This is a genomic window from Granulicatella balaenopterae (genome assembly GCF_900111135.1).
Classification (GTDB): Bacteria; Bacillota; Bacilli; order Lactobacillales; family Aerococcaceae; genus Granulicatella; species Granulicatella balaenopterae.
On sequence record NZ_FOGF01000006.1, the window covers coordinates 1 to 57671 of the forward strand.

The following is a 57671-nucleotide window of genomic DNA, read 5'->3' on the forward strand; positions in this document are numbered from 1 at the left end:
CTTTTCTATATATTTTTTTAGGGTTTCCTCACTTACATTTCCCACTGAACAAATAAAATATCCATCAGTCCAAAATGTTTTTTCTTTCCAAAAATGTTTTCTTAATAAGTGTGAATATTTTTTCCATATATTATATGTTGTATATGATTTTATTATCTTTACAAGATTTGATAAGTTTATATTCGGTCTTGTTTCAATCATATAGTGTATATGGTCTTTATCTGTTTCGACATATTTTATGACGACCTTATGTTTATTGTGATAATAACTTGATATCATCTGCTATACACTTATTTGATAGCAATCGTTTTCTATATTTACATACAAATATTTATTATGGCTTCCACTTTTCCAACAATTCATCCCACGAAGCTAAAGCTTCGGAGATTTCTTGTCAATAAATTTAAAACGCAAAATTTTCTCATTCATCCCAACTGTACTTTTTATTTATTTTACCTCCTTATTCCTGCAAACTCCACAGCGTGATAATGCTTTGGGTTGTTAGTTAAAAAATAGTATATATAATTTCAATAGTAATTCAGCTGCAAGTAAGCCCGCTAAAACCACCAAAGCCCAATACAACTTTTTCATTTGTTTTTCTTTTTTATCCAACTTCTATTCACCACCTTATTATCTTATAATGATGGTAAGGAGTTCACACCCTCCTTACCTCGAAACTACTATTTACTTGGTTGTGTCCTCGTTTTTAGTAGTTTTTACACTAAAATAAAGCTACCTAATAGATAGCCTTACATTAATACATTTTCAATGACCCACAGATTATTATGTTCGGATGATGACATCTTAGCTACATCCACATCAAAACTCATCTTGATGTATTCACATGTAGCTGCTTTAACGAATAGATAAGCTCTTGTGTTAGAACCACCGTAAATCGGACTGCTAGTTTCAGATGCTTCAAATTCACCATCAAGCTTAGCTAATTCTTCAAGTTTCAATTCATGGTAGCGTTCGATTGCTGATTTGTCAGTTTGTTGTGTATTACTTTCAAAACGTGCTTTAGCAAATAGATCTAATTCAAAATGACTGAATAACATTTCAAGCATACTATTCACACGTTCGTATTTCATGTTGTTTATGCTGCTCTTGCCTGTCTTAAAATCATTCCAACGAGAAACGCTAAAATTGTGCATCTTGTAGAATTCTGTATCGTATGTATATCTAATTGCTACTGTTTCTAAAATTAATTGTTGTAGTGCGTCCATTTTTGTTTCCTCCTTCTGATTTTAATTGAAAAATAGTATATACAAATCAAACATCGATTGAAGCGTTGTAACAATCGCTATAGCAATCATTATCCACATTATCGTTCTATCTTGTTTATCTTGTTTTTTCATGATATAGTGTGAGTAAAGAATGATAAGGGCGAGTGAGTTATCACTCACCCTTAACGCCAATATATTATTTAATATATTGTAATACTTTAATGATTAAGTCGATAATCATTTGAATTAGAGTTGCTAGACCTACCGCAATTGTTACTTTTTTGCTTAGTTGGTCTAGCTTTTCTTTTTTTCCATGATATAATATTCTCATAAGGGCGAGCGATTACTCGCCCTTATCAATACTAGATGAGATGTTTAACAATTAGTTCTATTAAATCGATTATTTTAATCAGCGCTTCTATTAATCCGATTAAAAGCCCGATTTTTACTGTTGTTAATTCAATCTCATCTTTTTTATTTTCTTTTTTCCTCAAACTTCATCATTGTTCTTCTAATACCTCTCTACGTTCTGCCACTAATTGAACAATTTCTTCTAAATCTTCTAAGGTTGCTGATTTTTTGATGAAATTTCTAGTAGTGGAACGTTTAACGATATAGTTCTTATATTCTCTGTTTTTAGCTTCCCATTTTTTAGAAGCTTTTTTCTGTGCTTCAGTTTGTGCCATTTTCTCACTCCTTATTTTTTATCATCCTTTTTACTATTAAGAACATAAATAAGCCATACGATAAAATTAGCTAATAATAGTTCTGGTACACCGATATCCATTGTATTCACCACCTATTTGTATTATAATGATGGTAAGGAGGTTGCGCCCTCCTTACCTCGAAACTACTATTTACTTGGTCGAGTCCTCGTTTTTAGTAGTTTTTTTCTTTTTGCAAACAATTTGTAAACAAAAATTAGTTTATTTTGTATCTTTCGAAAATTCAAAAAGACTCAAAAACTTGATTTATCAACATTTCAAGTCTTATCATCTGTCATAGATTTCCTTCAATACGATGCTAGAGGGATTTATAGTTGTTGTTATATCAACATTTCTAGTCGTTTTGTAAACAATTTGTAAACAAAAATATTTTTTATATAAAAATAGCCTGAGTCTTCAAATCGATTCAGGCTATTGTTTGTGTGTTTTGTGTTTTGGGTCTATTTTGTAGATTACGAAATATCCATCTTGATTGTAATACCCAAATATTCTAAAAGCTTTTTTATTTTCACCAAAATGGATAATATCTCTTTCTTCTCCGTGAACGAATTCCGTTTCTTTGACTTTACCTTTTGTTCTTAAAAATAAATTTTCTACTTTGCTAACTGTTAAATTTTTATATACTGTTTTTTTAATGAAGTCGTGAAATGGTTTTGATTTATTCAAATCTATAAATTCAAAACCATTAGCTAACTCACCTGTTAACGCAATTTTAAAAGGGACCTCATTTCTATTAGTTAATGGAGACCCCTTTCTACTTTCGTTGTTCGTTCTTGTTAACTTTTTCGAAACCATACTAATCTCCTATATAAATTGAAGAATAGTACTCCTTCATATCTTCCGCTTTGATTTTTACGTTACAATTATCGGTTTCTGCGTATCCTTGACGTGCATTTCTCCAAGGCGCTTCAATATGTGTTAGTGCTTCTAATTCATTTGCTGACTTATCTCCATAGGTTGCCCAAATTGAATATAGTAAATCTAAAACCTTATCACTAAATACTTCATCATTGTTTTTTCCCTGTGGAATATCTCTCCAACCAAATCCTTTATATTCTCGATATAATTCTGGTGATACTGGACCGTGTACCCACGCTTCAAATTCAGTGTCTGCAATCATTTTTTCAGAAAACAAAGCTTGCCCCCAAGCTTCAAAATAATACATTAATTTTTGTAATTTTTTCGGTGTCATTGCTTCTTGAGATAAAAACCATTGTGCAACTATTTTATATGAATATGATTTCATAACTCTCACTCCTTTAAGCTGATTATATATGTATTATCTATATAAGTAAAGATAAAGTAACGGTTCAAACTTATTTTTTGCATAAAAGAAAAAAGCCTACTATAATAGTAGGCTAAAAAAATTATTTTCTATAATGTTTAATTTCGGTTGCTAGTGCGCCCCAGTCGTTGAAATAGCACTGTTTTCCGCCAATAGTCAATGTTTCAGATTTAGCCATATAACCGCCCTTTTTTAGCCAGTACCAATTATCCTTATCATCTCTATACCACTGATTTTCTAACATATATCCGTCAGCATTAAATCTGAACCAATTGCCATTAATTTCTTTCCAGCTGTTTTTTGGATATGTACCGTCGCTAGACTCATACCACCAACCAGTATCATTTTTTTGCCATCCATTTTTCACGCTACCGCCTCCATTTTCATATTTTAACATTTCTTCTACAGTAGTACCTATGCTTTGATAATACGCAATTTGCTTAATAACATAATTTCTTAAATTCTCTAGTCCACCATGTAATTCTACCGAACGTTTTGGACAACTTGTGCTACTCATTTCTCTGTGGAACTTAATATTTGTTGGATTCGGTGTCATTTCATAAAAAGCCATATCTTCTGCCATTTGTCGTAACACCATATTTTCGTTTTCGATAAATTCTGCATCAGATACTTTTAACTGCTCGCAAACCTCGTACGAAATCGAATTGTTGTTATATCGTGGATTACCGCAAGCCCAAGCACGATTATAAGTGTCTTCAGCTCTTAAAATAGTATCACGATTAATGTAATAATGTGCGAAACCTTTATCAGATTCACCCGAATTATATCGCCCACGCAACCAACCTCGATAGCTTTCAGGTGTCATTGCTCCAGCATCGTTATGCAACACGAAATACGTCGGTTTAGTTGTTGGTCTTTTTCCTGCTATACCTTTAAAAATGCTATCATTAATAATTTTTACCATGATTATTCTCCTTTTTCTTTTTTGTCTTTTGATTCATCAACTTTAAAATTGTTAGTAAACTTTTTAAAAAGCGCCACATTCAACCCCATTTTTTCAGCATTTTCAAAGATGCTGGTAATTTCAAAGATTAAATATCCAATATACATTGTGTACAATAGCGCTACTCCTGTGTCGTTTGGCAACAAAATTGATACAGGAATAAAGAAAAACATTAACATCAATGATGTAATTTTTCGCAAGATGCCATTGATACCTTTACCGCTTTCAAATTTGATAGTTGGGTTCATTTTTGCTGCACAAAAACCTGTCCAAAAATCAATCATCATTGCCGTTGCAATTAGTCCTAAAATAAATAAAATCTCTCTATCTTGTGTCGCTACTAAACTTTTTAAAAATTCAAACATATTCATATATATCCCCTATCCTAAATTTTGGCTCATAAAAAAGGGACTAGTCCCACGCTAGCCCCCATTGATCTATTTTCGTTTTTTTGTTTATTCTTTTTCTTTTCCTGATTCTGTCTCTTCTAATTCAATTCCTAATAAATCTGCAACTGCTTCTTTTAGTTGTAAGCTTCCTCTTGGTGTTGGCACATCCTCAATAGTGTATTTTCCTTTTAAGATTGCTTTTGCCCATGCCATTACAATAATATTTGGCTCTTTTAATTTCATTTTTATTACTCCTTTTTCAATTAATTTTATTTTTAGCATAAAAAAATAGACATATAACATTGTTGTTATAGTCCAAACATCATACTTGTTATACTTGTGATTGCTTCCTCCACTAATTCCTTAGCTTCGTATTTACTAATCATTTCTTTTTTATCTCGTTCCATCTGAATGCGCAATTCTTCTTCTTTTGTCAATTCTTTTGGTGGTTCGGGTTCGATTTTAATTCCTTCTTCCCATTGCTGTGTGTTGCGGTTAAAAGTAGCGTTATACAGTCCATCAGCTGGACGTATTAAAGTTTGATTATCTTCTAATTCTTCACCGTTATAGTTATACACTACATAATAATCTAGTGTATTATCTTCTTTTAGCATGTAAACATATTCCATTTTTTACCTCCTTTTAAATTTTGTAAGAAATGCCGTCAAAGCATAGCCACTGAGTATTTATTTTACCACGTTTAGTAATTTCTCCACTAGGTTGGATACAGATTATACCAATTTCAAAATCACCTGTTATAACCGTAAAATACATTGGACTTTTAGGCGCAACGTGTTTAGGCAATGTAGCTATTGTTCCGCCCGGCAACATTGTGCTAGTATGTTTAATATTTCCTTTTAAAACCACTAATCCTGTATCATCTTTTGAAAATTGAAAATCTCCAAATTCACCGCCGTAATTTTGCCATCCGTTATTTAAAATAGGTTTTCCCCAAACATACTCAGTTGTGGCAAGTTTTTGCCATGATGTCCAATATCGTGCATCACAAAACACTCGTGTGAAAATCAAATTATCAATGTGAGTTGTGAACACTTGTTTGCACCATTTACTTGATAATTTAGCAATTTCTAAATAACCATTGTAACTTTTTCCGTTAATTTGAACGCCTGTAATATAATACAATCCTGTGCTTTTATAATTATCGATATTTTTATCGGTAGTTGTTTTGGTTATACCATTATCGGCTGTTAGTTTATACATTTGTGCCACAGACTTATCTGCCTTCTTATTCAAATTAGCCGTAACTCTACTATCTAAATCAGCAATAGATTGCTTAATTGTATTATCTACATTGTCTACATATGTTTTGCTAGATTTTAAATCAATTGCTTTTTGTAGTTTTGTTTCAGTTGCGGTAAGGTCACTTGTGGTTGCTAGCTCCACCCAATTCGTCCAACCGTGTTCTTTACCAATACGATAAAACATATTTTCTTCGTAATAATCTATGTAAATTTGCGTTGTAAGCTTACTATTATCACGTGTGAAAACCAGTAACCACCCAAGGCGGTGTGCTGGTAAATTTCCACCATTCCAAACATAATAAAACCCGTTTTCATATACATTATTTATATCTGCATCTTTGAGAATCTTCATATCTCCATTATCTCTAGTTAGTTTATACATTTGCGCCTTAGCAATATCTGCTTTTTTTCCTAAATCAATTGTAGTAGCTAAAATTTTCCAATTTCCCCAAACATTGTTAGTCATAACACGTGTGTAACATGCATTATTGTTAAAATTATCCATAGCAAATTGCGCACAATCATTACCTTCTCCACTAATCACTAACAGCAATCCCCATCTAATGTTGTTAGGTAACGTTCCTAAAGTTCCAGGTTGAATCTCTCTAAATTGCGTTAATTTTAATGTATCAATGTCTACGCCTTTAGTATTTAAAGTTTTACCACTATTTTGCGTTAATTTGTGCATCTGAGCAACTGATTTATCGGCCTTTTTGTTCAATTCTGTTTGCGTGTAATTTAAGTCAGCCTTGCCATTCCACTTTGTGCGTTCGCTGGACGTGATGTGTTTGTTGTTGTCGCTTTGATGTGCGCTAAATGCTTTGTTAACAACACCTACTGCATGTCCTGTCGCTGCTTTGATAACATTTGTACTATTTACATTATCATCTAGCTGTACAAGTCCTGTATCATTTGTTGTAGCTGTTTTAATGTCTACATTAATAGATACATCTTTTGAACCGTCAAAAAACGTTTTTCCTGTCGCTTTTCCACTTAATTCAATAGTACGTGCATTAGATAATTTTTTCGCTTTCTCAACCTCTATAATATTATCAATTTTTTTATCAATTTTTTTATTTGTCGCATCTTCAAATGCTAATAATTCGCTGTGAGTAGAATATATTTGCTCAGGATTTTCAAATTTAATTGTAACTTTTGCATTTTTGTCAATAGTTGTAGCAAAGTCATAATCACGATACACATTTCCTGCATTATTAGGTGGTATGACATCGCCATTCTCAGCCCAAGTATACATATACATAAATTCAGCGCCATTGCCCACTTTTGCAAAGATGCCAATCTCATTGATAGTTAACTCTGTATCAATTTCGGTATTGTCTAATCGTCCTAAAATTCTAAATGTGGGGCTCTCAGTATCTTCTAAAGTTTGCGTTGCAGCTGTTGCAGCTATCGTGTAAATCTCATTAGCAACATCTTTTGCATTTTCGATATTTGTTTTAATTCTACCATCACCTAAACTAAAGCGTGTAAAAGTAATTGTTTGCTTATTAGCAATTGCTGCACTGATATTGCTAGCACCAGCTGTTGTAATTACTGGTTGAATAAAATACGTCATTATTTTCCTCCTTTAAATTTAATAATTTTGTATGAATATGATGCAATTGCTGCTGTATACAATGTTTGCTGCATAGGTGCATCTATTACTAATTGAATTCCTAAATGCGCTGGTATTAATTGTCTAATATAATTGTTATATCTATTAAATTCAGCTTTAGGTATTGCACCTAAAAAACTAATAAATACTGTTGAATTACGCACTTTCACACGTGCTTGCACACCTGTGAAATTTTCAGTAATCTCTTCTAACGTTTCGCTTGATATCTTAACTTTACTAGTCAATACAGTAGTCAAATATCTTTTTCGTTCGTCTAAATCTTTTGTTTGTGGCTTAATATTTAAAGATTTTTCCCATCGCTCTACCCACTCAAGATTAGCATGCGGTATCATTATTAATTTTTTAGTATCATCAATCAATGATGTTATTAGTTCCAATTCGGGCGCTTCAGCTTCTAGCAAATCGATAATAGTATCATCTTTAATTTTTGGAATTGCTTCAAGCATTCTCTTTTTAACCTGCGACATTTAAAGTCACCTCATCTAATCGTGGTAAATCAGTATTAGATAATGTCAATGATGCATTTTGACCATTAATAAGTAAATCATCTACGTCAAGCACTCCATCAATACGATCTATAATAGTAGCTACTTTGTAAGTTCGTACTTCTTTTTCTTTAAAAGCTTCTAATTTTAAATAAGATTTCAAGTCATCTTCAGCTTGATCATTAATATAGTCAACGTCAGCATCTTCAGCAATTTTGATTGTGCATTCAATCGTGATTGCAAATCCTTGGACTGATGCGACTGTGACAAATGCGCCAATTGGGGCAACTCCTAAGCCGTGCCCTTTTGGTTCTGGATCAATAAAACGCTGGAATTTTTGGACTAATTCAGGACTTGCTTCATCCCCATCACTATCTACAATCGATAATTTAACTGTATTAGGACCATTCCAAAGTGATTCAACTAATACACCGCCAACCCCTTTGAATTCCTTAGCCCATGCTTTATATTGCGCTACATTACCATTTAATGTGGGTGTGTGGATATATTCGATTGTACGTTTACGCAATTGTTCATCTGTTTCTAAGTCCTCGCCTGGTACAATTACACGGCCAATTTCAGCGCCTTCAAAATTTTTAATAGCATCAATATTGATTAATTCACCTCGCACATAATTAGATGCCCGTCCTGGCTGTTCTGCTATCAAGTTGTAGTTTAGACCGCTTTTTCGTTCTAAAACTCTAAAATTTAACTTACTATCAATAACTGAAAAGCGGGTCCCTATCGGTATTTCTTGTTCAAATTCTGCAACACGTATTGCAGCTGTAGCTGGTAACCGTTCAACTCCAAATTGCCTGCATAATCTTGTTAGATATTCACCATAGCTGGTATCTAAAAAATTAATATCTTCATATGCTGTTAGCGCTGTGTACTGTATAGCTACTTCTTGAGCTGCTGGTGCTACTAAGTTATAAAGTATTGAGCCTTGGCGCTTATCGTATTTATCATCAAATCTATTGAGCATATCATCCAATATCTCTGTATATTCTTTGCCTTTTGTCATAAATTCACCTCCATATTAATTGTGCCTATAATCGTATCTACATCAAAGCGTATAAGCATGTTATCATCGATAATTTGCGCATAAAAATTATATATATTTTCGATGCGGTCATCTTCAAATAAGCATTCTTTTACACGTCTTTCAATGTCCAATCTTGCAAAGTCAGCATCACCACCTATCAACTCACTAAATTCAATACCGTACCTATGATCATAAATGCTATATTGATATCTTTCAGTGGTCAACATCCTTTCAATGCTTTGCTTCAATGCTTCTATGCCATCTATTTGCTTTAAGATATTATTTTCATCTAGTGTATGGCTTGGCTGCACTTCTTTTGTTTTCGTGTTTCTTATCACTTCTAAAAATTGTGTTTTTGGTGTGCTTATAATTGGTCACCTCTTTCATCTTCACGCTTATACAATACGGCTTTTTTATATAAAACATAATAAAAGCCCCCGCCGTCCTGGCGCACTAAATGGACTGTAAGCCCCTTATAATCATTTGTAAGCTTATCAGTCCACGTCAATGCGCACATGTCGCTATCAAGCGTTATATCGTTCTCAAGCTTAATTTTTAAAGGGTCAACTGATTCAATCACCCCTGTGGTCATTTTCGCAAATTGTCTATTTTCAATAAAATTACTAATAAACTTTTTTAAATTCGGTATAATATCTGTCATTATGATTCACCTGCTAAATATAGTTTAATTTCCATGGAATGCTTACCACTCTCAAAAGTATGCGTCGATTCGTCTATAATATACCAGCCCTTATTGCCTAATTCCTTACAATCAACATATACTGAATGCCCTGCTAAAAATGCTATATCACCTATATCACTTTTTAATGTTATTGTTTTTTTAGGCTGATTTTTCAACTTCAGCAACATATCACCCATCTGTTCAATTTGTGCTGAATTCATTTTTTCATCAACTTTTTTGTAATGTTGCAAAATACCCCATTTTTGTATATTTTTACTATCTTTGAAAATGTATACTTCACGTTTTTTAGTTTCTTTATTCTCTTGTACCAACTTGATAATATTTGAGCTATCTTCAATAGTGCCTTCAAAATCAAAGTCAGTTAAAAATGAACCATCGCCAATAATATATTGGATTGGTAGATTAGCTGGTGTATCGATTGTTAATTCTCCAAATTTATCCCATAGCACTAAAAAAATACCTGTTGCAACTAGAACCTCATCTAATACTTCTTGAATGATATCTAACGCCTTTTTATCTTCTTTCAATTGCGGCTTTAATTGATTACCTGGTGCATTGATAACACCTGTAGTCAAATCTAAGTCATTGCATATAGTAGTCACTATGTCGCTACAGCTTTTATTTTTACCTACAAAATTAATATTCTGTAACAAGTATTTTATTTGATCGTGGAAAGTTAATGTTATATGTCCATTTTTGCTGCGTTTCACTTTTGTTAAATAACCAAAAAACACCTCTTTATTATCTATTTTCATGGCTAACGGTGATCCGTATTGGTCACTTTTAAAGTCAATATCAGTTGTATTCAATTTAATTTCCAAAGACCATGCAGCACCTCGCATCATCGTTTTAAGTGATGCGCTGGTTGCTACGCTTGCAAGGTCCCAACCTGCACCTGTGTTGTTGTTCTGATAAAATAACTCCATCATGGTATTGTTAACACCTGCCCTGGATAGATAAGGTTAGGGTCTTTAATTTTATCTCTATTAGCATTAAAAATTTTAGGATATTGAGACCCACTGCCATAATTTCGCTGAGCAATAGCCCATAAAGTATCGCCTCTAACAACTGTATGCGTTTTATGATGTGGCGTTTGAGTTGTTGCTGTTCTTGGTGTCGGTTTATTGTTATTTGTCGGTTTAGGCTTATTGAAAATAACTTTCTGCTTTGTTATCTCAATTTTTTTCGCAACATGCTTCTTATATTCGGTAAATTTAATTAAATAAATAACGTCATTTTCATATCCCACCTTACTCGATAAATCAAAAGTTTCAATTAAAAATTTACTATTGATTGCAGCGCCTAATGGGCCACCTACCAACAATTGTACTGGTGTTCCATTTTTTTTCTTGTTTTCGATATTAGCTATAAAACTTTTAGGGTTAATATTTCCATGGCGCATGTATGATCCATCGCTAAAAGAACCAGGCACAAAGCTTGTAAATTCTATTGTTTTAAGTGTTGCACCAATATTGATAGGTATTTCGCCTGCTTCAATTATATTTACCGTTTCTAAATTTTGACTATTTCCAATTTTTATATTTTCGGGCATAACTGGAATTTTTAAGCCGTCAATAAAAATATTCATCCTTCCCCTCCTTTCTTAGATACCATCAGCACCATTGTTGATAGCATCTACAATTTTGGCATTTAAATCATCTAATGCATTAGCATATTGACTTTCATTTTTAATCTCTCCAATATTTGTCACGATTTTAGGCTCTAGCTTGATGAATTTCTGTTGATATTCCTGGTTAGCAACATCTTTGATTAATTTAATAACTTCATCGTCAATGGCAATTTCATCATCAATCTTGCCTATGCTGTCTAATTTTCCGCCTGTTGGATTTCCGCCTTTACCGCCACCAGCTCCACCACTTGCAGCACCTGGTAAACTTTCAAGGCTATCAAGTAATTGTGATTGTTGCATTAAATCAGCTGGTGATTCTACATCGTTGTTTTTGCCACTGAAAAAATTACTTACTTTATCAGCTAATCCTTCGCCTTTACTATAACCATTGCGATACGCATCACCAATACTTGCATATTCAAAGCCTTGCAATTTTGTGAATTCTGGTAATTGTGGCGCATCGCCAACATTGGATGCTAATGATGATCTACCAAATGTAACTGGTCCATGTTTTGTTGGCGCTGCTAAACTGTTTCCTCCAAAAGAACCTGCTAAATTTGAGCGACCTAATGATGCATGGCTGATAGTTCCTATACCTTCACCACCAAATACTTTTGCAACTTTATTTGCAAAGCCTACAATCTTATTTAAGCCATCAATCGCTCTATTGATCATATTCTCTATACCGCCAATACACGCATTGATCACACTGTCAGTCACTGATGCTGCATTTTGTGCGGTGGTTGTGATGAATAGTCCCATTTGATGAAATGCGTTTTGCACGTTATAACTTAAATCAAAATAAGTATTGACTAGCCATTCAGCTGCGCTTATTCCTGCATTAAGTACTGCATCAACCGCTGTAAAAAATCCTAATTTAATACCGTACCATGCTAATTGAATACCATAACCAGCTAATTGATACGCATTTACTAATGCTTGTGCTGTACCAATACCAAAATTGACTATAAAAGTTATTACGTTTTTAGCTATAGCACCTACTGCAAACAATGAACCTACTATAATACCTGTCGCTGATACTGATGCACCTGCTAATCGGTTATAAGCTGCTACACCTGCATATAAAGCACCAACTAATGCTATTACACCTAATACAACCCATGTAATGGGACACGCTAAAAATGCAGCATTTAAGCCGTGCTGCGCTGCGGTTTCTGCAAATGTGGCGCCTGTTGCCATCGTACTTGCTGCTGCTTTAATTGTGGTAACACCTGACAACGCTCCTTTGATGCCAACGCTTACGGCTTCAACCGTATTCATGGCAATTACTGCACCTTTGTAGCCTAATGTTGCTAATTTTAAGGCTGAATAAAGGCCTACGATAGTAAATAATGGCGGTGCTATTAAGTCCCAATTATTGGCTATCAGTTCGCCACCACTAGCCATGATATCTATTGTCACGCTAGCCACATTAAGCAACTGATGTAGTGCTTGTGCTCCTATATTTATACCTTTAGCAATAATATTACCAAATTGTGCCATATGAGGTGAATTTACTATCCTGTTTAATTCAACTAAAACTGGTTCTAATGCTACTAATGAATAATTTTTGAATTGTTGCCAAGCTCTAGCAAATGTTAACGGCATTTGTTCGAATTCACTATTGATTTTACCGCTTGCAGCTAACATAGAATTTTTAACAATATCAGCGGTCAATTTACCTTCAGCGCCTAGCTTTTTAATTTCTCCACGTGATACACCTAAATAGTCACTAATAGCTTGTATCAGCGCTGGCGATGTTTCTGCAAGGCTTCGCAATTCGTCACCCTGTAGCTTACCGCTGGCCATCGCCTGGGTTAACTGTAGCATGGCGCTCTTTTGTTCTTCGATAGATGCACCACCGACAACAAAAGACTTGTTCATAGTTTCTAAAAATGCTAATGTTTCGCCGTTATTAGTAAACACTTCTCCAGCTTGCATGCGCATTTTAGCTACACCATTAGCCACGTCATTGTATGTTGACCCTGTAAGCTGCGCACTCTTATAGATACTGTTCTGCAATTGTTTGGTGGTGCTTAGTCCGTCATTAATCATCTTCAGACGGGCATTCATGTTGGCGTATTCGTCCGACTGTTTAGCTAATGACAATGCTGATGTACTTAATGCAATACCACCTAAAAGCCCATGCATGCCACTCATAGTGCTTTTCATTTTACGGCCTAAGTCCATGAATGTTGCACTGGTATATCTAGCTGTGCGGTTTATTTTCCTCAATTCAAGGTCTTCTTTTCTCAAACCTGTTGCTGCAAATTCTGCAGCACTTACAAATTTACCTTGTGCTGTAACAACTTTGTTTGCTGCATTCAAGTAGTATCTTGTACTTTGAGCGGTCTTACTCATAACATTATCTTGTTTATAAATTGCCGTATTTACTAAATTAGCTTGTGTGGTAACTTGTGCCATTGTCGCACGTACTCCACGCAATGTAGCTGTTATCTTATCGGCTAATGTCAAGGTGGTTTTTATTTCTCCCATTTGTCCACCTCCTATGTGTTATATTTTTGCTGTTCTGCTGCATACACATGAATAGATGCAATAATAAATGCTTTTTCTTGTGTGTCTAACGCTAACCATTCATGTGGTAAAATTTTTAATTTCTGCAAAGCAAAATGCATCAAGCTTGCTTCAGCATCTTGCTCTATTAGTTTTTTGCTTCATCAATTTCCTGGTTAATATCTTCAATACCTGCAATTTTACTTACTTCTTTTAGGATTTGAGCTGCTTCATACCAATCAAACATTTTCCCAAACAATTCACTAGCACCCATACAACCCCAATCTTTTTGTAATTCTGCATCGTTTAGATCTGGCACTACCAATGATCGCACGCACATTTCACGGTTAATGACTGCTTCATTTACAATTTGTACTTGTTTGCCATTTTTACCAACTTTATGTGTAGTGGCAATTGCATTAATTTTCTCAAGCTCGTCACTTGTTAGCACTTTAATTTCAAATTCTGCATCACCAAAATTAGGTAATTTAAATTTTTTATTTTCTTGATTCTTTTTCTTAGATTTAAAAAAGTTTTTGATATTTGACATGTGATGTCCTCCTATTTTTTAAAAAATAAAGCGCATAGAATTCTATGCGCAATACTATTATTAATCTTCAATTACTTTAAAACTTGATAATTTTTCCACTGATTGGAAAGTAAAGTCTGTTTCTTCAGTCAATACCTCATTGCTTTCAGCATCGATATTTGAAAGCATCATCTTTTTAAAGATGCAATTTTTATATAACATCACTTGACGTCCTGCACGTGATGTCTTATCTTCGTTGATTGCTCTAATGTCAATACGTGGATATTTCCCTGTTTTGATATAGTCGATTGCAATATCTTTGAATTCGGGGCGGTGGAAATACATTTTCACTTTTCCTGTTCCTGCCCCTCCTACAATTTTTTCACCAACCATGCGACTGCCCATAGTGGCTACTTTTGCTGTTTCAAATTCTAGGAAAGCATTCAAGCTGATTAATTCAGCCATTTCATATTGCTTACCATCAATTGTGAAATATACATTACCTTCTTTAGCTGATAATGCATCGAATTGATTCATTGTCATTTACTCATTACCTCCTTTTTATTTGCAAACTATCGTAATATAAGCTTTTTCCATAGCGTCGTGTAATGTTACTGGAATAACCACAACAATGCTGTCTGTATCCATTCCAATGTCGCATGTTAACTCTTCAGCTACATACGATAATGCATTTTTAGCTGCTAATGGATCTAATACTGTAGTGATAACTTTTTCGATAAAGCTTTCACGTCCGTCATCGTTGTTGATAACTTTACCAATAAAATAATTTTCAAATACGTTATGCACATTGTCATTAATAATGTCTTGAATTCTAATTAGTTTATTTTTTCGGAAAGAACGATTTTTCTTTTCTGTGAATGTAACTAATGTATTTACATCTGTTTCAGTAACTACTTTACCGTGTTTAAATGTATACACAATTTGACCTTTTTCAATTAATTCAATTGTTTCTGCATTTGTTTTACGTTCGCAATCTACTGCGCCTGGATATACTGCGTATGTGTTAGAGTCAACACCAGCACCAGCATATTGCCCCGCTGTGAAATAAACTACATCTGATGCTGTTAATACTTCGCCATTGGCTAATGTGACACCATTTGCAACTGATACAATGCCTTCATGGTCTGCAGCATAATTGGCTGTAACGCCAATTACTGAGCGGCCGTTATTGCGCCATTCTGTAATGTATGCATGCATTAATTTATGCAATGAGCTATCTTCAATCGCTAACGCAATTGTTTTAAAATCTTGCATTTCTAAGCCAATCAAAAAGCCTTCATAATCTTTATTAGCAATCTCTACATCTGCGCCACCTGTTAATGTAACAGTCGCATCTTGACTTGGATATGCTGTAATTTTCACATAATCATTTGTGTAAATTTCTTCAGCTGAAATATTTTCAACTGCATCTACCGTCACGCCTTTGAACGTTGTTACAATATCAAAATTTTCATCAAGGTTTTTAGTAAAAATAACATTGATCATATTACCTGCTGAACCTTTTTTGACTGCTTCAACCGTCGCACCACTATCACTAGTAGTTGCTGCTGTGCCTTTTTTAAATAAAGCATCATATACTAATACTTGTGATGTTCCTTTTAATGCTTCACGGACTGCGACTAATTCATTTAAATCTTTACCATATAAAGCATTAAAATCTGTTTTGTGATTTACTAATGTATATTGCTTTTCAGCTCCATCCCATGTGCCACCAATAAGCACGGCTGTGACGTTTGAACCGTCAACTGGTGGAATGCCTAAGCTGTTTGATTCAAAATTGACATACGCTCCAGGTCGCACCTTATTTTGATTGTTCCATTGTGTCATTTACTTGTTCACTCCTTTTGTTCTCCATTTTTCAATGAGTTTAGTTGCTGCTTCTAATGTGTATAATTTTTCATCATTCAATAGAATTTCCATCAACTTTTTATCTTCTTTTTTTGCTGCTTTGATAATTGCAACTTTTGATACTCCTTTAATCTTCGTCAAAATTCGTATCCTCCTTCATGTGTTTCATTTTCACACCATCAACGCTCCAACGCCCTAATATTTCCACGCTAAATGTGGCCACTAGCATGTTATCAAGTCGGTCTAATTCAAGCTCATTCACGTGGTAGCTATCTCCTAAATATCTAAATGCTTGTGATAGTAGAATATCTTCTACCCCCTCAAATTCGGCTTGTACGGTGTCTGTGTTATCTGTCATGTATTGCATATGTACAAAATACAATTGACTATCGTTGCGGTTGGCTAGTCTTGTGCGCTTCATCAGCTTTTTACCAACCATAAAACACGGCAAATTTAAGCCTTGCTGCGTTGGTTCGTCATATACTGCAATATCATTAAAATTTGCTTTTAACTGTTTGATCAAAAGCGTAATAATGTCATTACTCATCTAGCACCTTCCTCAACTTTCTTTCAATGTTAGCTGCAACATTTGGCATTAATTTTTCAATTTCATCATATGTTGTTTTCATCATGAAACGGCCTTCTACCCATCCTATTTTTTTGCCGTTGCGCATAATTCTATGGCCGTTTTCAACGTATTCAGCATATTCCATCGGATTCCACACCAGGATAATATACTCATCAGCACGTGCCTTGAAAACTCGGTACTTCCAATTTTTCTGTAAATCTCCTGTATCGTGAGGTGTGCGCTTAGCTACATCTTTAGCAAATTTCTTTGCAACAATATTTGCAGCTTTTCAATATTCCTGGTCAATAATTCCACTAGTAAGCTTATCCAATTTATCTGCATACTCTTCTAACTCGTTAAAATCAAAGCCACTCATCACGATTCACCCCCACTTCAATGTGTGTCACATACTTCATTGGTTCTTCAGTAGTTACATATTTCACACCGTTTACAATCAACCTTGACCCACCTGTGATAGGCGCATCAGCTGGTGCAAACAGCTTGTGTGTCATATGTAGTCTGTTCGCTGCATTCTGTTCCATAGTGGTGTTAGTTAACTGCATCACTGATAGTCTGCATGGTACGTCCTTGGCGCTTACGATTTTACGCTTTGCATTCGCTCCATTTGGCTTTGTATATTCCTCAAAGGCAAATGCATCACACTTGCTATCAAACGTCCATAAGATAGGGTTTTTAGCCTTTAAAAGCATATTATTAATATTCATTACCATTCCAACTTCCTGAAACGATATAAATCGCTTTTGTAGTCGTCCATAAAGCTAACAACAATAGCATTAGTGCTGTTGCTTTCAAATTGTATTGTGGTATCTCCAACTTTTATGGACTTTGCATCCTCGTTTGCTTGGTCTGTGTAATTGCTTATCATATAATCACCAATCATTTTAGCTATAATGTATTCAAGTTGTTGTGGGATGTCTTCACGATTGCAAAAATTCAAAACGTGCTGAACCATTTCCAAAGCGGTATAGTTCAACACGTTTTCTGAAATTGTTATGTCTAATAGTTCCAAACGTTTAGCAGCTAAATCTTTAATCTTTTTTAGCTGTTCCGTCGGTATCATTTTTAGCAACTTCTTTCACTTGTTTTTTTAAAGCTGTTACTTCTTTTTTTAATGCTGTTACTTCTTTTTTTAATGCTGTATTTTCTTTTTTGATGTTTGCAATTTCAGCTGGTGTATAGACTTTTCCACCTGTTGCAGCCTCTTTCACTTCGCCTGTTACTCCATCGATGACATCATAGCCATCTGATAAATAACCTGCTTTTTCAGCTTCATCAATTCGTAATACTCGATTATCTTTTTTTACAAATAACATTGTTTACCTCCTTTATGCCTCGCCTGGATCAATAGCAAATGCCATACCTTGGTGACGTTGTTTGAATACAATTACATCATCGTAAGATTGTTCATAGTATAAGTAATTTCCACTTGTTTGCGCTTGTGGTTTGTCTAAGCCTACAAATTTGTATTTTTCGGGTGCTGCCATGCAAGGAATATGAATTAATAGCATTTCAATTTGTTTTGCTCCTGGTGCTTCTGTTGCGCCTTCAGTAAAGTCAAACGCTGTCTTCATTAAATTAGATGGAATGGCTGGCTCGATAGTCACTTCATCTAATAAGTCAATGCGGCGGTCAATTGTAGTTCCACCGTTTTGGATATTTACTGAACGTCCCCATGATTTTATATTTTTAATGATACGGGCAACGTGCGGTGTGACAAATAACGTACGGCCTTGATGCGGTACTTGTAATTCATCCATTTTCTCCATTAAATCATCAAAGATTTTTAAGAAATTATCTTCAGTCAATTTCTCTTCTACAATTTGTGCTTTTCCACTGTCTAAGCGCTCTTTTTCTGTATATAACTTAGATAACATATACATATCTTTTTCGGGTGCTTTGCATTGATCATTGAATGCACGTGTAACGTTCGCAATAGTAGTTGTATAGTTTGTTTCGTCAACGTCTGACGGGTCTACTAATGTTGACCAATAACGCTCGTTTTTAAGCTCGTATACTTCCCAATCGTTTGTATAATTCGCTTCAATTCCTGTAATTGTGCGACGTTGGCGGTCTTTACGTCCCGCTGTAATATTTAATGTTGGGACTTTTACTGTCTTAGCTCCTACCCATTTTAATGTGCTATTTGATGGTGAATTCCATAATTTTTGTGTATGTAATACTCCATTTTCTGCATAGCGTTTTTGTAATCCCATTTGATAAGATTCTGCAAAATTAATCGCTTGTGTCATGTTTCTTTTTCCTCTTTTCTGTTTGTTTTTAGTGTTGGATATCAGCCGTGAAGGCATCCATCCATTGTTGCTGTGGTGTTACTTCTTGCCCTGCATTTGTTCCTTTGGGTGTAGCTCCAACAATGTGCGCTTGTGGTGCTGGCTCGGGGCTTGTTGATGCAGGGTCTTCAGCTGGAATGAATAAAAAGCCTTTTGTTTCTTTCAGTGCTTCAACCTGTGCATCTAGTCCATCAATAGTGCCGTCATCGCCTAGCTTTAATGCGCTTCTATCCAACTGGCTAGCTACAATATCCACGTCATGAACTGAACCTTTTAGCGCCATTGCAATAGCATGATTCATGTTAGATTCGTTGTATTTTTCCTGTAGCGTTGTCAATTGTCCTTGTAGTTCTTCATTGTCTTTAGCTGTTTTCTGTAAGTTTTCAATATCTGCATCACGTGTCTTAATCTCTTGCTCAAATTGTTTTGCCTTCATTTGCGCTGCTTCTTTTTCTTTTTCGGCCGTTTCTTTTTCTTCTTTCAGCGCTCCAATTGTTTTGCCGTGTTCTGCCATGATGCTGTCAATCGCTGTTTTGTCTAGTCCCATTTGTTCCAAAAATTCACGTTTCATTTTGTTTTGTTCCTCCTAAAATTCGTATATTTTCCGTGGTAACGTCCACGCAATAGGCCACATTGCAAAATGTGGGCATAAAAAATAGACCTTTTAACGCCATGTCTAGGGCGGTTAGTATTTATAATTTAATATTTTCAAGTTCTGCTCGTACTTCTAACGCATATAAGTATTCACGCATCGCATCTAGTTGCATTTTATGAAATTCTATATCGCAACTTGGTCTAAAATCCAGGTGACCTGCTTCAAATTTAACAACCATTTTATACAATTTGTCATGTCTGATTTTCACCTGCCAATATTCAGCCTTAAAACGTTCTTTATAGTCTGTACTGTTCATCATTTCAACTGTTTGTGATAGTTCCATATGTTCACCTCCTTTTTTGCATAATAAAAAGCAACTACTGCAATAGTAGCTGCTTAGTAAATTAAAAATATATTTTATTCCATAAGTGTGGCGGTGACTGCTCGATTGGTTCATTTGCTTCAATCGCTTGTTTTAACATTTTAATAGTTTCTTTCATATCCTCGCGTCTTTCCTCATCCGTCCCTGAAACTGTTAATGGCAATATAACCCTTTTAAGTGAGTTTGCCCCAAATTTATTCAGATACTCTTTTTTTATTGCTCGATGTTCTTTTTGCAATTTTTCCATTTCTGACCCCTCCTCTATACTTTCGTTAAAAGACCAATTATAAAGTGCATGAATTCTTCATCGTCCGTAATATACCTTGTTTTATAATCTCCGCCACCTTTTATGTATCCACTTTTTTTGAAAAGCCCTTCAATCCCCATTGTAAAAATTTCCGCTGCATCTTCATATGGTTTGCCCATATAAGGTGATAAAAAATCATCTTTTAAACACAACTCATCATCGTCATAGTCATAGCCTGGAAATAAATCTTTCAAGCGCACTAAGTCTTCACCTTGTGCCCTCATTGCAATATATTCTTTTTCTAGTCGCACCAGGTCTGGACAATCCCATTCCATCATATGCCCAACCTCATGAAACGGTGTTGTTTTTCGTGCATATGTGCCTGTGTTACACGCAAATGTGACACAATCTCTGTAATTCTTCACCCTGATATCATATCTGTCACCCGCTGCATTCAGTGCGCCTTCAGATGAGAAAAAACCTCTCCCTGCTTTTGTGCATTTTATTTGCTTGTGGTGTTTGCGTGGAACATCTGCCCATTCCGTCGGGTAATAAGAAAGTGCATCTTCAAACATCGCTTTTACTTTCTTATCTGAATAAGTAGACCAATCTTCTTTGTTAACTTTGCCACCCATAGGCCTGTATTGTTCAAAGATAGCTTTGATTTTTTCGGGTTTTCCTATCACTTCGCTAATTTTATGCTTTTCTTCTATTGACTTTCCTAATTCAATAATATCATTGGGGGTTGCATTTTTCAAAAATTGTCTACGCTCTATTACTGCTGCGCTGTCAACAGGGGTATTTTTTTCTAAGGATGTTAATTCGGCTAAATATTTTTTTAATTCATTTAATCGTTTTTTTATTCGTTTTTCCATTGACCACAAGCTATTCATTTCATTAATCAACTTATCTTCTTCAGCTTCGGTGATGTTCGGGTTATCTCCTAACATTTCAATTTCTTTCAAACGTTTTTTGATTGCTATTGCTTCAAGTTTTGTTTTATCGTATTCTTTTTCAAGTTTTTTCTTGATTACATGCGGGTCTTCTTCCTCAGGCTCTTCAAATAGTTTTTCTTCTTCCTCGGTCAAACTTGGAATGATTGAGCTGCGACAATGTACATGGAATGGTGGTGCGGTATTTCCTGGTTCAAACTTATCAATATCATATACCTTACCATCTTCATGCTTGCATTTTTCTGATGTTTTATTATCACGTACCGCCATAATTTCATATTGTTTGGCATCTACTGCTTTCATTTGGTCCATATTAGCCAAATTAGCAAAGTAAGTTGATTCTGTATAGATTAGCGCCTTAACTCGATATCGTGGCACGTTCGTCACTTCTTCAAGCGCATTTATCATCTTGTTAACGTTATGACCTTGCATAAAGCCATGATTTAAAGTCTTTTCAATCTTTTTCATGTACTCTTTTTCATGGCCCCATACCGCCTGGCTGAACGTCTTACCGCTCCAATTTGCATTGAGCTTTTGCTTAACCACGTCATCATTCAAAATAGGTCGTGCATCCTTACCTGCTAATTGAAAGCCTTTTGCAATGTCAATTGATGCTTTCTTATACACCTTGCCCAAACAATCAGTGACTGATTCTTGTATGCCATCTTTACCACCGTATAATTCAACTGTAAGCCGTTCTATTTCAGCAATAAGCGCATCTTTTCGACTTATCCTATGTCTATAGCTTAGTGCATCAATTAGCTGTGGCGGGGTGTTAGGATCTAATACCAATTCACGATACCTTGCTAATGTGCTATTTTTAAATTCTTTTACTTCGTCATCTGTTAATAGCTTTCTAGCATCAGCCATGGTCATTTTATAATCAGTTGCATATCTACTATAGAATGATTCTATCTCTTTTTTTAAATCATTTTTATAGCGCTGCAAATGCTTATCAATGCCATTCAAATAGTTTTCGTTAATTTTATCAGTGTTATGTTCTTGTTGTTGAATGCGTTTTTTCCAATATTTTTGACTTTTACTCATTCAATTCATCTTCTTCATGGTTATGATCAAAAGCATAATCATCAGCTGTCAACTCTTTTTCTTGCTCTTTTAAACGTGTTTCTACATCATCGTTATACCACGGATGCTGTTCACGTACTGTCTTATCATCTAAAATACCTGCTGATTTACCACAGTTCTCAATAGCTTCACTTTCATTACTGATAATGTTTCTATTGAATTGATATTTGAATGTAACTAGGTTCACATCTACTCCAATAGTTGCAGCGTATGAGCCAACAAACCATAAAAGCTGTTGAATGGCTTTTTGAAATTCATTTTCTAAGTCATTACAGTCCATATCAAGGTCTGTATATCTCCATTTTAAAGCCATGCCACTTGCGTTGCCTAAGTTTTCATCTTGTGTATCAATCGCACGTGCTGCATCGTATAAAGCTTTTCTTGTACGTGCTATTTCGGCTTCAGCGCCTGTTGTATCTGTAGTACCTTGCAACTTATCTACACCACCATCAGCTCTAACTTTAATTGAGCGGTAAAGATTAATATTACGCATGAATTCGTTTAGGTCTTGGCCGTCATAATTCCTTAAGATATAAATAAACTTAGGAATATCTGCCAAAATATCAGCGTTTGTTGATGCCTGTAGCTCCAGGTTATCAATTAGCGCCTTAGTCTGTACAAGTAAACTTGTTTCTTCCTTATTTGCTCTAAAAGGAATTAATGGCACCTTATCCCACACGTATGGTTGCTGGGTGTTATCACCTTCAACTGTGTAATAAAAGTGTGCTAGTGGTGCATTATTGGTCTTAATCAGCTTGTTATCCTTAAATTCAAATTCTTGGATGCCGTCCTCGTCCCAATACTCGACTATGATTTTTGATCGTTTAGCACCTGCTGCATAATACGGTTGAATATACATGCGCATAAACGCATCTAATTCATTATGTCGTTCATCTTTCCAAAATGGAATAATTTGCTCGCTTGGCACTTGAAATAGTCTTAGTCTTCCTTCTTCGTTGTAATAAGGCATAGCATACGCAACACCTTTGATAATTGATTCTCTTCCTAAGTCTTTAAAAACTTGTAATGTGTCTTCGTCGAAAACATCATCAATAAAATCCTGCGCCGTTTCGTTCCCATCCACTGTAATGGTAGGCGCTTTGCTGAATAAGTATCCTGTTTTTTGGTCTACAAATTTCTTGAAAAGTCCCATTGATAGCTTTGTGTTAGTTTTCCAATCAGCATCAACTGGCGCTTTCTTGTTCTGTATTTCAGTTTCATTTAAATAATAATGTTCTGCTGTCTTCATTGCTTGAATTTTGCCACTGTTTACGTGCTCTTTCAACTCAAGCTCCATAATCTGTAATTGTGACATATCTTTGATTAGTAGCCTTTCCACTAATTTATCAAACCAAATGGCCATGTATTGTGATTCCTCCTTATTTTACCAACTTTCAAATCGTGATTGCTCCATGTCCTGTTCTAGTGCATATCGTGTTGCATCTATCAAGTGATTGTTTTTGTCTTCTAGTCTGTTCTTCGGGTTGCCGTCTCTATCTACCTGGTAATCAATGTTTTCAAATTCTGTTGCTGCATGCGGTGTTCGGTGGGGGTCAATAACTATTGCTTCTAAGTCATCCAACCATTTTTCACCATGTTCCACACTTCCTGCACCTTTTTTAGCTGGTTCAACTCTGCAATGGAATTCAGTCCTCAAGTCATCAATTGATTTAGGCTCTGCACTGTCACATGTAGTTAGCAGCGTATGGTAATCTTTTTCATGTAGTTTTTTTGCAAGATTCCTATTAGATAACTTAACTTCATAAATTTCATCAAGCATGTATATAATGCGTTTCTTTTTATCATAATGTAATCTAATAAATGCATTAGGGTCATTCGCATATCCAAAGTCATTGCCTTGACGTATATTATCAAAGTAACTTACTTCTTCATTTGTGATTTTTCTAAACACTAAATTATCGAACGGAACCACACCGCTACCAATTGCCTTGCCTAAGTATTCCCATTCAAAGCGCTTGATATTGCGCTTCTTGGTTTCTTCAGCTTCTTTTATAAATTCTTTAGCAACATACGGGTTATCCAGGTACGTGCTATGATGCACATATGTATTTGCTGCTTGTAATACTGATTCATATTTCTTATTTACCCACGATTGCTTACGCTTAGGTGGGTTATAACTATAAAAGAATTTATAAAAAAGACCATCATCTAAGTCACCACGTAACAGTGAGTTTGTGATAGTAGTCACGTCTTCTTCAGTCTTAAATTCTGCAAGCTCTTCAATCCAACAAAAAGCAAAAGGGAATTTTGCATCTTTTAATGACTTGATACGCTCAGGTTCTTTTGCTCCACGGAAAATGATGTAATTTCCACGTGGCAAATACGTCAATTTCAACGGTGACTTATTCGCATGAAATAGATGTCCAACACCTTGTATCTCAATAGCCCATTTCAATTGCTCGTATACTGATTGTTCTAACGTATTATCAATTTTACGGATACATACTGCATTCGCTGGATAGCGCATAATTAGCTGTATAAGCATTATTGCAATATCTGATGATTTACCCGACCCACGTCCTCCTTTTTCAACAACGTGCAAAATATCGGGCTTATTCGCCATTATCCACGACTTATGAAAGGCTTTAGGCAATAGTTGCTTCATGCTCTTTCTAATCTGCATCATCAATATCATCCTCGGTAATATCATCGGTAATATCATCAATGAAGACAACTTGTGCGACTGATTCAATTTGTTGCTTATCTGTCCAAATGCCATAGCGTTTGCCTAGTAATTCAGCTGCTTTGATGCGGTCTTTTGCTGATATTTCTTTTCTAACTTTCCTTACTGCACTGCGACCGTCACCCGTTCCAACCGTGACAACTACTTCTTCATCAACTTCACCAATCATTGAATTAGTTAAAAAGTTCAATACTTCTTCTTGTGTCGCAATTTGCTTATCCTGGTATTCTTTCATTCTTTCATCAATGTAATTTTTTATGACGGGTTTCGTTAGGTTTTCACTCCCTATATATCTTGCCGTTTTTTCGCTGTATCCTGCCTTTTTAGCTGCATCTGTAGCATTCCCACTGATGATGTACTCATCAGCAAATTTTTGTTGCTTTGGTGTCATTTCAGCCATTTTCCATCACCACCTTTCATGTTTTAAATGCAAAAAAATAAGCACCACGCACGATTGCACGGTACTCTAATATAAATGGACTGTGTAGGGCTCGAACCTACAACAAGGCGGTTATGAGCCACCTGCTCTGCCTATTGAGCTAACAGTCCTAAAATATAAGCACAAACGGATGTAAAGGGTTCTTTATCAACTCCAATAGGCCGCTTGTGCTTCAAGATTATTTCAAATAATTTATGATACTAATATAGATTATTTTATTTTGATTTTTTCAGTTGGTTATCTCCAACAATAATAAAAGTAAAACGATATTTTATTTTTTAAGTGGTTCATTCCACTACAAAGAAATAACGCAATTTTTAAATACGTCATTTTGGAATATTATGCTATTTTTTTGAAAAGGGTATAGCTCCTTTGAAAAGAATTTTAAAATAAATAAATGAGTTATTTTTTCTTTTTTTGACATATTATAGTTTTTGTGTTTTTTATCCAGGTTACAATCCTGCACATGTAAAAAATATTTAATTATGCAATCGTTCATGCATCCCACACAAGCGATTGACCGTTACGTCTAAGCATTGAGCGCTAGCAACTCATTGCTTAATAATACATCTATAGCTGTTAGTAAGTAAATTAGTATTTGACAAGACATATGAATTTTCCAATAAGGTATAATACATTCAGAAGGGATGTAATAATATGATATAAAATTTACAACTATAGATGCATTATCAAGCAAGCAACCTGGTATAGTTGCTGCTTAATTAATAATAAGGATGTTTTACAAAAGATTAACAAAATTTAATCGGTGTCTGTACTTTCATACTTCCACAATATAATTATCTTACTTTTATCATGAAACAACTACCCTTTTCTGTTTCAACTTTACAATTCTTCGCCTAATTTTTCAGCTAGAATTTTACAAGCGTGATCACATATTCTCCAAGCTGTAGCCTTAGAAACGTTATGAATTTTTCCTAACTCTGAATAGCCGTATACATTTTCAAAATAGCGTTGTTTCACTAATTCACGTTGTACGTCATCTAATTCATTCAAAGTATCTTCAACGCATGACATCCAAAAAACACGATTTTTAATATATGTATCATTTTCAAATTTTAACACTTCAACTGCTACTGCTTCGCTGTTTGTTCCTCGTTGTTTGATCCAACTGTTCTCATCTGTTTCACGCCAAAGTAACTCACCTTTTCTTCGTGCTATCTCGCTTTTGTACCTCGGGTAATCTGTGAAACGTTTTTCAGCTATGTTCATTGTTTTCCCCCTGTTCTACCAACCATTGCATGACTGCCTTATAATCTCTATCGATTGGTTTGAATAAGAATTTTAAGATATATTTTTCAGTATAATTTTCTCTAAATTTATTGACTTCATTTTCTGATTCAAAATATCCATAAAAAGAATTGAAATCTGTATCAAAAAGCCAATACGTATTCAATACTTCTACACCGTTTTTAAAATCACGAACAAAAAATACGTTTTCTTTTTCACGGATAAATGGTCTAGTATACTTCTTAATCTCGTTAATCAATTTAATATGTTCAATAGTCCACATCACATGGTATTTGTTATATGCCCCATAGCAATAATTCCAGCGTGCAAAATCAATCGGATAACCATGCCATGTATCTTTCATTACTCCAACTGTGCCACTTGCCACACTCATAAAATAATAATCCTGTCCAACGTTGGGGCGCTCTAATTTTGTTGTTTTTTGTTCTTCTTTTTCTTTTAACTCTCGTTCTATTCTATCAGCATGTTCGCTTAGTTGTTTGATTCGTTTTTTCAATTGTTCTAACTCTTCTAATTCGTTCATTTTTCCCACTCCTATACATTCAAAATATATTCATCTATTGCTTGTGGTTGAAATCCATACCAGGTGCGCCATAAATGATTGTATTTGAATACTTGCACTACTGGGGTGTTATACAACGCAATTGTTCTGATGCTATTTTTTCACAATTTACAAATGCAAAAGGTATATTATTGTCTTGCAACAATTGAATTGTAAAGCGTGTGTTTTCTTCGCCTTTATCTCCCCACACTTGAATAAAAATATTATCGTTTGTCATTTGCTGCATCTCCTTTTGCTTTTTCCTTTTCGATTAATTCTTGCAAAATTTTGATAAGGTCATATTTACCTTCTAATTGAATTGCTAATAGATGCGCTTCATGTTTCGCAATATTCAATCTATCTTCATATGTCATGACCATTCCCTCACTTCTTCAGTACGCAATATTTTTCTTTCAATCGTTTCTAAGATATCTATAAATTCATTCATTTCATCTAAGCCAAAGGATGAATAGCCGCTATCTCTCACCTGTTGCAACATTCTCCAACCTTGCTCACGTCTCACACCACCACGTGTGAGAGTTGCTAGATGCGCTGTTCTGTTTAGATCTAATATGTAATGTATTTCATATCGGTATTTAGTTGGAAAGCGATGAATTGAATTCCACCCCTGGAAATATATTAAGCGTGGATGTATTACTGTTAAATGTTCATTAATGTCTTTTATCGTTTCCCATTCGCTGTTGTTCAATGAAAGCTGCTCTTTTCTCATGTGATAATAATAATTTGACATTGCATGTTCTTTAAGCGCCATATCATATTGCAGCTCATTATCTCTATCTATGCATTTTAACTTTTCAATCATATTATTTACTTTGTTCATCTCATCAGCTCCTTCCTTACCACTCCTTATAACATTTCTAACATGTCTATTTGTTCGGGTTTGTTGTCTTCAACCTCAACCAACATCTTTTCTATTGCTGGCTTGTAAAATTCGGGATTGCATTCAAAGCCGTATGAATGACGGCCTAACTCTCTAGCCGCTCTTAGTGTTGCACCGCTTCCAGCGCATGGATCAATAACCACATCACCTGGGTCTGTGAAAATCTCAATTAATTTCTTCAATGTTGCAACTGGTTTTTGAGTTGGATGAATTTTTTCAATTTCTTTTTTGGTATCTGTTTCCCACTCAACCCAATTTTTAATCATTTTACCTGTTCCACGAATGTTTTTGCCGTTTCCATCTTGTTGCACTCCATTTCTAAATTTAGGTAATTTATTACGGTATAGCACTACTGCATACTCACAAGCTCCAACAATTTTCATGTTTGCTTTTAATACTTGACTTGATGACTTTTTGCAAAAGATAAGCGGATAGCTATTCGCAAAGCCGTGGCGCTTTCCATATTCCTGTACCATAGCAATTTGTTCAAAAGCGCAAAATACAATCATAGCCCCTGCTTGGTTCTTAGCTTTTGGCTCTTTCTTCACCAATTTATTGCAAAAGTGCATAAATTCAGCGATATTGAAATTGTCATCACCTCGGAAAAAGTTTGACCCTGCTAATTTACTTTCACCATTTTTATTGTCTCCACCTTCGTACCATACTGGGTTACTTCCATAAGCGTTGGCGCCTAAATTGTATGGGATATCAGCAATTACTAATTGCGCTGGCTTAATTGCATAGCGTTTATAATTTTGAAAGTTATCATGATACAATTCGCATTTGATTGGTCTTTTTTTGTTTTTCCATTCTGTTTGCATTGCTTCTTTTTCTGCTACGTTTTCTGTATTAGTCATCCTTTTATTTCCACCTTTATATATAATTTATTTGTTTTCTTCTTCGTATTCTTTCAAACGTTCCAGGCATGCAATAGCCTTGTTCAAATCTTCAATGCCGTTCTTTTTGTCATAACGCATGATGTATCTCAAGCAAGTAAATTTCATTGCTGCTCTAAATTCTTCTAAGTCAAAATAATGATTAGCAACATCAAATAAGTCAAAGCCGTTTTGATTGTAATGCGCTGGCTTATATATCCCAATTTTTAATTTGTCCACGTTTGTGCCTTCCTGTAGTTCTTCAGTTGTTTCTTTGCGCAAAGCTTCATCAATAGTTGCGATTCCAGCTGTCAAGCCTTTGATTGCTTCTTCAACATTACCGTGCACTGTAATGTATTCATCCACAATCGGTTGTACTTTTTCATAGTACGGATCTAGCAATAATTTTCTTTCTTTTCCATTACCGTATTTGCCTTGACATACTTCAAGCGCTAATGTCATATATCTTTTGCGCTCTTTTAAAAATTCTTTTTTACTTTTCATTGTTATGTTCATCCTCCAATTTTTGCAACTGATCCATAAAATACTTATCGTATATTGATATTCTATGTTCTAATTCTTCAATCAATAATCTAAGTCTATGTATTACTCTTCTTTGTTCTGTATTCTGTCTATGTAGTGCTAGAATGCATATCACGCATATCATTCCAGCGAATTGAGCATTATTCATTATTTATCTATCCTTATCTAAAAATTGTTTAACTTCCCTTGCTGCAAAATATAACCAGCCTATTGCTAAAATTTTAATACCCATTTTTGTGTGTCTCCTTTTTAATTGTTATCTAAATAGTGTTGAATGGCATCAGCATGCTTAAATGTAATATCGACATGTCCTTTCAACAATCTGATAATCTCTCTTGCTGGCACATCTATTGTTCTAGCAATTTGAATTGCTTTTAAGCCGTTTATTTCCATATGCTTTGATAGTCTGTTACCTAACATAATGACTTCGTGCATAGTTCTTGGTTTTTTACTATTTGATAACCAAACGACACCATCAATGTTTTTTGCCACTTTCATAGCGACTTCTTTTTCTGTAAAAAAATACGCTCGTTGAATATCATTTTTAAAAACCAATCTATTTGTTGGTGTCCCTGGTGCATAACCTGACAATAGATCATGCTTAATACCTGTAAAATATAATCCGTTTTTGTTTGTAATAATATATCCTAATGTCATTATTATTGTCCTCTCATCTGCTCGTTGTATACTTCTTCAATCCAATACACAAGCATCATCATTTGTTTTTTCACCAACTTATTGCCTGGGTACTTATAACATATTGCAGCGCTCGACTTGTATACCCAATCAAAATATTCTTCGCTATCAAATCCATACAATGCTGCTTGTGTTTGATTCTTTTCTATCCACGCAACTACTTCATCGTAAAATTCTCTATAATTCATCACTCATCACCTCAATTTTGATATATATGCCTGGTATGTCACCGTGAAACTTTTCCACGTGTTCTGATGCTACTAGTGCATCATCTTTCCAAAAGTGCAAATCAGTCATGCAATCTTTTAGTAATTTGTTCAAATTGTCTGTATCAGGTTTAGTAATTTTATACTGTCCGTTTTTTGATTTTTTAGTGTGTGGGAAAATCCATTGCACTTTCAAAATGATAGGCTGATTTTTTATAGGTTCATCGGGTGCATGTTGACTTAGATGCGCCATCAATTTTGCACGTGCATTTTTTAGTTTTTCAGGTTCATAAAATACTGGTTTACCATTGATCACCGTCACCTGTTTTTGTTGGTGTGTGGTTATCGGTAATTTTTTCATTGGCATAAAAAATTCATTTTTTAATTTTAAAATTTCCACTGCTGCAACTTCCTTTTATTATTTTTTAAATTCACAAGGACATGCGCCTTCGGTGTAGGAGGGGACCTACTGACATATAAGGGGCAAACATTGCATGCCCCTATGGTGGTATGTACCCACACCCCCCGTGAGCGGGGACTATTCCAGGGACACAGGGACACTAATTTGTTCCAAAGGGACAAATTCAATATAGCGGTTTTGTCTCTGGAATAGGGACACAGGGACAAAATGTTTTTGTCCCTAGCGCTATCCCTTGGTGTTCTAAGTGTTTGGCCTATTTTTAAAAAGTTGTAGGGACATGACTAAATTATTTTTTGTCCCTAGTTTTTTAACGATACACCAGGTAATATTGAGGGACATGTCCCTGTGTTTGTCCCTGGTTGTCCCTGTCCCTATAAGGTTATTTTTCTTATTTTTTTAGCGTTATATCTTATTTTCTAATATATGTTGTAAGCATATTTTTCATCAGGGACATAGGGACATGTCCCTGATTGTCCCTATGTCCCTGATTTTTTAGTCTCCATTTTTCTTAATTTGGCAATTATCAACGTGGTAATGGCTTCCTTCTTTTATCCATCTTCTGATTGTTTTTTCTGAAGGGCCTTTGCCTTTTTTGTCTGTGAAAAATGCCTTTAAATCTTCTAATAATATAGGTTGTACTCCGTCATCTAACATAGCCATTGCATTGTCAATTTTTTCTGTATTTGACTTTTTTCCACCTTCTTTTTCGCCACCATTTTGTGGTGATTTTTTAGGCTTTTTATAAGGCAATCCGTCATCAAGTTCTATATCAGCAAGCACCCCTGTATTGTCCACAATATGCACTGGATATTTGAACCACACATTGACTTCATCCATCTTGGCAAATTCTCGCAACGTTCCATCAATGCGCCATGCTGATTGATTGTCAACTGCTTTTGATGCTTCTTTGCGTTGCTTGTTCATCTCAATTCTTTGATGCAACGGTATGGCAATTTCTGCGTGATTTTCCATAGCAGCTATACTGTTTTTATCTTCTAATGTAACTTTTTGGTAAAAATAATCATTATTTGTTGCTTTTATGCAACTTTCAATGATACTGATATGAGCTTGTTTCTTTTGTTCGTCTAGTAAATCATCTGTTAGATCTAATTCAACCAGGTCAATGATTGCATCGGGGTCACGTGCAAATACTCCTGAACCACTGGCTCTATCCATCGACTTTTTACCCCCTTGTGACCCTTTTGAATGGTGGTGACAGTAGATAACTGATGCCCCTAGTTCTGTAGCAACCTTATCAAACTGATTGGTAAAGTGTGCCATTTGTTCTGCGCTGTTTTCATCACCTGTCAATACTTTATAAATTGGATCAATGATAACTGCTGAATAATTACGCTTTTGCGCTCTACGTATTAATTTGGGCGCTAATTTGTCCATTGGCAGCGCCTTGCTTCTTAAATTCCAAATATCGATATTATCCAGGTTTTTTGGTTTGTCTATTCCTAACCCGTTATAAACATCCTTGAAGCGGTGCAAGCATGAAGGTCTATCAAGTTCTAAGTTGACGTATAACACTCTACCTTGCACACACTCAAAACCTAGCCACTGCATGCCTTCAGCTATTGCGATACTCATTTCAATCAGCGCAAAGGACTTACCTGCTTTACTTGCTCCAGCAATTAGCATCTTATGTCCTTGCCTAAGTACTCCCTTTATTAATTCGGGCGCAAGGTCTGGCATATCGTCCCATGTGTCGGAAAGTTTTTCTGGTTCTGGTAGATCATCATTCAAGTCTTCAATCCACTCAAACCATTCATTATAATCATGTTTACCAATATTGGTATCAATTAAAAATTGCTTTTTGCCGTTACGCATAACCCCTGGCATGCGTGAAAGCCTGCTCGGGTTTCTGTTTTGTGTATCGATTGTGAAACCGTTCTTTTTACATATGTTATATACGTATTCAACTCTTTGCTTATACTCGGTATAATCAGCTGCATCAATCTTTACAATCGCATGCAATGACTTTCCACCACTATGTGTTAGCGTTGCTATTGGTAGTTCTAATTCTCTAAGTATTGCATTTTGTTTGGCTATGTCCATGTTGTCTGATTCGACTAAGGCATACTTATAAGCCGTAACATTGTCATTTTTGACGTCCTTACCATCTAACGGGTTGAAACGTATCCAGGCGCCTGCTTCGGGGTTGTAATCACCTAATACAAGGCCTATATCATCATACTTTTGTAGCTCCTCAATCAATTTGCCTGCTGTTCTGTCCCAATTACCTTTAGTCGGTTTATGCAACACTAGGCCATCATCTGTGGTCATGTCATATGTTTTGGTGACATAACCTACATTTTCAGTGGCATCAAATAATGTTTGTAAATATGTTATTAGTTGTTGGATAGGGTTCCATGTCGTTGGCTCTCTTATTTCCTTACCTTCAACCCAATCCCTATCAACGATGCGATAATCATCGTTAATCTGACTATTCCAACTCAACTCATGCCCACTGCTTCGGCCGTTAGACACGGGGGCAAATGCCCCGTAATCTTTAGCCAATTGTACAATCGTTCCACCTTTGACTGGTGTCCCATTGCCATTGAAAGTATCCCATTTTTTGAAACATTCGCCATCATGATATCTTGTATCGCTGCGGCTCCAACTGTCCCAATCTAGTGCGGTATAGCCTTCATATTTCAAAGCCATACCAACGTTGACCCACTCTTGATAGCTTAATATGCTTGGGTCTAAGTCGTTTAATACTTCTATTAGGTTCAATCCTTCCTGTGTCACTCTTTCACTTCCTAACTTCCATCAAATGTTGCTGGTATTACTCCTTTAGGGATTCGCCACCCATTAGATGCTATTCTTGTTATCATGTTTGATGCATTCTCAAATGTCCACATGCCTACATTTCTGAAACCTCTTTGCTCTAAACATCTAATCTGTTTAGGTGTTGCAAGTCCTTGTAATTGTCTTTTTCTTAATCGTTCTAATATCATAGATGCTTTTCCTGCTGTTCCTACTTCATCAGTATTGATTCCTAAATGTTCTAATTTTTCAATTTGTGCTTTGCTCGGTGGTTGCATTTCCCATCCAAAATTAGGCACATAATTAGTTAAGTCATTAGCATGAATACTCATTTCAAACTGTAATGGATCTACTAATTTGCGTTTACGTTTGCGCATTTCTGCCAATTGCTTAGCCAATGCTTCTTCACGTTGTTGCACCACATCTTCAACCGCTTGTGATTCTAAGTCTTCCAGGTCTAGTGCCATACTTGCGTTATCTTCAGTGATCTTAGTCATTTGTTTTTGTACTTCTTCATCTTCACTGACTAGATATGCTGGTCTGCATAGTTCGTGGCGCTCGGTATGCCAAAGGAAATCAAGCACCAATACATGGTCTTTATTTGGCGCTAATCGTGTACCACGTCCAACCATTTGACTATAAAGACTTCTTACTTTTGTTGGTCTAAGGACTACCACACAATCAACATCAGGACAATCCCAACCTTCAGTGAGTAGCATGCTATTACATAGTACGTTGTATTTATTGTTCTCAAAGTCTGACAGTATTTCTTTACGGTCTTTTGATTCGCCGTTGACTTCAGCAGCTCGGAAACCTTTTTCATTCAAAATTGCGGTCATTTTTTGGCTTGTTTTCACTAGTGGTAAAAAGATGACGGTTTTTCTATTTTGGCAATGTTCCAACATTTCCTGCGCTATTTGTTCTAAATACGGCTCTAGTGCATTGCCAACTTCCCCTGCTTTAAAATCACCTGCTTGCGTGCTGACGTTGGATAGATCTAAATTCAATGGTATAGTTAACGCTTTGATTTTTGAAAGGTATCCACTTTTGATTGCTTCAACGATTGAATATTCATAGGCCAAACTATCAAAGTATGATCCTAATGATTTTCTGTCGCCACGGTCGGGGGTGGCTGTCACCCCTAACACGTTAGCGCCACTAAAATGATTCAATACACGCTGATAACCGTCCGATATGCAATGATGCGCCTCATCAATAACAATCGTATCAAAGTAATTCGGTGGAAATAAATCAAGCCGTTTTTGCCTTTGCAGCGTTTGAACTGAACCAACTACCACACTTTCAAAGCTATTCAAGCAGCTGCTTTCAGCCTTTTCAAGCGCTGTCCCAATTCCTGTTGCTTGTTTTAATTTGTCGCTTGCTTGTTCCAATAATTCTGATCTGTGAGCAAGGACAAGCACACGCTCGCCCATATTCACACGATCTTCAATAATTTTGCTAAATACAATAGTTTTACCGCATCCCGTTGGTAATACTAATAATGTTTTTTTATTACCCTTTGCCCATTCTGCCTGTACTCTTTCTCTTGCTTCGATTTGATAAGGTCTTAACTTCAAATTTTTCACATCCTTTTATTAATTTTTGTTAAAATGCTCCATTCGGATGTGCTACTTGTCCTGTTTGTTGCATTGGTTGTGTTGGTGATGTCATCGGTTGTGTTGCTTGCATTCCTGACGCTGCCATTGGTTGTTGTGGTTGCATTGGTTGTCCTTGCATCATAACGGGCTGCGCTTGAATTCCTTGCACTGCTTGCGCTACGTTGCCTGTAACATTAGCGTTTTTTACTTCATCAAGGCGCACATCATCTTGATACACCATGAAATGCACATTATTAAATGTTTTACCTTCATATTTACGATTGTTAATTTTGCATACACCTTGACTGCCAATAACTGTATTCCAATTCATTTGTAATGGTTGCCCTTTTTTCTTTTGCCCAATTGCACCAAAGAAACCGCTCAATCGATTTTCCATAGTTTGGTGTAGGTATAATCGTTCATGTACTTTTGTTTCTTCGGGTTCGCCTTTTTCGTTTAATACTTTGATAGTTAACTCTACATTAGCCATTGGGCATGCTGGGATTTTGCTTGTTGGGCTTGGTTGGTAGCGTGTTTTTTCGATATTTGTTACTGTAAATTTGTAAAATCCTTCATCTAGTAGTAAATACGGTTTAGCTTCACTATCAGCCGTAATAGTTCCGTTCCAATCTAATTCAGCGCCTTGTACTTGTATGTTTTGTGTGTTGTATGTCATTTTTTATTTCTCCTTTTATGTTTGTATTTTTTTATTTGTTTGTATGGTTGTATTGAATAGACTGCATTACTAGCATCCAATTAGCTACAATAGTGTTAGTCCAATAATCAACTGGTATTGCTTCCATTGGTGTGCCTGGTGCTGCGTGTCCTTTTTGATAAACTACTTGCATAACATCATCTATTGTGACGTTGTACGCTTGCATTAAGTCTGCTAATTCCTGTGGTACGTTCGGCGGTGTTGCTGCTGGTTGTTCGCCAAAGTTTTGTAAACTTGTTTCTAAAAATTCGGGTACTTGTTCTGTTTGTTGCACTTCAAGTCCTTGATTAGGTGTCCATACATCCCCAATCATTGCAGCTGGTTCTTGTTGCGTTGGTTGCTGTGGGATTGTTGGCGTTGGTGCTGGCTTATTAAAGATATGAGCTATTGCATCATAACTTAATGGCAATGTTGCTGGTAAGCCGTGACGGTTCTTAGCATCCCATGCAGGATGGTGTTCGGTATGGATCACTCTTTCACCACCAAAAGCTTTATCTTTTTTTGTTTTCGAGTCTGTGATAATCGTTGTTTGATAATTACAGAAAAGAACCATATCAGCCCATTCTTTTACCAGCGGGCTTGACTTCTTACCTAACTTCAATTCAAAGCGGTCATATTGTCCCATCTCATCGGGCTTGGTGAATGCCTTAATCGTTGCATGTGCCGTCAATACCACATTAATGCCTTTATCAATCAGTTGCTGCAATTTGTTCAATAGTTCGGTGATTGTTTCGGCTAAATATACATAACCATAACCATACCCAAAATCTTCAATACCGTTTTTTCCGTATTGATAGCATAGATGCGCTATTGCTAGATGCTCGGCCCAATCAATAGTATCAATCACCAACGTGTCACATATTCCTGGTGTATTGCTTACATAATCAATTTGATGCATCAAGTCATTCCATGTTTGTGGCTTTGGAAATCGTGCCACATCCATGTTGTCTGTACTGCCTTCAGTATCGATAAATACAGTATTAGGGAATTGTGCTGCTAGTGTGCTTTTTCCTATTCCTTCAGTGCCATAAATCACCACTTTTTGAGCACGTGCCTTAATTCCTTTAGTTATCTGTAGCATATTTCGTCACTCCTATCTAATTCTTAATGATTCGCCTTGCTCTAAGTGTGCGCCTGGTACTTCTTCGCCTGCTTTCAACATGCCTTTAATGATATTCAAGTCAGGTGTTGGTGGTTGTACTACTAGCACCTCAAATGGTAATAAGCTTAAATCGTCAATAACTGCCTTAGGCGGGTTCTTTTGAATAGCAAAGCTAAATGTACCGCTTTTGAATTTAGTTTTACCTGTTTGCTGCATAACGTCCTGTAGATAGCTTTTCAAGTTCGCTTGCTTGTTGGTAATCACTTTCTTTTTATCGTTCAATCGTTTGACTTCAGCTTTAATGCCTTCCTCTTCAGCCTTTAAAGATTGCACCAATTTGGCGATATTTTCAGCCTTATCTTCCATTGTCGTTTCAATAGCATCTAACGTGTCAATTAATACATCATTCTCTACTGCATCGGAGTTTTCTTCTATCAATTGCGCCAATTGATTATAGTTGTTCGATAATTCATATAAGTTCATTATTTGTCACCACCTAACATGCTGATGAAGCTATCTAACACATCTGACAATGCTTCCATCGCTTCGATTTCTTCATCTTCATCTTCGTTCGCTTTTTGTCTTGGGTCTTTTTCTTCAAGTGTTGTCCCTGTTGGCATTTCTTCAAGAATAGCTTCAACTGCTACTAATTCACCTTCAAATGCAGCTGCTAATTTTTCAAAAGTTTGTTTTTGACCTGGTGCTGGGAAACCTTTTGCAGCAAATTCAATTTCAGTTGTATACTTAGCCGTAAAGCATAACGATTGAGCGCTATTCTGTTTATATTTTGCAAGGTATGAACCATTCTTTTTAATCACGTAATATGCTACTGTTTTTGTTTCATTGTTATTTTTTGTCATTTTTTTCATCCTCTTTCTGTGTTATAATTAGTTATTGACAATTTAGCTGGCGGGCTTATTGTCTTTTTTTATGCGGTTAATTAATTCAATCGCTTCATCTAAGTAATAATGACATCCTGTCTGAATATATAGATCAATTAAATTGTTAATATATTTCATTTGTTATACATCCTTTTTTTATTTTTATGGCATATGCACATCTAACCAATTTTGTAATTCTTTATCTCGTTTTTCATTCTCTTTTTTCTGTAAATTTTCTTGTGCTGTCGGAAAATGTGTATATGAACCATAATGTAATGCATCATAATTTGCGTGAGCAAACATAATTGTGGCAATCGATACTGCAACACTTCCCACAATGACAACTTTCATCATACTTTTTGCCACAAAAGACATAATATCAATATCTATTTCATGACTAGCTATGCATTTGACACATCTTAGTGGAAAATCAATAATATTCTTTGCAGCTGCTTTCATCGCTCTTTTAAACGTTTTTGTCTGTCTTTTCAGCTCCATTAAAGCCCAACTCCTTCTTCCCATAGAATTTTGATCGTATCTATCGCTTCTGCAGGATATGCATAATGTCTTCCGTATCTTTTTCTTAGTTTTAAAATCTCTGGATGATTATGTAATCCTCTTGTATAGAATGTTGAATACTTAATATTCAACGTTTCGCATATCTCGACTAGTGTATACATCTGTTTCACTCGCTCTTCTTTTTCAGGAACAAATGGTTTAATAATCGCTTGAAATTCTGTCGGATGTTCCTGCGCTGCTTGTTTCATTTGTTCTAAAAATGCTTCAGTAACAACGCTCATGTCATCACTCCTTACAAAAATTTTCTAAATTAACTTCTAAAACTTCTCGATGTTCAAATACTATTAATTCACTCATTCTGTTTCCTCCTATTCTTTATTTAATTTCACGGTTAAACCGTGTTTTACGTCAAAAAAAATAATTTCATCGTAAGTTACGTTAAAATTATTTTCAATTGCTTTTATTTGTGGAACGTTAGGAAATGATTTTTGTTTTTCCCAATTATGCCACGTTGCTTCAGATACTCCAACACGTTCGCCAGCTTCTTTTTGAGTTATGTCTTCTTTAGCTCTCAGCATTTTTAAAGTATACTGTGTCTTATTCATATTATCGCTCCTTTCTTGATAGTTATCTTATGAGTATACAATAACACGGTTTAACCGTGTTGTAAATAGTTTTTTTTTATTTTTTTGTTTTTTCTTTACTTTTTCACGGAATAAACGTAAAATGTAATTATAATATTAAGGAGGTTATAATATGTCTTTAGGCAACAAAGAGGTTATGGCGAGTAATTTAAAATATTACATGAAAAAACACAATATAGATAGAAATAAATTATGTAGTGATTTAAATTTAAAATACATGACCGTTTCAGATTGGATCAATGCTAAAACATATCCTAGAATAGATAAAATCGAAATGTTATCTCATTATTTTGATATCCCGAAATCAAAATTAATAGAAGATCATAACTTTAAGGAAAACGCTAGTCAACGATTAAATCAAATTATGTCAGAACGTAATTTGAAACAAGTTGATATATTAGAATTATGCAAACCTTATTCAGAAGAGTTAGGAATTAAAATAGCGAGAAACAACATTTCTCAATATGTAAACGGCATTGCAGAACCTAATCAAAATAAAGTGTTTCTATTAGCTAAAGCGTTGAATGTCAATGAAGCGTGGCTTATGGGATATGATGTTCCGAAAAATCCGACTTTTGACAACATAACTAATATAGAAAGTTGTTCAGTAGTCAAAGTCCCAATCATCGGAACAATTGCATGTGGTACACCGTTGTTAGCAGATCAAAACGTAATCGGATATGATTATGTATCTTCAGATGCTATCAAAGGTAAAGAAGTTTTCTACCTGGAATGTAAAGGCGATTCGATGGAACCGAAAATACCAGATGGAAGTCTAGTGCTGGTTAATAGTCAACCAACAGTGGAAAATGGGGAGATTGCAGCAGTTGTTGTAAACGGAGATACAGAGGCGACTCTAAAACGTGTGCAGTATCAAGGGGATACAACAATTTTAATTGCGGAAAATAGCAACTATGCGCCGTACATTATCAATAAAGATAATCCAGCGAGGATTGTTGGAAAGGCAATACAAGTAGTTACAAGATTATAAAAATGTATAAAAATAACCACCGCTTCAACTTTGGTCGGTCTGAGCGGTGGTTTGATCAAAAAAACCTATGGTGATAGGCTTCTTTTCTATGCCTATTTTACCATATACGAAAGGAATGGTAAATATGCCTTACGTTCACAAAAGAGGCAAAACGTGGTCTTATCGAGTTTATTATGATACAGATGATGGTAAACGCAAGTATGTTTCCAAAAGCGGTTTTAAAAACAAGCGGTCTGCGAAAGAAGCGGGTGAATTAAAGAAAGAGGAATTAAAGTATTTAGATCCTAAAAATCAACACGACATGCTTCTTGCAGATTATATGGTTCGGTGGATGGAATTATATAAAGTCGGCAAAGTGTCAATCAAGACGATAAAATCAATCGAGACTGTTATTAATTATGTTAGGAAAAATTATAATCTTAAATTGCAAGATATCACAAACGATAATTACCAACAATTTCTGAACACATTAGCAAAAGAACGATCATACGCAACTGTTAAAAAATATTATATGCATACTAAAGCAGCTATTACTCACGCTTATGTCTGCGAGGTAATAAAACGGAATCCAACAATAACAGCTATAGTAACAGGTAACGAATCTAAAAAAATGGATACCACTAATAAGTATCTGCATCCAGCCGAATACGATAGTTTAGAAAAAGCACTTTTAGACGGTATCTGCTCAGAATACCAAAGCCGATACGTTTTGTTGCTGGCAATGAAAACTGGGATGCGAGTTGGCGAATGCTTAGGTCTACAGTGGAAGTATGTTGATTTTGATAACAATACAGTTAGAGTCGAACACGGTTTCGATTATCACCATGCGCATGATTTTACCGACGGAAAAACCAAGAACGCTAAGCGTACTATCCCAGTTCCTGAAGATTTGCTTGAATTGTTAAACGATTTAATTGTGCCAGGCACGCATTCAAATAATCGAGTGTTTAGGAATTTAAGTCACAACGCTATTTTGCATTGTTTACAAAAAGCATGTAAACGTGCAAAAATCAACCGCCGAATTGGTATCCACGCATTGAGACACACATACGCAAGTATCCTGTTCAACGAAGGTATTAAAATAGCTAAAATTAGCAAACTTTTAGGACATGCAGACATAAGTATAACATTGCAAATTTACACTCATTTATTGGAATTAGAAACAGATGATTTAGACGATCAAATAAGAGATATCTTCAAATAAAAAAAGAGACTTTTATAGTCTCCTTTTTTGTAAACAATTTGTAAACATTTTTTAGAAAAACTTAGTTATCCACAGAAATAGAAACGCCGTCATATCAACGTTTAGCAACACATGGTAATACATAAAAACCCTAAAATACGATGCTAGAGGGATTTGAACCCCCGACCTAGCGTTTAGGAAACGCTTGCTCTATCCACCTGAGCTATAGCACCACAATTTGGTTAAGAAGATAGATTGCCACCAATGAATCCTTAGCCATTCGATAAGTGAACCTACAAATCTTCGTACTTAATCCTCATCTTTAATGTCAATATCTTCAGGAATTGGTTCATCTAAGTAGCGCTGATATTCTTCTAAAGCTTTTTGACGCTCTTTAATAAAAAATTCAAACTGATTCGTATTGATTAAGACTTCATCATCCACTACTAGCCAAGTAATCTGATGTTCACGCATAAAACGCTCAATCAAACGTGGATCAACTTCTAAATAAGCCGCCGTATCTTCAATCGATAAATACATCGCTTTAAACCCCTTCCCTAAAAATAACGATAAAGGACACGTTAACTACGCGCATCCTCTACCGATTAATCTATCACTATAATTCCACCACTTTAAAATCATGATTTGCATACTCTAAAAAACGTACAAAACCTTTGAATGGAATATTTAATGTTGTTGTGTTCACAAATGGATGAAATCCGACCGTCAAATCTTGATCTACTGCCTTATCGACAATCACTTGCACCTTTAAATCTTTATCATATAGTAAACCAAATGGCGTAACCGTCCCTGGAATACACTGCATAACATCCATCATACGCTCCTCGCTAGCAAAAGACAAACGACTTTCCCCTAACAATTCCGCTAAATGCTTTAAGTCGGCTGATTTTTCATCATGTAAAATGACCAAATAATACTTACGCCCCTTTTTGTTCTTTAATAATAAATTTTTAACTTGCTGTCCTGGTAATGTAAATTCCAATCCCTTAACAGAAGTAATCGGTACATGGTCAAGACGTTCATAAGGAATCTGTAATTCTTCTAATAAATCATAGACTAACTTTTCTGTTGGAGCTTGCATCCAATCGCCACCTTTATTATCCTAATTTTTCAACTAAGCTTTTCGCAAATACTTCAATGTTTTTAATATCTTCTTCTTCCGCATTTAAATCAACTTTCACGATTTCAGCACCTTTTGTAGCACCTGTTTTCGCAAATTGTTCATCAAAATCAATAACTGATTGACAGAAGCGATCATAGAAAGTATCTCCAGAACCTAATGCTCCATATACTTTACCTGTTAAATCTTCTTCGCCTAATTCATCATAGAAGTCAACAATCTCGTCAGGTAAGTCGCCATCCATTCCATATGTATATGTTGCTACAACACATAAATCATAATCTTGGAATTCTGATGCTGATGCAGATGTACAAATTTTAACATCCACTTCAACTCCTTGCTCTTCTAATGCTTCTGCTAAAATATCAGCAATTTCTTCTGTGTTTCCTGTTAAACTTGCGTATACAACTAATGCTTTTGACATTATATGCACCTCACCTTTACTTATTTTATACTTATTATTATAGCAAATTTCTAATATTTCTGATAGGGTTCTTTGTGAATTATTTTTATTATTGATTTTTTGGTCATAATTCCACCTCAAACAATTCGTTAAATTTTACTAAAAATATCGCTATTCACCGAGATATTGAGTATAATAAACAATGAAATAAATTTTTAGGAGGAATTATGGAACATCAAACTAGAACAGAAATGCATTCGCAAAAGAATCGTACAGATTGGATCTTACGTTTTGTTAAAGGAATGTTTATTGGATCAGGATTTATCTTGCCGGGAGTCAGTGGTGGTGCTTTAGCTGCTATCTTTGGTATGTACGAAAGAATTATTTCATTTTTGGCGAATCTTACTAAGAATTTCAAGGAGAATGTTTTATTCTTTATTCCAGTTGGCTTAGGTGCTTTGGCTGGTATTGTAGTATTATCATTTGGAGTGAGTTATTTATTAGGCAACTTTGAGACTGTTATTATGTGGTTCTTCGTTGGTTGTATTGCTGGTACAATTCCAGCTTTATGGCGCGAGGCTGGTAAGGAAGGTCGTAGTATGCGTGAGGTTATTATCTTAATGGTGTCATTTTTGCTTGGATTAATCTTATTATATCTTGGCAAATCAAGCTTCCATGGTAATGTGACTCCTTCATTTGGTAGTTGGATGATTTGTGGTGCTTTAATTGCTGGGGGTGTGATTATACCAGGGTTAAGTCCATCAAACTTTATCGTCTATATGGGCATGTATAAGGAAATGTCTGATGGCTTTAAGACTTTAGATATGCATGTAATTATTCCTATCGCAATTGGTGGATTATTAACGGTTATCTTATTATCAAAAGTTGTGCATTATATCTTCCAAAAAGCTTATCCGCAACTATTCCACTTTATTTTTGGGGTGGTATTAGCTTCAACAGTCATGATTATCCCACTTAGTTATCCAGGATTTACATATGTTGGCTACTTAGCTTGTGTGGCTTTATTCTTACTAGGAACTTCTCTTGGTTTATGGATGAGTAAATTAGAAGATACCTACAAATAAAAGCTCTTCACCAAGTTGATTATTGAGGAGTTAGTAAAAATAGTTCTATAATAAATACGATTATGAGTCGTCGGGCATCTTGTTCGGCGGCTTTTTTGTATGGGAAATATGGGATACTTGAAATGATTGTTTGTAGTTGATTTATGTTAGGTAAGAAAAGGTAAAAACACCTAGCACACTAGATTATAGCTTAGTATGCTAGGTGCGTTATGCTTACTAGTTATTTATTATTTTTTTTATGATAAATTACGCCTATTCCGAGTAGGATGAATGCTACTGCTGAAGTGATTTGAACGGCGTATGATTTAGTTCCTGTTGTTGGTAATGTTGGTTTTACTGGTTGTTCTGGTGTTGCTGGTTTTGCTGGTTTTGCTGGTTTTTGTTTATTTGTTGTTGGTTGTTCTGTACCCGTACTTGGTTGTTCTGTACCTGAGTTAGGCGTTTCTGTACCTGTTGTTGGTGTTTCGGTACCCGTACTTGGTGTTTCTGTACCCGTTGTAGGTGTTTCTGCGTCTATTGTTGGTGTTTCTGCGTCTATTGTTGGTGTTTCTGCGTCTATTGTTGGTGTTTGGGTACCTGTACTTGATGTTTGAGTACCTGTACTTGGTTGTTCTGTACTTGTACTTGGTTGTTCTGTACCTGAGTTAGGTGTTTGGTTACCCGTACTTGGTGTTTCTACGCCTGTTGTTGGTGTTTGGGTACCTGTACTTGGTTGTTCTGTACTTGTTGTTGGTTCTCCGGTTGTGGCATCGCTTGAATCGTTATCAGTATTGTCAGCTTTTGCGATGTCTTCTTTTAATGTGAATTTGTGTTGGTCTTCAAAGATTTTTGCTACTTTTAATAAGACTTTATCCATCCCCCATTTGGCATTCAGCATAATTCCAAGAGGCAAGTTTTCTTTTGAGAGATATGTCGGTAAACTAATGGCCGGCTCTCCAACAATATTAATCACCGCAGTAAATGGTGTTCGTTCTAACATTGGCTCCCATTGTCTTACTAATAAATTCCATTGCTCTTCTTTTGTTAGATTTTCACTATTATACATTGCTATTTCATCTTCATCATCAATCAAATCATTGCTATTTAATGGTGCTGTTGTAGCAGTTGTTGGTGTTAAAAATAGCGGATAAGTTTGGTGGAAGGTTTCCATTTGTTCAATATATTTTTCGATATGTTTTTTAGTTTCAGCATAATCTTTTTTCATAGCATCTCTACCATATTGTTTATTGGCATTATATAAAGCCCAGACTAATGGATCTAAATCATGCTTTGTTAAACCTAACTCTTCAAACTTCTGTGGTAAATTCCCTGGTAATCCACCACTTCCGATACTCATTAAAGTATAATCTTCCATAATTGCACGACCATCAATTGGCCAACTTGCTTCTTCAACCGTAAATCCTTGTTCTCTCAAGAAATCAACCGCTTCTAACACAGCCTTTTTAGCATCTTCACTAACTTTTGTACCCATTGGAGACTCTAAAGAATAACCAATTTTCAAATCTTTTACATCAGATACTTCATCGGTAATCTTTTGCACATCATCATGAAACTTAGGATTTTCAACTCCATCAAAAAAGGCTACTGTATCATCAACTGATTTGGTCAAAGGAAAATGCACAACCATTGAGCGCATACCAGAATGATGTGTCACACCACCACTTGTCTTAAAGCCGATTAAGCCATTCCATGAAGCCGGAATACGAATCGACCCTCCCATATCACTACCAGTCGCAATTGGTGTCATCCCACTCGCTAAAGCCGCTGCCGAACCCCCTGAAGATCCACCTGAATTATAAGCTGGATTCCAAGCATTATGAGTTAAGCCATACAAATGTCCTGTAGTAATATTTCTTAATGCTAATTCTGGATAATTGGTTTGTCCTAAAATAATGAAACCTAATTTTTTGAAATCACGTACATAACTACTATCTCGCTTAGTTAATGGATTATTTTCATTGGTTTTCAAGGCTAAAGTATTTTCCCCACCTGCAATATTATGACCAATTCCTTTTATTAATAAAGGCACGCCCAAAAATGGTTGCCCAGTATCTTCTAAATTACGTGCTTCCTCCAAAGCAGCTTCTTTACGAGTTGTAATAACTGCATTCAAACTTGGATTCTCACTATCAATTACTTGATATGCAAGAGTCACTAATTGTTCAGCGGTTACCTTGTGTGAACGAACTAACTCAGCCAATTCTAAAGCGGTCATTCGTTTGTATTCTTCAACCGACAAATCAAGGTGCTCTTTATTTTCTACAACTTGTGATTGTGATGTATGATCCTCTGCAAATACTTGCTGTTCATAAGGTACACTCACTAAGACAAATAATACACTACATACTACCGCCCAAAATTGCTTGACGACTTTCCCCATTCCTTCATCTCCTCTACCTAATTTATTTTTTAGAAAGCTTGTGATTTTTCAGTAAATGCTCCTTTCTTATTAGATTGTTCAACTATCACAAACTACAAAATAAGTGTAAAAAATGCTCACTGGAATGTCAATTACTAAACTCTAGCGCTTACATTTTTTTATTTATACATGTATAAGATTCATTAATAGCTTTTTATTGGTTGCTTTTGATGTTCATTTTCTACACAAAAAAAGCCTAGCTACAAGAAGTTTCTCTCATGGCTAGGCATTTTGTTGGTTATTAAATTATTTTTTGTGTTTTTTGTGATAAATAGTTCCCCCTCCTATGATTACCAATACTACCGCTATCATGATTTGGCTAGTATAGGCTTTAGTTCCTGTTATTGGTAAATTTGTTTTATTTGGTTGAGATGGTTTATCTGGTTTAGCTGGTTTTGCTGGTTGAGATGGTTTAGTATTTGTCACCACGAAACCATTTTGAACATCTCCTGTAATTGCACTTGTGTAACCTGAGATGGCGACTTCTTCGATGGTGTAGATAATTTCGTGTCCATCTGTTGAGTCGTATTTGGCTAAGTCTTTGAAGTCGCCTTGCCAGTTGTTTGAAGCGTTTAGGATCAATTCTTTCCCAGTAGCTTTACCATCTGCCAATAGATTAATTACTACTTCTTCCGCCGCTTCACCTATCCAATGTTTTTCGACTGGGATGTCACGGTATTTTACAGTTGGTGTTGGGGGTTCTTCTTGTATGTTTGTTACCACGAAACCATTTTGAACATCTCCTGTAATTACGCTTGTATAACCTGAGATGGCGACTTCTGCAATGCTATAGGCAATTTCTTTACCTGTTTCTTGGTTGTAAACTGGTAAGTTGTTGAATTCTGCTTTCCTGTTATTTGAAGCATTTAATATTAAATCTTTTACTTGTTTGCCGTCGGCAAATAGATTAATCACTACTTCTTCGACTGGTTTACCTATCCATACTTTCTCTACTGGAATGGCAATTTTAGCGGTGTTTGTGTTGGTTACAACATAGCCTGCACCATTCTTAGTAATCTTACTTGTATAGCCATCGATGTTAACCTCTTCAATGCTGTAGACAATTTCGTGTCCATCTGTTGAGTCGTATTTAGCTAAGTCTTCGAATTCACCTTTCCAGCTGTTTGTAGCATTTAGTGTTAATTCTTGTACTTTTGTGCCATCGGCTAATAGATTAATCACTACTTCTTTGGCTGGTTTACCTATCCATACTTTTTCTACTGGAATTGAAATTGTTGCAGTATTAATATTTGTGATTACGTAACCTGCGCCTTTTTTAGTGATGTTGCTTGTATAGCCATCGATGTTAACCTCTTCAATGCTATAGGCAATTTCTTTACCTGTTTCTTGGTTGTAAACTGGTAAGTTGTTGAATTCTGCTTTCCTGTTATTTGAAGCATTTAATATTAAATCTTTTACTTTTGTGCCATCGGCAAATAGATTAATCACTACTTCTTTGGCTGCTTTTCCAATCCATACTTTTTCTACTGGAATTGAAATTGTTGCAGTATTAATATTTGTGATTACGTAACCTGCGCCTTTTTTAGTGATGTTGCTTGTATAGCCGTCAATGTTAACTTCTGCAATGCTGTAGACAATTTTATTACCTGTTTCTTGGTTGTAAACTGGTAAGTTGTTGAATTCTGCTTTCCAGTTATTTGAAGCATTTAATATTAAATCTTTTACTTTTGTGCCATCGGCAAATAGATTAATCACTACTTCTTCTGCTGGTTTACCAATCCAAACTTTTTCTACTGGAATTGAAATTGTTGCAGTATTAATATTTGTGATTACGTAACCTGCACCTTTTTTAGTGATGTTGCTTGTATAGCCGTCAATGTTAACTTCTGCAATGCTATAGGCAATTTCTTTACCTGTTTCTTGATTGTAAACTGGTAGGTTATTGAATTCACCTTTCCAATCGTTTGTTGCGTTTAAAGTTAATTCTTTTACTTGTTTGCCATCGGCAAATAGATTAATCACTACTTCTTTGGCTGCTTTTCCAATCCAAACTTTTTCAACTGGAATTGAAATTGTTGCGGTGTTGGTTACTACAAATCCGTCTATTGGGTTCCCAGTAATGTTAGAGTGGAAACCTGGTACTTCCGATTCTTTGATGGAATAGATAATGTTTTTCCCAGAAGTATCTTTAATTGCTAAATCTGTAAATTCTCCCTGCCAATTATTTGAACTATTTAACGTTAATACTTTTCCTGTTTCGATACCATTTGCTAATAATGATACTGTCACTTCTTCTATAGGAATATCAGCTAATGGCATTGCATCTCCATTACTATCACACCAAGATTTTTGGATAAATAAATCACGTGAAGTCTGTTTTGCAGTAATGGTAACGGCATAATTTGGTAAACTTATACCACCACCGCCTGATGAACCACCGCCTCCTGGTGAAGTAACTGCTCTAACCATTTTCGACACGCGATTAAGTATATCTGGTTCTAAATGATTCAAATCTATCACTTCACCAACTTCTACCGTAAAGCCTTTCACTGGATGAACTTTAATAGAATATTTTATTTTACTACCATCAAAGTGTGCATTGCGTAAATTATTAAATTCACCTTGCCAGTTTGTTGATCTTTTTAGTGTTACAACTTTTCCTGTTTCGATACCATCTGCTAATAACGATACCGTCACTTCTTCTACAGGTACATCATTTGCTTGGATTAGATTATTATCACTATTCAACCATACTATTGGTTTCACCGTACATTTTATTTTATTACTAAATATTGGAAGTGCTGTATTCGTACTTGTGATTTGCCAATTATCTGTTTCATCAAGAATTGGGATGGTTGTTTGATTGTCGAATCCTTCTACTTGATTTATTTTAATTGCATATTGATTAAAAATACCTGACTCTTTAACAAGTAAATTTTTAAATTCTCCTTGCCAATTTTCTGACTTTTTCAAAACTAATTCTTTACCAGTAGAGAAACCGTTTTTCAATAATGTTACCGTTACTTCTTCTACAGGTACATCTTCTGGATTGACAATACTACCATCTCTATATTTCCATATTTGACTTACATGTAAATCACGAGATACTTGGATACCAGGAATTTTAGTATTGGTACTTGTGATGTGCCACTTATCTATCCCATTAAGACTGGTTTTACTGATTTGATTTTCAAAGCCATATATCTGATTTACTTTAATGGTATATTCACAATCTACACCATCTGGTCTAATATATAAATCTTTAAATACCCCTTGCCAATTTTCTGACTTTTTCAAAACTAACTCTTCACCAGTAGAGTAACCGTCTATCATTAATTTAGCAGTCATTTCTTCAAATGGGACATCTTCAGGTTTGATAATACTACCATCTTCATTTTTCCATATTTGATTGATATATAAATCCCGCCATATTTGGGTATATTGTACTTTTAAATTGTATTCATTGTCCCCTCCCCAGGATCCTTCAACAGCTAACCCATTTAGTATTGGATAGAAACCATGTACTGCAGGAAAATCGAAATATGGAGAAACTCTATCGTCGCTATCCAATAGTATTTCATATTTACTTCTCCAATTATTTGATTTTTTTAAAAGTATTGGATATTTAGTATTCACCTCTTCATCTATTATCATACCTTGAACTTCATCTAGTGGAATATCTTCAGACGGTATCATATTTTTATCTAAATCCATCCATTCCAATTGTACAATTCCCCATAAAATATTCTTTTCTTCTGCACGTAAATGGATATCAATCATAGGTTTTGTGCCTTCTTGTGTATAATAAGAAGCCTCATCAATAATGATATTCCATCTATTTTTTGCAGTCACTCGAATTGAATATTCTTTTCCAGGATCATCAAAGCCATTTGGTAAATGAGCATTTTCATATTTATCGTCCAACCACATAAAATTATAAAAGTCAGCATTCTCTAAATCTTCTTCACTTTTTGCAAAATGTATTTCATCAATCACTTGATTATCCGCTAATATTTCAACAGTTACGTCCATATCTTTTCTCATATCCGTTTTCCATGTAAGATTGATTCCTACACCTTCATCCTGCTGTTGGTTCTCTTCTTTTTGCTTATGAGTTAATTCTCTTGTAACAGAAACCGTTTTATCTAATTCTTGATTTTGTGCTTCTATTCGATGATAATTTGAATCTATTGCCATAAAAAGTGCTATAATAACCAACAATAAATTTACCAAAACATTTTTTGTTCGTTCCATAAGATCACCTTTCCTTGTTATTTCTTAGTATTACTATCTACATTTTTAGTATAATATTTGAGCTTTTTTTATTCAAATGTTATCTGTTTATGTTGTGAAACAATTTGAAATATAATTATTTTTACCTATATTTTTAATGATTTCTCTAAAAAACTCTAAAATCAAGAAAATATTCAAGATTATGTTATCTGAACTATATTTCACATAAATTCTACACAAAAAAAGCCTAGCTACAAGAAGTTTCTCTCATGGCTAGGCATTTTGTTGGTTATTAAATTATTTTTTGTGTTTGATAATTGTTAGGAATCCTAATCCTGCTACTAATGAAGTAACGCTTAATACGCTGGCTACTTGTTTACCGTTTGTTTTTCTTAGGGCTACTTCTTCGACAGTTAATTCTTCTGTTGGACCAGTCTGTGGAATGACAACTTCTGGGATTGTCGGTGCATCGTCTACTGCTACAACTTCTTCTGATGGTCCTTCTGTTGCTGGAGTGGTTGCTTGTACTGGTTCTTCTTTTGTAATTTCTTGTGTTGGTGCTTGGGTTGTAACTTCTTGTGTTGGTGCTTGGGTTGTAACTTCTTGTGTTTGTGGAGCTACAACTGCAGGTGCAACTGTTTCTTCTACCACTTCTTTGACTGGTGCTTCTTCTACTACTTCTTCTGTTTGTTCTTCTAAAGATGGGTTATATGTGTGTGGAATGACTACCTCTGGAATAGTTGGTGCATTGTCTACTGCTACAACTTCTTCTGATGGTCCTTCCGCTGCTGGATTTGGAGGTGTTACTTCTCCATCTGTTCTTGGAATAACAATTTCTGGAATAGTTGGTGCATTGTCTACTGCTACAACTTCTTCTGATGGTCCTTCTGCTGCTGGATTAGGTGCTTCTTGTGCATGAACACCTACTTGGCCAAAACCTACTGTTACCATCATTCCTGCTACTATTAAGATATTCTTCATCTTTTTCATTTATCCCACAACCTTTTCTCTGTATTTTATATTTGACTATTTTTTATTTAATTATTATCTTTTTTTGTAATTATGTACAAAATATTCATCTCTTTGACTATATTATTACATTAATAATGCCTTTTGTCTAGATGTAAACGCATGTAATTTTAATTTTTTGGACACATTTTAGGTTTTTGTGGGTTTTCATCACTTTTTTATCTGTTGCATCATAAAAAGGCCGCCACTCCATTTGCACCTATTGCAGAATAGACTGTCAGCCTTTATTATTTTTAGTGTTTACTAAATTTTAGAAACTTCCGCTTGTGCCCCCATGACTGGTTCCTAATGAGCCGCTATGAGTACTTGAGCCACCACTTGAATTTTTTGTTTCTATTACACGTGAGGTTGTGACACGATTAATAAATTGGTCATGTTGATGGTGAATCACTAAGCTACCTTGTTTTGTATAATCGGCTGCACTTGCTTGTTCGTATACGCTCGTTAGTTTACTTTTTTGATAAATTGCCAAGCCAAATGCGATTGCAAATCCAGCAACTACTTCTACTAGATATACTAGTGGGTTCAATGGCATTTTCGGTACATTGTCAACATCATACGGTTCGCCAGTTTTTGCTTGTTGGATAAATTGTTCACTTAAATTTACAAAAGTTATTACTGCAGAATAAAAATCATCATCCCCCAAATCACCAATCATCTGTTCTACGATAAAGACCAATCCTGCATCGGTAAAAGCCGTAATGCCAAATCCAGTTGTACTAATCGCATAATCTCTTTCCCCCGTACTAATCAATAGTAATATACCATCATGACTCGCACCATAACCGTAACCATTATCATCATAATAATCATCAGCAAATTCAGTGGCTGTCTTATCTCCTAATGAATCCACAAAGACGACGACCACATCGCATTGTTCTTGTTGGCTAATCGTTTGTAGCTTTTGTTCGATTTGATCTGAATCTTCTTGGCCAAACACATGCGCCATATCCACCAAATAAGGTAATTCTTTTTGGTTACCGCTTAGAGTCGCGGTTGTCGCCGTTTCCTCGGTCGTGCCTTCTTCTGCAGTTGTACTAGCTTCCTCAGTTGTGCTCTCCTTCCCTGTTAAGCTTTCTGAGTCGCTTGGTAACGCCCCTTGTCCCGCTACGAAATCTGGATAGTCTTGGTTAATTCGTTTAAATGTTTTACTTACTGAAGTCAAATACGCTTGAACCCCATCATAATAGCTTGAACCATCCAAATAATTATCTAAAGCTTCATCCAACTCGGCATCTGTGACATATTCTTCCAACCCATTCAAAAAATTCACATAATTCATCTTCTCTTGATGATCACGTAATAATACAACACCCGGCTCGCCTTCATAAAAGCTATTATACACAAGGTCTGCATAATCAAAGCCGTCTTGGTCTCCCATATCTTCTATGGCAATATACATCGCATTATAGCCTAAATCATCCTTAATCTGATTCGCCTGTTCATTCAGTTTAAATAACTCTTCTGTCGTTAATAACTCACATTCATCCAACACAAAAACATCATTCACCGCTTGAACATTCGAGCAAGGGAGCATTAGCAATAATGCAATCACAATACCAATTATCCATTGTACTTTATCTTTCATCGCTATCTCCCTCCCCTATAAAAAGAAATGAATTAACATCGTCAAAGCAATTAAACCTACACTAAAAATACTACCGCGAATGCCAATATATTTATAAAACAGACTTTTATCAACTGGTAAATCTCCCACAATCTTACCAGTTTGACCATTCATCGCAAATAGATAATTTTTGCCATTCCAACTTGTATTCAAAATCCACACCGGGTACAAACTATAAAAATATTTTGCATCATTAACAGTGACTGAGCTAGTATTTACCCCTACACTTGTATAACCTTCTACCGTTCTCCTAAATTCATCTTCACAACTAGCTGTCACACGTTCCTTCGCCCGATTAAAACGTTCTTCCATATTCACATCATAACGATCCGCCAAATATCCCGCCAAATAAGCTGCTTTAAATGGAATTGCATCCGTAAAATTATACGGCTCTACCGACTCCATCAAATCATCGGCCATCTTAGCTGATGCATCAGTTGGAATATGGTCAAATGATAAACAACCTTCACGCTCACATAAGAAATAATCTGTCTCCGTATATTCAGTATCTCCACTACGCCATCTACGTACACGTTCACAATCATAGGTTATTTGAGCTTGACAATCGACATCAAATAGCCAAAACGGCACGTAAATCCCTTTTATCTCATCAATATGGTTTTGGGCTTTAAAGACACGTGGTAAGAATATCTTATCTTTTAAATGTTCGAAATAAGCCGCCTTAGCATCCTTTTTATTAAGCTTAAATGGAATAATATAGTCTGGCTTTAAATCGCCACTAAACTGCCCCTTCATCACAATTCGATTATCACAATATGGACAAGTTGTTGCACCACTCGTTTCCTCAGCAATAATCTCACCACCACAAGATTCACATTGATAAATACGCATTCCATCAGTCTCGCCTGCTTCCCAAGTTGCTTCATTTGCAGACTGCCAATTAACGCTATCTTGCTGGTTTTCAGCGCCATTTTGACTTGTCATATTAGTACTTTCCTCAGTATTTTGACTTGCTGCCAGTACTTCAAATTCTTCTACGCTCATCTTTGTATCGCAATAGGGACAGCTCATTTGCTGGCTATTACTATCAAATTCCATCGCACCGCCACATGCTGGGCATTTGTATTCTTCGATATGAGACATTTCCTCACTTCCTTTCTACATATAAACAAGATAAACAAGGTGATAGTTTGCGTGTTTGATGATGTTTGAGGTGAAATGTATGGCTGTTCTACCACCTTGTTTCTATTCCATACGACAATTAGTATTGCCGCATCAACATCCCAGATTAGATTAAATCATTCCAATCGATTGTGTCACCACACATTGGGCAGAATTTTGGCTGGGTCTCTTCATTTGGTGCCATCCAGCCACATTTATCGCAGTGAATTCTTACAGCATTTGGATTGGCGTTTTGATGGTTTATTACTTCATATCCTGGGCTCATGTCGCATTGACTGAGGCAGGCTGGTTGGTTAAAGTCGCGATATACATGGTTCATTCCGCCTTGTTGGTTTGTGCCACTATATCCTTGGTTCATTCCGCCTTGTTGGGGGTAGCTTGGTTGATTCATATCGCTATATGGGTGGGGTATGCCACCTTGCTGTAAATAGCTTGGTTGGTTCATTCCGCCATGGATTGGCATTCTCATATTACCCGGAAAGCCATGATTCCCCATTCCCGTGAGAGTATTCCCACTAGTTAACGCCATTGTGATCTGACGAGCGGTATTTTCCATTTGCATCATTTGTTGGCGGTCTTCTCCCTCAACTTCAAATGAATTAATTTGGAAGTCCATATCATCAAACCATGGATGATTAACGGTCATTTTTATCCAATAATCATAACGATATGAAAATCTTGGTGGATTATAACTGACCCAATCACCATCATTATCACGATACTTTTCTTCACGACGATCTTCATCGATATCTAATAGACAATTCACTACACTACTTAAATCAACAATATCTGGATTTGTTTCTTTGTTCATAGCACGAGATACACTAAACCACCCATGACGCTGATCAATATATACATGATAGCCATTATCAGTTGGAATATCAGTTGTGATAGTAAAGTCTGCTACTTTTTGCATGTTTTCTTCACGATAAGCTAATTGTTGTCTAATGGCATCAACCGTACTATGGCGACGTTCTTCAAACCATGGCGATAATTTTTTGGCACATGATTTACAGAGATTCCCATCATCTAGTTTACGGTTTCCTAACATACCAATTTTTTCACCACAAATATCACAAGTTTTTTTATCGAAAAACCCCATTTCTAACGCTTCCTTTCTATTGTTTTTTAAGCTATATCTAAATCATTAAATGGATCGCCACATTGCGGACAGAATTTAGGAAGATTATGTGGGTCTGTTGGTTGCCAGCCACATTTATCGCAGTGGTATGTCTTTTCTATTGGTTTTTTTGTGCCACATTCAGTACAGAATTTACCAGTATTTTGGGTTCCACATTGACAGAGCCATCTAGCATCCGCTTTTGGAAGTGTTTTTTTGGTGCCGCATTCGGTGCAGAATTTACCGCTATTTTGGTGGCCGCAACTACATGTCCAACTGTCGGCGGTATTTTGTGCTGAGGCCGAGGCTGTTTGTTGTTGATGGTATTTTTCTTGTTCCATATATTGCTGTTGTTGGCCTTGTTGGTAGAAACCTTGTGCTGCTTGAAAGCCACCTGCTCCTCCTCCAGGCATCATTCCCATTCCCATAAAGCCGGTCATAGCACCATTTGGGTTAGAAGCAGCTTGTTCCATGGCAGTAGCTGTTGCATCCGTCATTCGTCCCGCCATCATATAGGGATTACTACCCATTGACACTGCATCTTCCATTTGGTTGATTTTCTTCATATCTTCTGGAGTTAAAGTAATTGGATTTAGAGCAATTTTTTCGATGGTGATACCACGTCGCTCTTCCCATTCTTCCTTCAAGGTATGATTCATGGCTTGTTTCAATTCGTGCGTATGGGCTGGTATTTGCGAAGGACGTAATTCTAATTCAGATAATTCAGCAAAAGCAGGCATTAACGCATCAATAAATTCTGTCTTCAATTGACTATCGATTTCTTCACGCAAAAATTCACGCTCAACATTACCACATACTTGATAGAATAATAATGGATTAGTGATACGATATGAATAGACGCCATTGCAACGCACTTGAACTGTTCTACTAAAGCCGACTTTTTTATTCACAACATCAAACATAAATGGATTAGCGGTACCGAATTTATTATCCATAATCTCTTTGGTATTAAAATAATACACACGTTGATCCTTCCCAGTATCTCCCCCATAGGTAAACCGTTTACCAAATTCTTTAAATGCCTGACTGATACTTTCACTTAAGTCACCAGTAAATAAACTAGGTTCTAAATCAGTATTGTAAGTAAATTCTCCAGGTTCTGCACAAATATCAACAATCTTACCTTGCTCGACGATAATCATACATTGACCATCTGCAACCGCAATGCCTGAACCATTAGAAATCACATTCTCGCTACCATTTGTATTAGACGAACGTGATCCAGTACGTTTTTGACCCTTGACAACCAAAACATCTGAAGACAATGCATCACAATAGAAGAATTCCTTCCACTGATCCGCCATTGTTCCTGCTACTGCACCAATTCCTGCTTTTATTAAGCCCATGTTAATCCCTCCTCTTAACTTTCTAACGCATTAATTTGACGTTAACCTTTTACCTCTAACTATTCACAAACTTTTTTAGCGCGAAACCAATGAATGCTGACACCATTTAATCCCTTTAACTAATTGCTGCAAATTCTGAAATTCCTTCAAACCATCTATATACCTCATGGATGGCGTAATACTTAATTGCCCTACCAATGAGTGAATCTCGCCCAATCGATCTTTAATATCAATCCGAAAATACCCCATCGATAAGGACTTCTGCTCTTCTTGACAGGGATACGATAACGAAAAACACTTATCATGATAATAGAATTCAAACTTATCATAATCACTTTTATCAGCAATCAATAATGCCATATCCTTCATATCTACATCAATTGATATTAAAAAACGTCCCATACGATCTTCAATAAATAATTGTGTTGGATTACTACCAGCCATCCCTTCCACTGAAAAACGCAAAGAACTAACCTCAGGAAAATAAAAACCATTAAAATAAATCATATCATCTGAACGAATACCATCAGCAGCCATCTATTTTCCCCCCTTCTCACGAAATTTTTTAGCTGATAAAACAATTCGCTGTAACCTTCTAATCGTTTTCTCACTTTAATTGTAACCTCTTTACTACATTTCCGCCCTACCCACTATGGATAGTCTTACAAAAAAATAATGCTAAAATGGCTTAATAGTAACATTTTTTCCAGTACAAATTGAAACTAACTGCGATAAATT

68 protein-coding genes and 2 tRNA genes are annotated in these 57671 nt (G+C 35.6%); 3 read left to right on the top strand and 67 right to left on the bottom strand.

From position 1 onward, the window contains the following. From tnpA to BMX09_RS02385, 55 genes are all read right to left on the bottom strand, one after another. Positions 1-279 (bottom strand): IS200/IS605 family transposase (tnpA, locus tag BMX09_RS02135; RefSeq protein WP_218138905.1); only part of this gene is annotated, 279 nt, incomplete at its 3' end. A 470-nt stretch (positions 280-749) separates the two neighbouring features. Then, the gene (locus BMX09_RS02140) at positions 750-1226 is read right to left on the bottom strand and encodes a hypothetical protein (RefSeq protein ID WP_089746059.1); all 477 of its coding nucleotides are present in this window, start codon (positions 1224-1226) and stop codon (positions 750-752) included. A gap of 196 nt (positions 1227-1422) precedes the next feature. Continuing rightward, the gene (locus BMX09_RS10370; protein ID WP_281242655.1) at positions 1423-1557 is read right to left on the bottom strand and encodes a hypothetical protein; all 135 of its coding nucleotides are present in this window, start codon (positions 1555-1557) and stop codon (positions 1423-1425) included. Between the two features lie 169 nt (positions 1558-1726). Then, positions 1727-1912 (bottom strand): hypothetical protein, encoded by a 186-nt coding sequence (locus BMX09_RS02145; RefSeq protein ID WP_089746060.1) that lies wholly within the window; start codon positions 1910-1912, stop codon positions 1727-1729. Positions 1913-2362: 450 nt separating this feature from the next. Continuing rightward, on the bottom strand, positions 2363-2746 hold the full coding sequence (locus tag BMX09_RS02150) for an MAG6450 family protein (RefSeq protein ID WP_089746061.1): 384 nt from the start codon (positions 2744-2746) through the stop codon (positions 2363-2365). A 1-nt stretch (position 2747) separates the two neighbouring features. After that, positions 2748-3197 (bottom strand): Panacea domain-containing protein, encoded by a 450-nt coding sequence (locus tag BMX09_RS02155; RefSeq protein WP_089746062.1) that lies wholly within the window; start codon positions 3195-3197, stop codon positions 2748-2750. Positions 3198-3318: 121 nt separating this feature from the next. Continuing rightward, positions 3319-4161, bottom strand: coding sequence for an N-acetylmuramoyl-L-alanine amidase (locus BMX09_RS02160; RefSeq protein ID WP_089746063.1), 843 nt, complete (start codon positions 4159-4161; stop codon positions 3319-3321). Positions 4162-4163: 2 nt separating this feature from the next. Continuing rightward, positions 4164-4571 carry a phage holin family protein gene (locus BMX09_RS02165; protein ID WP_322787575.1) on the bottom strand — a complete coding sequence of 136 codons (408 nt, stop codon included), beginning with the start codon at positions 4569-4571 and terminating at the stop codon, positions 4164-4166. Between the two features lie 84 nt (positions 4572-4655). Further along, positions 4656-4832, bottom strand: coding sequence for a hypothetical protein (locus BMX09_RS10015; protein WP_177159495.1), 177 nt, complete (start codon positions 4830-4832; stop codon positions 4656-4658). A gap of 65 nt (positions 4833-4897) precedes the next feature. Continuing rightward, positions 4898-5218: a hypothetical protein gene (locus tag BMX09_RS02170; protein WP_089746064.1), complete on the bottom strand. Its 321-nt coding sequence runs from the start codon at positions 5216-5218 to the stop codon at positions 4898-4900. Positions 5219-5231: 13 nt separating this feature from the next. After that, a complete protein-coding gene (locus tag BMX09_RS02175; protein WP_089746065.1) occupies positions 5232-7427 on the bottom strand; it encodes a pyocin knob domain-containing protein in 2196 nt (731 codons plus the stop codon). Further along, complete coding sequence (locus tag BMX09_RS02180; RefSeq protein ID WP_177159496.1) at positions 7427-7933, bottom strand: DUF2313 domain-containing protein; 507 nt, start codon at positions 7931-7933, stop codon at positions 7427-7429. The genes BMX09_RS02175 and BMX09_RS02180 overlap by 1 nt, the downstream gene beginning before the upstream one ends. Positions 7934-7940: 7 nt before the next feature. After that, entirely contained in the window at positions 7941-8996 is a 1056-nt protein-coding gene (locus tag BMX09_RS02185) for a baseplate J/gp47 family protein (RefSeq protein WP_089746067.1), read from the bottom strand. Continuing rightward, the gene (locus BMX09_RS02190; protein WP_177159497.1) at positions 8993-9355 is read right to left on the bottom strand and encodes a DUF2634 domain-containing protein; all 363 of its coding nucleotides are present in this window, start codon (positions 9353-9355) and stop codon (positions 8993-8995) included. Before BMX09_RS02190 ends, BMX09_RS02185 begins: the two co-directional genes overlap by 4 nt. 26 nt (positions 9356-9381) lie before the next feature. Then, positions 9382-9678 (bottom strand): DUF2577 family protein, encoded by a 297-nt coding sequence (locus BMX09_RS02195; RefSeq protein ID WP_089746069.1) that lies wholly within the window; start codon positions 9676-9678, stop codon positions 9382-9384. Further along, complete coding sequence (locus BMX09_RS02200) at positions 9678-10649, bottom strand: XkdQ/YqbQ family protein (protein ID WP_089746070.1); 972 nt, start codon at positions 10647-10649, stop codon at positions 9678-9680. Before BMX09_RS02200 ends, BMX09_RS02195 begins: the two co-directional genes overlap by 1 nt. After that, positions 10646-11308 (bottom strand): LysM peptidoglycan-binding domain-containing protein, encoded by a 663-nt coding sequence (locus BMX09_RS02205; RefSeq protein ID WP_218138906.1) that lies wholly within the window; start codon positions 11306-11308, stop codon positions 10646-10648. The genes BMX09_RS02200 and BMX09_RS02205 overlap by 4 nt, the downstream gene beginning before the upstream one ends. A 15-nt stretch (positions 11309-11323) precedes the next feature. Continuing rightward, complete coding sequence (locus BMX09_RS02210; RefSeq protein WP_089746071.1) at positions 11324-13846, bottom strand: tape measure protein; 2523 nt, start codon at positions 13844-13846, stop codon at positions 11324-11326. Between the two features lie 166 nt (positions 13847-14012). Next, complete coding sequence (locus BMX09_RS02215; RefSeq protein ID WP_089746072.1) at positions 14013-14414, bottom strand: phage tail assembly chaperone; 402 nt, start codon at positions 14412-14414, stop codon at positions 14013-14015. 60 nt (positions 14415-14474) lie between these two features. After that, positions 14475-14936, bottom strand: coding sequence for a phage tail tube protein (locus tag BMX09_RS02220; protein WP_089746073.1), 462 nt, complete (start codon positions 14934-14936; stop codon positions 14475-14477). Between the two features lie 18 nt (positions 14937-14954). Next, positions 14955-16241, bottom strand: a complete 1287-nt coding sequence (locus BMX09_RS02225) for a phage tail sheath subtilisin-like domain-containing protein (RefSeq protein ID WP_089746074.1) — start codon at positions 16239-16241, stop codon at positions 14955-14957. After that, on the bottom strand, positions 16242-16403 hold the full coding sequence (locus BMX09_RS10020) for a hypothetical protein (protein WP_177159498.1): 162 nt from the start codon (positions 16401-16403) through the stop codon (positions 16242-16244). It lies immediately after the preceding gene. Beyond that, entirely contained in the window at positions 16390-16809 is a 420-nt protein-coding gene (locus BMX09_RS02230) for a phage tail terminator family protein (RefSeq protein ID WP_089746075.1), read from the bottom strand. Before BMX09_RS02230 ends, BMX09_RS10020 begins: the two co-directional genes overlap by 14 nt. Continuing rightward, positions 16802-17107, bottom strand: a complete 306-nt coding sequence (locus tag BMX09_RS10375; RefSeq protein ID WP_089746076.1) for an HK97 gp10 family phage protein — start codon at positions 17105-17107, stop codon at positions 16802-16804. The genes BMX09_RS02230 and BMX09_RS10375 overlap by 8 nt, the downstream gene beginning before the upstream one ends. Before the next feature lie 85 nt (positions 17108-17192). Next, positions 17193-17561 (bottom strand): hypothetical protein, encoded by a 369-nt coding sequence (locus tag BMX09_RS02240; RefSeq protein ID WP_177159499.1) that lies wholly within the window; start codon positions 17559-17561, stop codon positions 17193-17195. Beyond that, the gene (locus tag BMX09_RS02245; protein ID WP_089746077.1) at positions 17555-17911 is read right to left on the bottom strand and encodes a head-tail connector protein; all 357 of its coding nucleotides are present in this window, start codon (positions 17909-17911) and stop codon (positions 17555-17557) included. The genes BMX09_RS02240 and BMX09_RS02245 overlap by 7 nt, the downstream gene beginning before the upstream one ends. Next, the gene (locus BMX09_RS02250) at positions 17880-18164 is read right to left on the bottom strand and encodes a hypothetical protein (protein WP_089746078.1); all 285 of its coding nucleotides are present in this window, start codon (positions 18162-18164) and stop codon (positions 17880-17882) included. The genes BMX09_RS02245 and BMX09_RS02250 overlap by 32 nt, the downstream gene beginning before the upstream one ends. Before the next feature lie 12 nt (positions 18165-18176). Then, positions 18177-19100, bottom strand: a complete 924-nt coding sequence (locus BMX09_RS02255; protein ID WP_089746079.1) for a capsid protein — start codon at positions 19098-19100, stop codon at positions 18177-18179. A 28-nt stretch (positions 19101-19128) separates the two neighbouring features. Beyond that, complete coding sequence (locus tag BMX09_RS02260) at positions 19129-19710, bottom strand: phage scaffolding protein (RefSeq protein ID WP_089746080.1); 582 nt, start codon at positions 19708-19710, stop codon at positions 19129-19131. Between the two features lie 121 nt (positions 19711-19831). Beyond that, on the bottom strand, positions 19832-20077 hold the full coding sequence (locus BMX09_RS02265) for a crAss001_48 related protein (RefSeq protein ID WP_089746081.1): 246 nt from the start codon (positions 20075-20077) through the stop codon (positions 19832-19834). A gap of 61 nt (positions 20078-20138) precedes the next feature. Then, positions 20139-20363 carry a hypothetical protein gene (locus BMX09_RS02270; RefSeq protein WP_089746082.1) on the bottom strand — a complete coding sequence of 75 codons (225 nt, stop codon included), beginning with the start codon at positions 20361-20363 and terminating at the stop codon, positions 20139-20141. A 14-nt stretch (positions 20364-20377) separates the two neighbouring features. Next, on the bottom strand, positions 20378-22363 hold the full coding sequence (locus tag BMX09_RS02275; RefSeq protein ID WP_089746083.1) for a minor capsid protein: 1986 nt from the start codon (positions 22361-22363) through the stop codon (positions 20378-20380). Next, on the bottom strand, positions 22356-23765 hold the full coding sequence (locus BMX09_RS02280) for a phage portal protein (protein ID WP_089746084.1): 1410 nt from the start codon (positions 23763-23765) through the stop codon (positions 22356-22358). Before BMX09_RS02280 ends, BMX09_RS02275 begins: the two co-directional genes overlap by 8 nt. Before the next feature lie 21 nt (positions 23766-23786). Continuing rightward, complete coding sequence (locus BMX09_RS02285) at positions 23787-25046, bottom strand: PBSX family phage terminase large subunit (RefSeq protein ID WP_177159504.1); 1260 nt, start codon at positions 25044-25046, stop codon at positions 23787-23789. Then, positions 25036-25506: a terminase small subunit gene (locus BMX09_RS02290; protein WP_143054365.1), complete on the bottom strand. Its 471-nt coding sequence runs from the start codon at positions 25504-25506 to the stop codon at positions 25036-25038. Before BMX09_RS02290 ends, BMX09_RS02285 begins: the two co-directional genes overlap by 11 nt. A gap of 76 nt (positions 25507-25582) precedes the next feature. Beyond that, positions 25583-25655: transfer RNA gene (locus BMX09_RS02295), tRNA-Ile, on the bottom strand. 733 nt (positions 25656-26388) lie between these two features. Continuing rightward, entirely contained in the window at positions 26389-26775 is a 387-nt protein-coding gene (locus BMX09_RS02300; RefSeq protein WP_089746086.1) for a hypothetical protein, read from the bottom strand. Next, positions 26762-27337: a hypothetical protein gene (locus tag BMX09_RS02305; RefSeq protein ID WP_089746087.1), complete on the bottom strand. Its 576-nt coding sequence runs from the start codon at positions 27335-27337 to the stop codon at positions 26762-26764. Before BMX09_RS02305 ends, BMX09_RS02300 begins: the two co-directional genes overlap by 14 nt. 97 nt (positions 27338-27434) lie before the next feature. Next, positions 27435-27593: a hypothetical protein gene (locus tag BMX09_RS10025; protein WP_177159500.1), complete on the bottom strand. Its 159-nt coding sequence runs from the start codon at positions 27591-27593 to the stop codon at positions 27435-27437. Further along, positions 27580-27729 carry a hypothetical protein gene (locus tag BMX09_RS10030; protein ID WP_177159501.1) on the bottom strand — a complete coding sequence of 50 codons (150 nt, stop codon included), beginning with the start codon at positions 27727-27729 and terminating at the stop codon, positions 27580-27582. The genes BMX09_RS10025 and BMX09_RS10030 overlap by 14 nt, the downstream gene beginning before the upstream one ends. Beyond that, positions 27726-28196, bottom strand: coding sequence for a hypothetical protein (locus BMX09_RS02310; protein WP_089746088.1), 471 nt, complete (start codon positions 28194-28196; stop codon positions 27726-27728). The genes BMX09_RS10030 and BMX09_RS02310 overlap by 4 nt, the downstream gene beginning before the upstream one ends. A gap of 26 nt (positions 28197-28222) precedes the next feature. Next, a complete protein-coding gene (locus tag BMX09_RS02315; protein WP_089746126.1) occupies positions 28223-29077 on the bottom strand; it encodes a DNA-methyltransferase in 855 nt (284 codons plus the stop codon). Positions 29078-29140: 63 nt separating this feature from the next. Beyond that, entirely contained in the window at positions 29141-29635 is a 495-nt protein-coding gene (locus BMX09_RS02320) for a DUF3310 domain-containing protein (RefSeq protein ID WP_177159502.1), read from the bottom strand. Between the two features lie 288 nt (positions 29636-29923). Beyond that, a complete protein-coding gene (locus BMX09_RS02330) occupies positions 29924-30331 on the bottom strand; it encodes a helix-turn-helix transcriptional regulator (protein WP_089746091.1) in 408 nt (135 codons plus the stop codon). Between the two features lie 2 nt (positions 30332-30333). Then, positions 30334-30558, bottom strand: a complete 225-nt coding sequence (locus BMX09_RS02335; protein ID WP_089746092.1) for a hypothetical protein — start codon at positions 30556-30558, stop codon at positions 30334-30336. Then, positions 30548-30943 (bottom strand): RusA family crossover junction endodeoxyribonuclease, encoded by a 396-nt coding sequence (locus BMX09_RS02340; RefSeq protein ID WP_089746127.1) that lies wholly within the window; start codon positions 30941-30943, stop codon positions 30548-30550. Before BMX09_RS02340 ends, BMX09_RS02335 begins: the two co-directional genes overlap by 11 nt. A 546-nt stretch (positions 30944-31489) precedes the next feature. Beyond that, entirely contained in the window at positions 31490-33754 is a 2265-nt protein-coding gene (locus BMX09_RS02345) for an AAA family ATPase (RefSeq protein WP_089746093.1), read from the bottom strand. Between the two features lie 11 nt (positions 33755-33765). Next, entirely contained in the window at positions 33766-35349 is a 1584-nt protein-coding gene (locus BMX09_RS02350) for a DEAD/DEAH box helicase (RefSeq protein WP_089746094.1), read from the bottom strand. A gap of 28 nt (positions 35350-35377) precedes the next feature. Next, positions 35378-36046, bottom strand: coding sequence for a hypothetical protein (locus BMX09_RS02355; protein ID WP_089746095.1), 669 nt, complete (start codon positions 36044-36046; stop codon positions 35378-35380). A 31-nt stretch (positions 36047-36077) separates the two neighbouring features. After that, complete coding sequence (locus tag BMX09_RS02360; RefSeq protein WP_089746096.1) at positions 36078-37166, bottom strand: ATP-binding protein; 1089 nt, start codon at positions 37164-37166, stop codon at positions 36078-36080. A gap of 12 nt (positions 37167-37178) precedes the next feature. Next, a complete protein-coding gene (locus tag BMX09_RS02365; RefSeq protein ID WP_089746097.1) occupies positions 37179-37670 on the bottom strand; it encodes a siphovirus Gp157 family protein in 492 nt (163 codons plus the stop codon). Next, the gene (locus BMX09_RS02370; protein ID WP_089746098.1) at positions 37670-38047 is read right to left on the bottom strand and encodes a hypothetical protein; all 378 of its coding nucleotides are present in this window, start codon (positions 38045-38047) and stop codon (positions 37670-37672) included. Before BMX09_RS02370 ends, BMX09_RS02365 begins: the two co-directional genes overlap by 1 nt. Positions 38048-38230: 183 nt before the next feature. Next, positions 38231-38566, bottom strand: coding sequence for a hypothetical protein (locus BMX09_RS02375; RefSeq protein WP_089746099.1), 336 nt, complete (start codon positions 38564-38566; stop codon positions 38231-38233). Then, complete coding sequence (locus tag BMX09_RS02380) at positions 38566-38868, bottom strand: hypothetical protein (protein ID WP_089746100.1); 303 nt, start codon at positions 38866-38868, stop codon at positions 38566-38568. Before BMX09_RS02380 ends, BMX09_RS02375 begins: the two co-directional genes overlap by 1 nt. Positions 38869-38955: 87 nt before the next feature. Beyond that, positions 38956-39192 carry a helix-turn-helix transcriptional regulator gene (locus tag BMX09_RS02385; protein ID WP_245711112.1) on the bottom strand — a complete coding sequence of 79 codons (237 nt, stop codon included), beginning with the start codon at positions 39190-39192 and terminating at the stop codon, positions 38956-38958. 151 nt (positions 39193-39343) lie between these two features. Here BMX09_RS02385 and BMX09_RS02390 point away from each other — a divergent pair, with 151 nt between their 5' ends. Further along, a complete protein-coding gene (locus BMX09_RS02390; protein WP_089746101.1) occupies positions 39344-40222 on the top strand; it encodes a LexA family transcriptional regulator in 879 nt (292 codons plus the stop codon). Positions 40223-40289: 67 nt separating this feature from the next. Then, positions 40290-41426 carry a site-specific integrase gene (locus BMX09_RS02395; RefSeq protein WP_089746102.1) on the top strand — a complete coding sequence of 379 codons (1137 nt, stop codon included), beginning with the start codon at positions 40290-40292 and terminating at the stop codon, positions 41424-41426. Between the two features lie 138 nt (positions 41427-41564). Here the strand turns inward: BMX09_RS02395 and BMX09_RS02400 are convergent. From BMX09_RS02400 to BMX09_RS02415, 4 genes are all read right to left on the bottom strand, one after another. After that, a tRNA-Arg gene (locus tag BMX09_RS02400) sits at positions 41565-41638 on the bottom strand. Between the two features lie 76 nt (positions 41639-41714). Continuing rightward, positions 41715-41945, bottom strand: a complete 231-nt coding sequence (locus BMX09_RS02405; RefSeq protein ID WP_089746103.1) for a hypothetical protein — start codon at positions 41943-41945, stop codon at positions 41715-41717. A gap of 76 nt (positions 41946-42021) precedes the next feature. Then, entirely contained in the window at positions 42022-42507 is a 486-nt protein-coding gene (locus BMX09_RS02410; protein ID WP_089746104.1) for a prolyl-tRNA synthetase associated domain-containing protein, read from the bottom strand. 16 nt (positions 42508-42523) lie between these two features. Continuing rightward, on the bottom strand, positions 42524-42970 hold the full coding sequence (locus BMX09_RS02415) for a flavodoxin (protein ID WP_089746105.1): 447 nt from the start codon (positions 42968-42970) through the stop codon (positions 42524-42526). A gap of 206 nt (positions 42971-43176) precedes the next feature. Here BMX09_RS02415 and BMX09_RS02420 point away from each other — a divergent pair, with 206 nt between their 5' ends. After that, on the top strand, positions 43177-44034 hold the full coding sequence (locus BMX09_RS02420; protein ID WP_089746106.1) for a DUF368 domain-containing protein: 858 nt from the start codon (positions 43177-43179) through the stop codon (positions 44032-44034). 220 nt (positions 44035-44254) lie between these two features. On the opposite strand, the gene BMX09_RS02425 is transcribed toward BMX09_RS02420, so the two are convergent. The 8 genes from BMX09_RS02425 to BMX09_RS02460 form a co-directional block, all read right to left on the bottom strand. Further along, a complete protein-coding gene (locus BMX09_RS02425; protein WP_089746107.1) occupies positions 44255-46414 on the bottom strand; it encodes an amidase family protein in 2160 nt (719 codons plus the stop codon). A 285-nt stretch (positions 46415-46699) separates the two neighbouring features. Continuing rightward, positions 46700-50611: a Cna B-type domain-containing protein gene (locus BMX09_RS02430; RefSeq protein WP_177159503.1), complete on the bottom strand. Its 3912-nt coding sequence runs from the start codon at positions 50609-50611 to the stop codon at positions 46700-46702. Positions 50612-50944: 333 nt separating this feature from the next. Then, the gene (locus BMX09_RS02435; protein ID WP_089746109.1) at positions 50945-51637 is read right to left on the bottom strand and encodes a hypothetical protein; all 693 of its coding nucleotides are present in this window, start codon (positions 51635-51637) and stop codon (positions 50945-50947) included. Between the two features lie 289 nt (positions 51638-51926). Beyond that, complete coding sequence (locus tag BMX09_RS02440; RefSeq protein ID WP_089746110.1) at positions 51927-53264, bottom strand: TPM domain-containing protein; 1338 nt, start codon at positions 53262-53264, stop codon at positions 51927-51929. Between the two features lie 15 nt (positions 53265-53279). Beyond that, positions 53280-54407: a hypothetical protein gene (locus BMX09_RS02445; protein WP_089746111.1), complete on the bottom strand. Its 1128-nt coding sequence runs from the start codon at positions 54405-54407 to the stop codon at positions 53280-53282. A 145-nt stretch (positions 54408-54552) separates the two neighbouring features. Continuing rightward, complete coding sequence (locus BMX09_RS02450; RefSeq protein ID WP_089746112.1) at positions 54553-55548, bottom strand: DUF4428 domain-containing protein; 996 nt, start codon at positions 55546-55548, stop codon at positions 54553-54555. Positions 55549-55574: 26 nt separating this feature from the next. Beyond that, positions 55575-56933, bottom strand: coding sequence for an SPFH domain-containing protein (locus tag BMX09_RS02455; RefSeq protein WP_089746113.1), 1359 nt, complete (start codon positions 56931-56933; stop codon positions 55575-55577). Positions 56934-57008: 75 nt separating this feature from the next. Beyond that, positions 57009-57470 (bottom strand): hypothetical protein, encoded by a 462-nt coding sequence (locus BMX09_RS02460; RefSeq protein WP_089746114.1) that lies wholly within the window; start codon positions 57468-57470, stop codon positions 57009-57011. Between the last annotated feature and the right edge of the window lie 201 nt (positions 57471-57671).

Coding starts and splice junctions, on each gene's coding strand:
- BMX09_RS02245 (WP_089746077.1), bottom strand. CDS start 17,911: ATGATACCGACGGAACAGCTAAAAAAGATTAAAGATTTAGCTGCTAAA.
- BMX09_RS02145 (WP_089746060.1), bottom strand. CDS start 1,912: ATGGCACAAACTGAAGCACAGAAAAAAGCTTCTAAAAAATGGGAAGCT.
- BMX09_RS02415 (WP_089746105.1), bottom strand. CDS start 42,970: ATGTCAAAAGCATTAGTTGTATACGCAAGTTTAACAGGAAACACAGAA.
- BMX09_RS02370 (WP_089746098.1), bottom strand. CDS start 38,047: ATGACAAAAAATAACAATGAAACAAAAACAGTAGCATATTACGTGATT.
- BMX09_RS02250 (WP_089746078.1), bottom strand. CDS start 18,164: ATGTTATTTGTAAAAAAAGATAATCGAGTATTACGAATTGATGAAGCT.
- BMX09_RS10025 (WP_177159500.1), bottom strand. CDS start 27,593: ATGACAAACGATAATATTTTTATTCAAGTGTGGGGAGATAAAGGCGAA.
- BMX09_RS02395 (WP_089746102.1), top strand. CDS start 40,290: ATGGTGATAGGCTTCTTTTCTATGCCTATTTTACCATATACGAAAGGA.
- BMX09_RS02300 (WP_089746086.1), bottom strand. CDS start 26,775: ATGAACATAGCTGAAAAACGTTTCACAGATTACCCGAGGTACAAAAGC.
- BMX09_RS02425 (WP_089746107.1), bottom strand. CDS start 46,414: ATGGGGAAAGTCGTCAAGCAATTTTGGGCGGTAGTATGTAGTGTATTA.
- BMX09_RS10370 (WP_281242655.1), bottom strand. CDS start 1,557: ATGAGAATATTATATCATGGAAAAAAAGAAAAGCTAGACCAACTAAGC.
- BMX09_RS02450 (WP_089746112.1), bottom strand. CDS start 55,548: ATGGGGTTTTTCGATAAAAAAACTTGTGATATTTGTGGTGAAAAAATT.
- BMX09_RS02255 (WP_089746079.1), bottom strand. CDS start 19,100: ATGACACAAGCGATTAATTTTGCAGAATCTTATCAAATGGGATTACAA.
- BMX09_RS02270 (WP_089746082.1), bottom strand. CDS start 20,363: ATGGAAAAATTGCAAAAAGAACATCGAGCAATAAAAAAAGAGTATCTG.
- BMX09_RS02225 (WP_089746074.1), bottom strand. CDS start 16,241: ATGACACAATGGAACAATCAAAATAAGGTGCGACCTGGAGCGTATGTC.
- BMX09_RS02365 (WP_089746097.1), bottom strand. CDS start 37,670: ATGAACTTATATGAATTATCGAACAACTATAATCAATTGGCGCAATTG.
- BMX09_RS02390 (WP_089746101.1), top strand. CDS start 39,344: ATGTCTTTAGGCAACAAAGAGGTTATGGCGAGTAATTTAAAATATTAC.
- BMX09_RS02200 (WP_089746070.1), bottom strand. CDS start 10,649: ATGATGGAGTTATTTTATCAGAACAACAACACAGGTGCAGGTTGGGAC.
- BMX09_RS02195 (WP_089746069.1), bottom strand. CDS start 9,678: ATGACAGATATTATACCGAATTTAAAAAAGTTTATTAGTAATTTTATT.
- BMX09_RS02260 (WP_089746080.1), bottom strand. CDS start 19,710: ATGAAACGTGAATTTTTGGAACAAATGGGACTAGACAAAACAGCGATT.
- BMX09_RS02360 (WP_089746096.1), bottom strand. CDS start 37,166: ATGCTACAGATAACTAAAGGAATTAAGGCACGTGCTCAAAAAGTGGTG.
- BMX09_RS02280 (WP_089746084.1), bottom strand. CDS start 23,765: ATGGCCATTTGGTTTGATAAATTAGTGGAAAGGCTACTAATCAAAGAT.
- BMX09_RS02375 (WP_089746099.1), bottom strand. CDS start 38,566: ATGGAGCTGAAAAGACAGACAAAAACGTTTAAAAGAGCGATGAAAGCA.
- BMX09_RS02290 (WP_143054365.1), bottom strand. CDS start 25,506: ATGGCTGAAATGACACCAAAGCAACAAAAATTTGCTGATGAGTACATC.
- BMX09_RS02440 (WP_089746110.1), bottom strand. CDS start 53,264: ATGAAAGATAAAGTACAATGGATAATTGGTATTGTGATTGCATTATTG.
- BMX09_RS02445 (WP_089746111.1), bottom strand. CDS start 54,407: ATGTCTCATATCGAAGAATACAAATGCCCAGCATGTGGCGGTGCGATG.
- BMX09_RS02430 (WP_177159503.1), bottom strand. CDS start 50,611: ATGGCAATAGATTCAAATTATCATCGAATAGAAGCACAAAATCAAGAA.
- BMX09_RS02230 (WP_089746075.1), bottom strand. CDS start 16,809: ATGAGTAATGACATTATTACGCTTTTGATCAAACAGTTAAAAGCAAAT.
- BMX09_RS02405 (WP_089746103.1), bottom strand. CDS start 41,945: ATGTATTTATCGATTGAAGATACGGCGGCTTATTTAGAAGTTGATCCA.
- BMX09_RS02435 (WP_089746109.1), bottom strand. CDS start 51,637: ATGAAAAAGATGAAGAATATCTTAATAGTAGCAGGAATGATGGTAACA.
- BMX09_RS02180 (WP_177159496.1), bottom strand. CDS start 7,933: ATGCTTGAAGCAATTCCAAAAATTAAAGATGATACTATTATCGATTTG.
- BMX09_RS02455 (WP_089746113.1), bottom strand. CDS start 56,933: ATGGGCTTAATAAAAGCAGGAATTGGTGCAGTAGCAGGAACAATGGCG.
- BMX09_RS02155 (WP_089746062.1), bottom strand. CDS start 3,197: ATGAAATCATATTCATATAAAATAGTTGCACAATGGTTTTTATCTCAA.
- BMX09_RS02340 (WP_089746127.1), bottom strand. CDS start 30,943: ATGCCAATGAAAAAATTACCGATAACCACACACCAACAAAAACAGGTG.
- BMX09_RS02380 (WP_089746100.1), bottom strand. CDS start 38,868: ATGAGCGTTGTTACTGAAGCATTTTTAGAACAAATGAAACAAGCAGCG.
- BMX09_RS02410 (WP_089746104.1), bottom strand. CDS start 42,507: ATGCAAGCTCCAACAGAAAAGTTAGTCTATGATTTATTAGAAGAATTA.
- BMX09_RS02355 (WP_089746095.1), bottom strand. CDS start 36,046: ATGACATACAACACACAAAACATACAAGTACAAGGCGCTGAATTAGAT.
- BMX09_RS02175 (WP_089746065.1), bottom strand. CDS start 7,427: ATGACGTATTTTATTCAACCAGTAATTACAACAGCTGGTGCTAGCAAT.
- BMX09_RS02185 (WP_089746067.1), bottom strand. CDS start 8,996: ATGACAAAAGGCAAAGAATATACAGAGATATTGGATGATATGCTCAAT.
- BMX09_RS02320 (WP_177159502.1), bottom strand. CDS start 29,635: ATGAAAAGTAAAAAAGAATTTTTAAAAGAGCGCAAAAGATATATGACA.
- BMX09_RS02210 (WP_089746071.1), bottom strand. CDS start 13,846: ATGGGAGAAATAAAAACCACCTTGACATTAGCCGATAAGATAACAGCT.
- BMX09_RS02205 (WP_218138906.1), bottom strand. CDS start 11,308: ATGAATATTTTTATTGACGGCTTAAAAATTCCAGTTATGCCCGAAAAT.
- BMX09_RS02240 (WP_177159499.1), bottom strand. CDS start 17,561: ATGGTAATGAATATTAATAATATGCTTTTAAAGGCTAAAAACCCTATC.
- BMX09_RS02275 (WP_089746083.1), bottom strand. CDS start 22,363: ATGAGTAAAAGTCAAAAATATTGGAAAAAACGCATTCAACAACAAGAA.
- BMX09_RS02170 (WP_089746064.1), bottom strand. CDS start 5,218: ATGGAATATGTTTACATGCTAAAAGAAGATAATACACTAGATTATTAT.
- BMX09_RS02305 (WP_089746087.1), bottom strand. CDS start 27,337: ATGAACGAATTAGAAGAGTTAGAACAATTGAAAAAACGAATCAAACAA.
- BMX09_RS02330 (WP_089746091.1), bottom strand. CDS start 30,331: ATGACATTAGGATATATTATTACAAACAAAAACGGATTATATTTTACA.
- BMX09_RS02150 (WP_089746061.1), bottom strand. CDS start 2,746: ATGGTTTCGAAAAAGTTAACAAGAACGAACAACGAAAGTAGAAAGGGG.
- BMX09_RS02165 (WP_322787575.1), bottom strand. CDS start 4,571: ATGAATATGTTTGAATTTTTAAAAAGTTTAGTAGCGACACAAGATAGA.
- BMX09_RS10030 (WP_177159501.1), bottom strand. CDS start 27,729: ATGACATATGAAGATAGATTGAATATTGCGAAACATGAAGCGCATCTA.
- BMX09_RS02265 (WP_089746081.1), bottom strand. CDS start 20,077: ATGGAACTATCACAAACAGTTGAAATGATGAACAGTACAGACTATAAA.
- BMX09_RS02285 (WP_177159504.1), bottom strand. CDS start 25,046: ATGCAGATTAGAAAGAGCATGAAGCAACTATTGCCTAAAGCCTTTCAT.
- BMX09_RS02335 (WP_089746092.1), bottom strand. CDS start 30,558: ATGAATTATAGAGAATTTTACGATGAAGTAGTTGCGTGGATAGAAAAG.
- BMX09_RS02140 (WP_089746059.1), bottom strand. CDS start 1,226: ATGGACGCACTACAACAATTAATTTTAGAAACAGTAGCAATTAGATAT.
- BMX09_RS10015 (WP_177159495.1), bottom strand. CDS start 4,832: ATGAAATTAAAAGAGCCAAATATTATTGTAATGGCATGGGCAAAAGCA.
- BMX09_RS02385 (WP_245711112.1), bottom strand. CDS start 39,192: ATGAATAAGACACAGTATACTTTAAAAATGCTGAGAGCTAAAGAAGAC.
- BMX09_RS02460 (WP_089746114.1), bottom strand. CDS start 57,470: ATGGCTGCTGATGGTATTCGTTCAGATGATATGATTTATTTTAATGGT.
- BMX09_RS02160 (WP_089746063.1), bottom strand. CDS start 4,161: ATGGTAAAAATTATTAATGATAGCATTTTTAAAGGTATAGCAGGAAAA.
- BMX09_RS02315 (WP_089746126.1), bottom strand. CDS start 29,077: ATGCAAACAGAATGGAAAAACAAAAAAAGACCAATCAAATGCGAATTG.
- BMX09_RS02215 (WP_089746072.1), bottom strand. CDS start 14,414: ATGTCAAATATCAAAAACTTTTTTAAATCTAAGAAAAAGAATCAAGAA.
- BMX09_RS02220 (WP_089746073.1), bottom strand. CDS start 14,936: ATGACAATGAATCAATTCGATGCATTATCAGCTAAAGAAGGTAATGTA.
- BMX09_RS02310 (WP_089746088.1), bottom strand. CDS start 28,196: ATGAACAAAGTAAATAATATGATTGAAAAGTTAAAATGCATAGATAGA.
- BMX09_RS02420 (WP_089746106.1), top strand. CDS start 43,177: ATGGAACATCAAACTAGAACAGAAATGCATTCGCAAAAGAATCGTACA.